General features: G+C 61.3%; 48 protein-coding genes and 3 pseudogenes. 27 read left to right on the top strand and 24 right to left on the bottom strand.

Features of this window, described 5'->3' with window-relative positions; genetic code table 11:
• Positions 1–119: 119 nt before the first annotated feature.
• The 8 genes and pseudogenes from trbL to A8V01_RS16580 all read left to right on the top strand — a co-directional run.
• Positions 120–1,163 (top strand): annotated as a pseudogene (gene trbL / locus A8V01_RS16545) (P-type conjugative transfer protein TrbL); the annotation flags it as partial.
• Positions 1,164–1,170: 7 nt separating this feature from the next.
• Positions 1,171–2,001, top strand: coding sequence for a conjugal transfer protein TrbF (gene trbF, locus A8V01_RS16550; protein WP_103097005.1), 831 nt, complete (start codon positions 1,171–1,173; stop codon positions 1,999–2,001).
• Positions 2,001–2,972 (top strand): P-type conjugative transfer protein TrbG, encoded by a 972-nt coding sequence (gene trbG / locus A8V01_RS16555; RefSeq protein ID WP_103097007.1) that lies wholly within the window; start codon positions 2,001–2,003, stop codon positions 2,970–2,972. The genes trbF and trbG overlap by 1 nt, the downstream gene beginning before the upstream one ends.
• 71 nt (positions 2,973–3,043) lie before the next feature.
• Positions 3,044–4,366 carry a TraB/TrbI/VirB10 family type IV secretion system protein gene (locus A8V01_RS16560; RefSeq protein WP_103097009.1) on the top strand — a complete coding sequence of 441 codons (1,323 nt, stop codon included), beginning with the start codon at positions 3,044–3,046 and terminating at the stop codon, positions 4,364–4,366.
• A gap of 12 nt (positions 4,367–4,378) precedes the next feature.
• Positions 4,379–4,600, top strand: a complete 222-nt coding sequence (locus A8V01_RS16565; protein WP_103097011.1) for a DUF2274 domain-containing protein — start codon at positions 4,379–4,381, stop codon at positions 4,598–4,600.
• Positions 4,597–4,956: a DUF736 domain-containing protein gene (locus A8V01_RS16570; RefSeq protein ID WP_103097013.1), complete on the top strand. Its 360-nt coding sequence runs from the start codon at positions 4,597–4,599 to the stop codon at positions 4,954–4,956. Before A8V01_RS16565 ends, A8V01_RS16570 begins: the two co-directional genes overlap by 4 nt.
• Entirely contained in the window at positions 4,949–5,173 is a 225-nt protein-coding gene (locus A8V01_RS16575; RefSeq protein ID WP_103097015.1) for a helix-turn-helix transcriptional regulator, read from the top strand. Before A8V01_RS16570 ends, A8V01_RS16575 begins: the two co-directional genes overlap by 8 nt.
• Positions 5,174–5,495: 322 nt before the next feature.
• Positions 5,496–6,233, top strand: coding sequence for an SDR family NAD(P)-dependent oxidoreductase (locus A8V01_RS16580; RefSeq protein WP_103097017.1), 738 nt, complete (start codon positions 5,496–5,498; stop codon positions 6,231–6,233).
• A 283-nt stretch (positions 6,234–6,516) separates the two neighbouring features.
• Here A8V01_RS16580 and A8V01_RS16585 read toward each other — a convergent pair whose 3' ends face one another.
• Positions 6,517–7,446 (bottom strand): LysR family transcriptional regulator, encoded by a 930-nt coding sequence (locus tag A8V01_RS16585; RefSeq protein WP_103097019.1) that lies wholly within the window; start codon positions 7,444–7,446, stop codon positions 6,517–6,519.
• Between the two features lie 116 nt (positions 7,447–7,562).
• Between A8V01_RS16585 and A8V01_RS16590 the strand changes: the two genes are divergently transcribed.
• Entirely contained in the window at positions 7,563–8,159 is a 597-nt protein-coding gene (locus tag A8V01_RS16590; protein WP_103097021.1) for an NADPH-dependent F420 reductase, read from the top strand.
• Between the two features lie 563 nt (positions 8,160–8,722).
• On the opposite strand, the gene A8V01_RS16595 is transcribed toward A8V01_RS16590, so the two are convergent.
• The 6 genes from A8V01_RS16595 to A8V01_RS16620 all read right to left on the bottom strand — a co-directional run bounded on the left by A8V01_RS16595 (position 8,723) and on the right by A8V01_RS16620 (position 14,835).
• Positions 8,723–9,382, bottom strand: coding sequence for a DsbA family oxidoreductase (locus tag A8V01_RS16595; protein WP_103097023.1), 660 nt, complete (start codon positions 9,380–9,382; stop codon positions 8,723–8,725).
• A gap of 82 nt (positions 9,383–9,464) precedes the next feature.
• Positions 9,465–10,601, bottom strand: coding sequence for a Gfo/Idh/MocA family protein (locus tag A8V01_RS16600; protein WP_103097025.1), 1,137 nt, complete (start codon positions 10,599–10,601; stop codon positions 9,465–9,467).
• 161 nt (positions 10,602–10,762) lie between these two features.
• Complete coding sequence (locus A8V01_RS16605; RefSeq protein ID WP_103097027.1) at positions 10,763–11,485, bottom strand: alpha/beta fold hydrolase; 723 nt, start codon at positions 11,483–11,485, stop codon at positions 10,763–10,765.
• Positions 11,486–11,621: 136 nt separating this feature from the next.
• The gene (locus A8V01_RS16610) at positions 11,622–12,638 is read right to left on the bottom strand and encodes an aldo/keto reductase (protein WP_103097029.1); all 1,017 of its coding nucleotides are present in this window, start codon (positions 12,636–12,638) and stop codon (positions 11,622–11,624) included.
• A 16-nt stretch (positions 12,639–12,654) separates the two neighbouring features.
• Positions 12,655–13,800 carry a Gfo/Idh/MocA family protein gene (locus A8V01_RS16615; RefSeq protein ID WP_211295036.1) on the bottom strand — a complete coding sequence of 382 codons (1,146 nt, stop codon included), beginning with the start codon at positions 13,798–13,800 and terminating at the stop codon, positions 12,655–12,657.
• A 78-nt stretch (positions 13,801–13,878) separates the two neighbouring features.
• Positions 13,879–14,835 carry a LysR family transcriptional regulator gene (locus A8V01_RS16620; protein ID WP_211295037.1) on the bottom strand — a complete coding sequence of 319 codons (957 nt, stop codon included), beginning with the start codon at positions 14,833–14,835 and terminating at the stop codon, positions 13,879–13,881.
• Positions 14,836–14,971: 136 nt separating this feature from the next.
• Between A8V01_RS16620 and A8V01_RS28980 the strand changes: the two genes are divergently transcribed.
• Together A8V01_RS28980 and A8V01_RS29795 are read left to right on the top strand one after the other, a co-directional pair.
• The gene (locus A8V01_RS28980) at positions 14,972–15,625 is read left to right on the top strand and encodes a hypothetical protein (RefSeq protein WP_211295038.1); all 654 of its coding nucleotides are present in this window, start codon (positions 14,972–14,974) and stop codon (positions 15,623–15,625) included.
• 18 nt (positions 15,626–15,643) lie between these two features.
• Positions 15,644–15,823 (top strand): annotated as a pseudogene (locus A8V01_RS29795) (CPBP family glutamic-type intramembrane protease); the annotation flags it as partial.
• A 117-nt stretch (positions 15,824–15,940) separates the two neighbouring features.
• On the opposite strand, the gene A8V01_RS16630 reads toward A8V01_RS29795, so the two are convergent.
• The 6 genes from A8V01_RS16630 to A8V01_RS16655 all read right to left on the bottom strand — a co-directional run bounded on the left by A8V01_RS16630 (position 15,941) and on the right by A8V01_RS16655 (position 22,507).
• On the bottom strand, positions 15,941–16,282 hold the full coding sequence (locus A8V01_RS16630; protein ID WP_103097035.1) for a hypothetical protein: 342 nt from the start codon (positions 16,280–16,282) through the stop codon (positions 15,941–15,943).
• Positions 16,283–16,417: 135 nt separating this feature from the next.
• Positions 16,418–17,734 (bottom strand): sensor histidine kinase, encoded by a 1,317-nt coding sequence (locus A8V01_RS16635; protein WP_211295040.1) that lies wholly within the window; start codon positions 17,732–17,734, stop codon positions 16,418–16,420.
• A complete protein-coding gene (locus A8V01_RS16640; RefSeq protein ID WP_245892640.1) occupies positions 17,731–18,462 on the bottom strand; it encodes a response regulator transcription factor in 732 nt (243 codons plus the stop codon). The genes A8V01_RS16635 and A8V01_RS16640 overlap by 4 nt, the downstream gene beginning before the upstream one ends.
• 189 nt (positions 18,463–18,651) lie before the next feature.
• Entirely contained in the window at positions 18,652–20,124 is a 1,473-nt protein-coding gene (locus A8V01_RS16645; protein WP_103097106.1) for an aldehyde dehydrogenase family protein, read from the bottom strand.
• A gap of 113 nt (positions 20,125–20,237) precedes the next feature.
• Positions 20,238–21,317, bottom strand: coding sequence for an MBL fold metallo-hydrolase (locus A8V01_RS16650; protein ID WP_103097040.1), 1,080 nt, complete (start codon positions 21,315–21,317; stop codon positions 20,238–20,240).
• Positions 21,318–21,346: 29 nt separating this feature from the next.
• A complete protein-coding gene (locus A8V01_RS16655) occupies positions 21,347–22,507 on the bottom strand; it encodes an NAD(P)-dependent alcohol dehydrogenase (RefSeq protein WP_103097042.1) in 1,161 nt (386 codons plus the stop codon).
• Positions 22,508–22,611: 104 nt separating this feature from the next.
• Between A8V01_RS16655 and A8V01_RS16660 the strand changes: the two genes are divergently transcribed.
• Complete coding sequence (locus tag A8V01_RS16660; RefSeq protein WP_103097045.1) at positions 22,612–23,511, top strand: LysR family transcriptional regulator; 900 nt, start codon at positions 22,612–22,614, stop codon at positions 23,509–23,511.
• Positions 23,512–24,197: 686 nt separating this feature from the next.
• Here A8V01_RS16660 and A8V01_RS16665 read toward each other — a convergent pair.
• The 3 genes from A8V01_RS16665 to wrbA all read right to left on the bottom strand — a co-directional run bounded on the left by A8V01_RS16665 (position 24,198) and on the right by wrbA (position 26,177).
• Complete coding sequence (locus A8V01_RS16665; RefSeq protein ID WP_103097048.1) at positions 24,198–24,752, bottom strand: VOC family protein; 555 nt, start codon at positions 24,750–24,752, stop codon at positions 24,198–24,200.
• A gap of 288 nt (positions 24,753–25,040) precedes the next feature.
• Entirely contained in the window at positions 25,041–25,382 is a 342-nt protein-coding gene (locus A8V01_RS16670; RefSeq protein ID WP_146037292.1) for a hypothetical protein, read from the bottom strand.
• Positions 25,383–25,577: 195 nt separating this feature from the next.
• Positions 25,578–26,177 carry an NAD(P)H:quinone oxidoreductase gene (wrbA, locus tag A8V01_RS16675; RefSeq protein ID WP_103097108.1) on the bottom strand — a complete coding sequence of 200 codons (600 nt, stop codon included), beginning with the start codon at positions 26,175–26,177 and terminating at the stop codon, positions 25,578–25,580.
• A gap of 523 nt (positions 26,178–26,700) precedes the next feature.
• On the opposite strand from wrbA, the gene A8V01_RS16680 reads away from it, so the two are divergent.
• Entirely contained in the window at positions 26,701–27,357 is a 657-nt protein-coding gene (locus A8V01_RS16680; RefSeq protein WP_245892656.1) for a TetR/AcrR family transcriptional regulator, read from the top strand.
• On the opposite strand, the gene A8V01_RS29330 is transcribed toward A8V01_RS16680, so the two are convergent.
• From A8V01_RS29330 to A8V01_RS16700, 4 genes are all read right to left on the bottom strand, one after another.
• Positions 27,348–27,563: a hypothetical protein gene (locus A8V01_RS29330; protein WP_245892658.1), complete on the bottom strand. Its 216-nt coding sequence runs from the start codon at positions 27,561–27,563 to the stop codon at positions 27,348–27,350. The two genes, A8V01_RS16680 and A8V01_RS29330, sit on opposite strands and share 10 nt — an antisense overlap.
• Positions 27,564–27,721: 158 nt before the next feature.
• Entirely contained in the window at positions 27,722–28,114 is a 393-nt protein-coding gene (locus tag A8V01_RS16690) for a nuclear transport factor 2 family protein (RefSeq protein ID WP_103097054.1), read from the bottom strand.
• A 29-nt stretch (positions 28,115–28,143) separates the two neighbouring features.
• Complete coding sequence (locus A8V01_RS16695; RefSeq protein WP_103097056.1) at positions 28,144–29,781, bottom strand: FAD-dependent monooxygenase; 1,638 nt, start codon at positions 29,779–29,781, stop codon at positions 28,144–28,146.
• A 25-nt stretch (positions 29,782–29,806) separates the two neighbouring features.
• The gene (locus tag A8V01_RS16700; RefSeq protein WP_245892660.1) at positions 29,807–30,619 is read right to left on the bottom strand and encodes a fumarylacetoacetate hydrolase family protein; all 813 of its coding nucleotides are present in this window, start codon (positions 30,617–30,619) and stop codon (positions 29,807–29,809) included.
• A 212-nt stretch (positions 30,620–30,831) separates the two neighbouring features.
• Between A8V01_RS16700 and A8V01_RS16705 the strand changes: the two genes are divergently transcribed.
• From A8V01_RS16705 to A8V01_RS16745, 10 genes are all read left to right on the top strand, one after another.
• Positions 30,832–33,261, top strand: a complete 2,430-nt coding sequence (locus A8V01_RS16705) for a TonB-dependent receptor (RefSeq protein ID WP_103097062.1) — start codon at positions 30,832–30,834, stop codon at positions 33,259–33,261.
• A gap of 56 nt (positions 33,262–33,317) precedes the next feature.
• Entirely contained in the window at positions 33,318–34,244 is a 927-nt protein-coding gene (kce, locus tag A8V01_RS16710; RefSeq protein WP_103097064.1) for a 3,5-dioxohexanoate:acetyl-CoA acetone transferase, read from the top strand.
• Between the two features lie 176 nt (positions 34,245–34,420).
• Positions 34,421–35,596 carry an acyl-CoA dehydrogenase family protein gene (locus A8V01_RS16715; protein ID WP_103097067.1) on the top strand — a complete coding sequence of 392 codons (1,176 nt, stop codon included), beginning with the start codon at positions 34,421–34,423 and terminating at the stop codon, positions 35,594–35,596.
• Complete coding sequence (locus tag A8V01_RS16720; RefSeq protein WP_103097069.1) at positions 35,593–36,645, top strand: phosphotransferase; 1,053 nt, start codon at positions 35,593–35,595, stop codon at positions 36,643–36,645. The genes A8V01_RS16715 and A8V01_RS16720 overlap by 4 nt, the downstream gene beginning before the upstream one ends.
• Entirely contained in the window at positions 36,642–37,685 is a 1,044-nt protein-coding gene (locus tag A8V01_RS16725; protein WP_103097072.1) for an NADP-dependent oxidoreductase, read from the top strand. The genes A8V01_RS16720 and A8V01_RS16725 overlap by 4 nt, the downstream gene beginning before the upstream one ends.
• A gap of 14 nt (positions 37,686–37,699) precedes the next feature.
• Entirely contained in the window at positions 37,700–38,065 is a 366-nt protein-coding gene (locus tag A8V01_RS28255; protein ID WP_146037293.1) for a hypothetical protein, read from the top strand.
• A gap of 33 nt (positions 38,066–38,098) precedes the next feature.
• Positions 38,099–38,836 carry an SDR family NAD(P)-dependent oxidoreductase gene (locus tag A8V01_RS16730; RefSeq protein WP_103097075.1) on the top strand — a complete coding sequence of 246 codons (738 nt, stop codon included), beginning with the start codon at positions 38,099–38,101 and terminating at the stop codon, positions 38,834–38,836.
• 79 nt (positions 38,837–38,915) lie between these two features.
• Positions 38,916–39,647, top strand: coding sequence for an EthD domain-containing protein (locus A8V01_RS16735; RefSeq protein ID WP_170065956.1), 732 nt, complete (start codon positions 38,916–38,918; stop codon positions 39,645–39,647).
• Positions 39,648–39,945: 298 nt separating this feature from the next.
• Positions 39,946–42,288 (top strand): transketolase, encoded by a 2,343-nt coding sequence (locus A8V01_RS16740; RefSeq protein ID WP_103097081.1) that lies wholly within the window; start codon positions 39,946–39,948, stop codon positions 42,286–42,288.
• Position 42,289: 1 nt separating this feature from the next.
• Positions 42,290–43,573, top strand: coding sequence for a dihydrolipoamide acetyltransferase family protein (locus tag A8V01_RS16745; protein ID WP_103097083.1), 1,284 nt, complete (start codon positions 42,290–42,292; stop codon positions 43,571–43,573).
• A gap of 166 nt (positions 43,574–43,739) precedes the next feature.
• On the opposite strand, the gene A8V01_RS28990 is transcribed toward A8V01_RS16745, so the two are convergent.
• Positions 43,740–45,533, bottom strand: a complete 1,794-nt coding sequence (locus A8V01_RS28990; RefSeq protein ID WP_211295041.1) for an MFS transporter — start codon at positions 45,531–45,533, stop codon at positions 43,740–43,742.
• A 65-nt stretch (positions 45,534–45,598) separates the two neighbouring features.
• On the opposite strand from A8V01_RS28990, the gene A8V01_RS16755 reads away from it, so the two are divergent.
• The 4 genes from A8V01_RS16755 (at position 45,599) to A8V01_RS16770 (ending at position 49,413) form a co-directional block, all read left to right on the top strand.
• Positions 45,599–46,459, top strand: coding sequence for a pirin family protein (locus tag A8V01_RS16755; RefSeq protein ID WP_103097088.1), 861 nt, complete (start codon positions 45,599–45,601; stop codon positions 46,457–46,459).
• Positions 46,460–46,485: 26 nt separating this feature from the next.
• Positions 46,486–47,442: an alcohol dehydrogenase catalytic domain-containing protein gene (locus A8V01_RS16760; RefSeq protein ID WP_103097091.1), complete on the top strand. Its 957-nt coding sequence runs from the start codon at positions 46,486–46,488 to the stop codon at positions 47,440–47,442.
• A gap of 57 nt (positions 47,443–47,499) precedes the next feature.
• Positions 47,500–48,504, top strand: a complete 1,005-nt coding sequence (locus tag A8V01_RS16765) for a zinc-dependent alcohol dehydrogenase family protein (protein ID WP_103097094.1) — start codon at positions 47,500–47,502, stop codon at positions 48,502–48,504.
• A 258-nt stretch (positions 48,505–48,762) separates the two neighbouring features.
• Entirely contained in the window at positions 48,763–49,413 is a 651-nt protein-coding gene (locus A8V01_RS16770) for a CPBP family intramembrane glutamic endopeptidase (RefSeq protein ID WP_103097095.1), read from the top strand.
• Positions 49,414–49,565: 152 nt separating this feature from the next.
• Here A8V01_RS16770 and A8V01_RS16775 read toward each other — a convergent pair whose 3' ends face one another.
• The 3 genes and pseudogenes from A8V01_RS16775 to A8V01_RS16785 all read right to left on the bottom strand — a co-directional run.
• Complete coding sequence (locus tag A8V01_RS16775; RefSeq protein WP_146037295.1) at positions 49,566–49,952, bottom strand: hypothetical protein; 387 nt, start codon at positions 49,950–49,952, stop codon at positions 49,566–49,568.
• Between the two features lie 111 nt (positions 49,953–50,063).
• The gene (locus tag A8V01_RS16780; RefSeq protein WP_103097112.1) at positions 50,064–50,996 is read right to left on the bottom strand and encodes a formylglycine-generating enzyme family protein; all 933 of its coding nucleotides are present in this window, start codon (positions 50,994–50,996) and stop codon (positions 50,064–50,066) included.
• A 121-nt stretch (positions 50,997–51,117) separates the two neighbouring features.
• Positions 51,118–51,298: pseudogene (locus tag A8V01_RS16785) on the bottom strand (iduronate-2-sulfatase); the annotation flags it as partial.

Below are 51,298 nucleotides of genomic sequence, written 5' to 3' on the forward strand. Positions count from 1 at the left end.
CCAGAAAGGAGAAGCCAGCATCTTGAACCCGCCGTTCAACGGCAGCACATAAACCACACCCACCCGGGTCACTTCTCAATGGAAACCCCGGGTCACTTCTCAGTGGCAATCAACACCTGGGGACCACTGCGGGCGGGGGAGGGGTATCGGCGGATGATCTCCTCCATCCCGGAAGGATTGCCGGAACCGGCTTCGAGGCGGCCTACCCGCTGATCGTCAGGGTCACCGACATGCTGGGGTTTCCGGAGTTCTTCGGCAACTTCCTCGCCATCGTCGTCCTGCTGATCTGCTGGCTGCTGGTGGTCCTCGCGTTCTTCGTTCTCGCCATCCAGCTTTTCGTCACGATCATCGAGTTCAAGCTGACCGCACTTGCGGGCTTCGTGCTCGTACCTTTCGCGTTATGGAACAAGACCAGCTTCCTTGCCGAGCGTGTCCTCGGGAATGTCATATCGTCTGGCATCAAGGTCATGGTTCTTGCCGTGATCGTCGGGATCGGCACCACCTACTTCGATCAGATGACGGGCCTCGTCGGTGACGATCCGGAAATCGCGGAAGCCCTGACGCTGCTGATGGGAGCCCTGACGCTGTTCGGTCTCGGGATATTCGGACCCGGGATCGCTTCGGGCCTCGTATCCGGTGCTCCGCAACTGGGCGCGGGAGCGGCGGTCGGTGCTGCCGCAGGTGCAGCCATCATGACGGGCGGCGCGGCGCTGCTCGGCACACGCGGTGCGATGATGGCGGCGCGTGGCGGCATGGGCGCGGTACGGGCGGGTACGGCGATGGGATCGGCCGCTTCAAGCGCCTACAGGCTCGGCCAGGAGACCTCGGGCAGCGCGAGCGTGGGTGCAGGGCTGGGCGGTATCGCCACAGCCGCTGGCGGGGCGGCGTCGCAGGCAGCAAAGGCAACGGCATCGCGTGTGGCCGCTCCTGTTCGCGCGGGCGCGGCGGCAGGACAGAAGGCCGCTTGGGATGCGGGCACGACGTCTCCGACCCCGGCGGCACCGTCCGGCGGAGGAGCCCCGCCGCAGCCTACACCTGCGTGGGCTCGCAACCTGCGATCCCAGCAGACCTCCCGGCATCACCGGCACATGGCGGTGCAGACCGTCAAGGACGGCGATCGCCCGGGTTCCGCGGCCAACCCCGATCTCAGCGAGAAGGAGTGAAATTCGCATGCTATTCAAGCGAACCATCCAGCGCTACGGGCAGACGCCCGAGCCCGAAACCCCGTGGCAGCGTGCAGGCCAGGTGTGGGACGAGCGCATCGGCTCGGCCCGCGTCCAGGCCCATAACTGGCGCCGGGCTGCCTTCGCCAGCCTTGGGCTGACGGGCATCCTCATCACCGCGAATGTCTGGCAGTCGATGCAGAGCAGGGTTGCGCCCTATGTGGTCGAGGTCGATCGTCTCGGCGAGGCGCGCAGTGTGGCCCCCGCCGTCCAGAACTATAAGCCGACCGATGGGCAGATCGCCTGGCATCTGGGCAGGTTCATCGTCAATGTGCGCTCGGTCTCGACCGATCCCGTGCTGGTCAAGCGAGCCTGGCTCGATGCCTACGACTTCGCCACCGACCGGGCGTCGATATTCCTGAACGACTATGCCCGCTCCAACGACCCGTTCGCGGGGATCGGCCAGCGCAGCGTTTCGGTTCAGGTGACGAGCGTCGTCCGTGCGTCGGACACCAGCTTCCAAGTGAAATGGGCCGAGAGCATCTTCGAGCGCGGGAGTCTGGCGAAATCCGAGCGTTGGACCGCGATGCTGACGGTCGTGATGCAGCCCCCAAAAACAGCCGATGCGCTGCGCAAGAACCCTCTTGGGCTGTTCGTCAATGCGATCGACTGGGCTCGGGAGCTCGATGGTCAGCCATCGCAGGTCCGAGCCCGCCGCGACCAGGATGCCCTCGGCGGGGACATCCCGCGCATCGAGGCCGGTGCAGTCATTCCTGACGTCCCGAGCGCCACACCACCGGCTCCGCCCCGAGCCGCCGATCACAAGGGAGAACGCTGATGATCCGACTGACCATGCTGCCCATCTCGTTGGTCGCGGGCGCCTGCGCGGGTGCGACCCCGCCGCCCGCGATCGCGCTGGACAGCGGCTCGTTCCAGCCAGCCTCGCGGGAAGCCGAAATACCCCGACCCGTCGAAATCGTGACGGTCTCGCAACCGTTGCCCTTGCCGGGACAGATGCTGCCGCCTCCATCGGTGACGGGCGAGACAGGCTTGCCGACCGCGAAGGTGGATGCGGCGAACCGTGATGCCATCCGTGAACCTTTGCGCTCGGGATACATCAATGCGATGCAGGTATATCCCTGGACCGAAGGGGCGCTCTACCGACTCTACGCCGCGCCCGAGCGTGTCAGCGACGTGACGCTTCAGCCCGGCGAAAAGCTCCTCGCGGTCTCGGCGGGCGATACCGTGCGCTGGGTCATCGGCGACACCACCAGCGGGTCCGGCGACGAAGCCCGCGTCCATGTCCTGGTGAAGCCGTTCGCGCCGGGCCTCGTTACGAACATGGTCATCGCGACCGACCGGCGCGCTTACCACCTCGCGCTTGAAAGCACCGACCGTACCGCAATGGCGGCGATCTCCTGGACCTATCCGCAGGATCGCCTGCTGGCGCTTCAGCGTCAGAACCGCCTTTCGGAGCAGGCGGAGCCCGTCGCGGCAGGCATTGCGCTGGAAGATATGCGCTTCCGCTATGCGATTTCTGGCGACACGCCGCCCTGGCGTCCGCTCAGGGCCTGGGACGATGGCCGCAAGGTTTACATCGAATTCCCCTCCCGCCTCGACCAAGGCGAAGCGCCCCCACTGTTCGTCGTTGGCCCACACGGCGAGAGCCAGCTGGTCAATTATCGCGTGCGAGGCACACACTACATCGTGGACAGGCTGTTTGGAGCCGCAGAGCTTCGCCTCGGTGGGAAACCGCAGCAGGTGGTGCGGATCAGCCGGACCGACGTCGCGGAAGGGCGGCGCAAGTGAGCCGCCCGGAAGACCTGCCCGCCGGAGCGGCTGAAGGAATTCGACGAGGGGAAAGTTCAGCGACCACTGCAATGAACGATGCTGCCTCGACGGAGGACGACGCGCAGTCCGCGCCGAGACCGTCAGGACTCGCGCCAGGCGCCGCCGAGCCTGCGTCGCCACCTCAGGCCGCGCCGCTGAAAATCGCTCCCGAAGGGTTGATTCTTCGTGCCAGCCCCCGGCGCATCGTCCGGTTCCGGCGAGGTGTCGTCATAGGTGGGACAGCGGCAGGAGCGCTTGCCATCGCCGGCGTGACCTGGATGGCTCTGGGTGAGAGAGTCACCCGTCTCGCGGATGCGAGCGGGGCACAACTGGTGAATGACCGCCGTACCACCGCCGAGGCAGTGGCCGACCTGCCGGGGGACTACAGCGCGGTAGCAAAGGGCACGCCGGTACTGGGCCCCCCGCTTCCAGGTGACCTCGGTCGTCCGATCCTTGCTCGTCAGCGCGACCTGGCAGGCAGTAACGATGCGTCTTCCGCGACCCCGCCGCCGCCCTCCGCCGCAGAGCAGGCGGCGGAAGCCGAACGCCAGCGCCTGGCATCGCAGGCGCATCAGGCGCGGGAAGCTGGTGTGCTGATGCAGACCGCAGGGCAAGGAGGCGCGGCCTCCCAAGCAATGTCCCTCGATCCAGCGGTTGTAGCAAGCACCGTCAACGAAACCGCCAAGCTCGCGCTTGATCCCGAGCACGATCAGAACAACCAGCAACGCAAGATCGACTTTCTGGAAAAGCAGCCATTCGCCGTTGCCAGCACCACCAGTGCGCACCGGCTGGAAGGACCCACATCGCCTTTCCAGGTCATGGCGGGAAGCGTAGTTTCCGCAAGCCTCATGACCGGGATCAACTCGGATCTGCCCGGAACAGTGGTCGCACAGGTCACCGAGAACGTCTTCGACACGGTGACGGGCCATATTCTCTTGATCCCGCAAGGCTCAAGACTGATCGGAAGTTATGACAGCGTGGTGGCATTCGGGCAGAAACGTGCGCTGCTCGCATGGCAGCGTATCATCTTGCCTGACGGCAGTTCGATCCAACTCGACAACGTGCCCGCGAGCGATACGGCGGGCTATTCCGGCCTTGCCGACGGTGTGGATATCCATACCTGGCAACTGCTCAAGGGTGTGGCCCTCTCGACCTTGCTCGGCGTCGGAACCGAGCTCTCGCTTGGCAGTAACGAGGGCGATCTGCTGCGGGCGATCCGCCAATCGACCCAACAGTCTGCCGGTCAGGCTGGCCAGCAGATCGTCTCAAAAAACCTCAACGTTCAACCGACCATTACCATTCGCCCTGGCTGGCCCCTGCGGGTGATCGTCCACAAGGACATCGTCCTGCGCCCCTGGGGCGGTGCACGCTGAAAGGAGGCATTCATGCTCAAGCTTGCGAAATTGCCTGATCGTACTCCCGTCAAGATGACCCTGACCGTCACTCCCGACCTCGCGCGGTCCCTTGCCGACTACACCGCGATCTACAACCGGATCTACGGCGATACCGCAGAACAGGCGGACCTTCTTCCCGCTATGCTCGAGGCATTTCTGGCAAGCGATCGCGTCTTCGCTCGGGCTCGTAAGGACGGGGAGCCGGGAACGTGAGGCGCGGCATCGTGATCGGTCGATTCAAGCTGACGAGGCAGGGCGGCTGGGAGGGCGAAATCAATACGCTGACCATCCAGCGTCAGATCCGCCTCGTGCCCAATGACGATCGGGTGAGCGAGAATGCGCCTGCATTCAGGGTCATGATGGGATGGCAACACGTCGGAGATGCCTGGGAGCGGCAGTCGAGGTCCGAGCCATTCCGTCAATACCTTCGTGTTCGCATTGACGATCCGCTGTGCCCTATCAGCGCAATGCTCTTCACCGATCCGGAAGACATGTCCGCGCGGCTGGTGCTTCCGCCTCCACAGACAAGGCGATCGCAGATGGACGCGCAGGAGAGGGGAGATGAGTGACAACCCTGTAGTGCCCGAGCGGTTAATCAAGCTGGACGAGGTGATCCGCCGAGTTGGCCTTGGTAAATCCATGATCTACCGACTTATCTCGGAGGGAAAATTCCCTGCGCCTTACAAATTGTCCCCGGGCGCTTCCCGCTGGAGCGAGCGGTCTGTCGTTGCGTGGATCGACGAAGTAAAGGACGGTTTCGAAGGGAAGCGCCGGCCATTTTGGTAAAGAATATGGTGCATTTCTCTCGGCGGCGGCAAGCTCCCCGGAATAAGCAATCCTGGTCGGGAAGCGACTGTCGGGTTCGACGCCGACTAGCGGCGTAGCTGACGCTCACTCTCATTTTAAAGAGGCGTTGCAGGAGATGCGAGAACCATCGCTTCTACCAATTGCAAACGATCCGTTGAAGATCAATCAACTGATTTCCCGCTTATTTTGAAGCGGCATCCCCTCCATCTTCAGCGTGCGGCGCCAACATCGATGGCGTGATGAACGGCGAACATCGCCATGCAGCGCGCCCGTCGCGCAAACACTGAGGAAGGAATATTTGATGACTGAGCTGACTGGAAAACGCGCACTGGTGACCGGAGGGTCACGCGGGATTGGTGCGGCCATCGCAGTTGCGCTGGCGGAAAAAGGCGCAGACGTTGCCATCACCTACGCGCATTCCGCCGGCCGTGCGGCAGAAGTGGTGGAATTGATAAAGAGGAAGGGCCGTGCCGCCGTTGCAATCCAGGCCGATAGCGCAGATCCGATTGCAATCAAGCGCTCGGTGGACGAGGCAGTGAGCGCCCTTGGCGGTCTTGACATCCTCGTTAACAACGCCGCGATCGCCACCTACAAGGACGTGGCGGACTTCACAGTCGAGGAGATCGACGCGCTCTTTGCCGTTAATGCGCGGTCCCCGATCTTGGCATCTCAGGCGGCTATGCCCCACCTCACTTCCGGGGGGCGCATTATCACGATCGGGTCCGCCGGCGCCGAGCGCATTGTCGGGCCATCGACGGTTTACTCGATGACGAAATCCGCCCTTCAATCATTTACCCGAGGTTTGGCGCGTGAACTGGGTCCTCGTGATATCACCGTCAATCTGGTGCAGCCTGGTTCAACGAATACGGAAATGAACCCGGCCGAGGGCGAGTTCGGTGACTTCCAGCGGGCGTTGATCCCACTGGGGCGGTATGGCGAGCCGGAGGACGTGGCAGCAGCGGTCGCATTTCTCGCGTCGAATGCCGCGCGCCAGATCACGGGCACCATCCTGACCGTTGATGGAGGTACGCTTACCTAAAAAGCAGCCCATTACAGGGGGAGAGGATCGTTCTATCGCGAAACGGATAAGATTTCGGGAGCTCGCGGCCACCTGGGTCAAACTCTCCTGTGTTCGCCCGAACGCTGATGCCAAGTATGATCACCGGCGCCCTAAGAGCTATGGGCTAATAGCGCCCGCGCATACATCCTTGTTGGGCACTTCCGCTCCAGCAGCATCGGACCATTCGGTGCTTGTTTGGAATGGGACAGTGGAGGTGCCCATCTTCTTCTAAGCAATCATCAGGGCAATGGAGTGCGCTCGCTTATTTGAGGCTTCCGGCGAACCGTGCGCTGATGCGCTCTCGACGAAAATGCTCCGTGAAAAAGTCGATGAACGCTCTAGTCTTGAGCGGTTGTAACGCGCGACCTGAGTAGTAGAGCGATATTGATCCCGCATCTGCATACCATTTCGGTAGGATACGTTTCAGCGCACCGCTCTCCAGATGCGCAAGCGCGTCCGGCATAGCCACCATTGCGATACCAAGTCCCGCAAGGGCTGCTTGGATCATCGGGGCGGAATCGCTCATGACGATTGTCTCCTTCAACAGCGCGCGCTCCTCATCACCCTGAGCATTCCGCATCATCCATTGCCGGATGCGACCCGATGTCGAGAAGCGCATGAGAATTCCATCGTATTCAGCGAGATCGGCCGGGTTGGTCGGTAGAGCTCTTCTGCCGAAATAGCTTGGCGCGCAGACGGCGACGACGTGAACGGGCGCTAGTGCCTTGGCAACAATTCCAGGACTTAAATCAAAGCCTCCGCCAATCGCGACGTCGAAGCCTTCCGCAACCAAGTCGACTTGGCGGCTGTCGAAATGCCAATCAGGCCGGATGCCTGGATACCTGCTAAGAAATTCCGGCAACGCGGGAAGCACGTAGCCCATGGCGAAGGAGAGGCTCATGCTCACTTTCAGGACGCCGACTGGCGCGCCCCTGACCTGCGAGGCGCCGTCGATTGCGCTCTGAAGATTGGCAAGGCTGTCGCCGATGCTTTGCAGGAAGGCTTCGCCCGCTTCCGTCAAGGCCAATTTGCGTGTCGAGCGATGGAATAGCCGCACGCCTAGATTTCGTTCGAGCATGCCGACGTTCCGGCTGACTGCCGCCGGCGTGAGGGAGAGTCGGCGAGCAGCACCTGAGAAGCTATTTGCCTCCGCGCTACGGACGAACGCTTCCAGGTTGGCAAGTGTCTCCATGTGAATCAACCTTCAAGCAAAAATTGAAACTCAAACAATCCATCTGCGACTATTGCTGTGCCTATCGCTGATCCATTCTTCGGGTCAACGGAAATACGTTGTCGAAGGAATGGCGAATGACGATTGGTATCATCGGCGCGGGCAACATCGGCGGTGCGTTCGCGAGGGCGTTAGGCAAGGCACGCATTGAGGCTGTAATCGCGAATAGCCGCGGACCTGACAGCATCGCGGAGCTCGTCTCGACGTTCGGAAGGTCAACTCGAGCTGGAACGGTCGAGGAAGCGGCAGCGCAAGACATCGTGCTTGTGGCCGTGCAGTGGTCGAAAATTCCCGGCGCGCTCGAGGGTCTGGATTTCAGCGGTAAGGTCGTGATCGATGCCAACAACCCCATTGAGGCGCCGCTATATCGGCCGGTCGATTTGGGGGGCCGCATCTCGTCGGATGTGTTTGCGGACCTCGTTCCGGGTGCGCGGGTCGTGAAAGCGTTCAACCATCTCACCCCCGCTCAGTTGTCGGGCGATCCGCAATCGGAGGGCGGCAAGCGCGTTCTCTTTTATTCGGGTGACGATCGGCGGGCCAAGGCTGAGGTGGCCGCCATCATCGACCAGATAGGCTTTTTCGGCATCGATCTCGGCTCGATTTCAATCGGCGGTAAACTCGTGCAATTCCCCGGTGGTCCCCTCCCGGCGCTGAACCTCGTCAAGTTCGGTTGACTCGTCTCCTGACTAATACCTCAATGAGGAATGCGCAGCAGCAGCTCACGAAGCGCTTCTCATTCGAAGACTGTATTACGCGGTACTACGATCCGGAAAGACCAGCATCCGATTGCATTATTGAAAGTTTCTCGGACTGTCGGTGGAATGAAAAAAATAGTGAAAGACGAGCGACTGGTTGTGGCGTTCCATTTCAACAATCTTCGGTCAGCAGGCGAGTGGAGGCGCTAGAACATCGCTGCGGTTTCCTTCTCTTAAAGTGGACCCGGGCGGGGTGTCCGCCTCACCTCGGCGGGAGCAGCCTTCCTGTAGGGCGCTTTGGTTGGCACCGAGCAGTTCGACTTTGCGACCCGCCATGCTTCAGCGGTAAATCGTGGTTATTGCGGCGGCATCCGAATTGGGGTTTCGCCGTCGCAAACGGGGGCCGCTTCGCGGGGCTTTACGGCATTTCAGGGAAAGCTTTCCACATATCCCCACCACGCTGACGAAGGGTGCACCAAGCAAGTCGCGGCAGGCTGCTGCGCCGGAAAGGCTCGACGTTGCCTTCGTTGCGAGAGTGGGCTTCAGCCGACATTTCCGGCTTCGGCGGCGAGACCACGCAGCTGCCGCTCGAACTCCTCGCGGGTTTGCGCGCCGGAGATCAAGTGTCGGTCGTTGACGATCACCGCCGGAACGCTTTTGATGCCGCGACTACGCCAAAGCTCCTCCTCGGCACGGACATCTTCGACGTATCGATCGGATTCAAGGATCGCACGCGCCGCTGATCCGTCGAGACCTACCTCTTCGGCGGCCGCCACGAGAGCATTATGATTACCGGGATCGACCTGATCGGTGTGATACAGCGCTAGGAGGCGGCGCTTCATGTCCAGTTGCCGGCCCTCATCGTTCGCCCAGGCGAGCAGCCGATGCGCGTCGAACGTGTTATAAATCCGGCTTTCGTCGGAAGTGTTCATGGTGACGCCGACGCCGGCGGCACGTTCCCGGATCATCTCGCGGCTGGAACGGATCTGGTCGTGCGGCATGCCGAACTTCCTGCTGATATGCTCCAAGGCGTTCTGCCCGCCCGCCGGCATGTCCGGGCTCAGCTCATAGGGATGGAATGTGATATCGGCGTCGATCTGGCCCTCCAAGGCCGCGAGCGCCTGCTCCAGGCCTCCTAGCCCGATCGCGCACCAGGGGCAGGCGATATCCGAAACGAAGTCGATCTTGAGCTTGGTGGTCACGGCGAAGTCTCCTGCTGGCCGCGTGATAAGTCGATTTCGCCGTCGGCCCGCAAAGCCCGACGACACGACCCTTCTTTGGTTTTCATCGATTGAAGTTAACTAGGTCGGGTTGGGCCAGATGCTGGCGATGACCCGTTTCAGCGCCCAGTGTGATCGCCTCGAGCACTCGGTGACGATCGAGTGCGACCGCGAAGTCCGGCGCATCTGCGGTTCCGTCACGGAGGTCGGCGGCGAGCTGGGCGTAGAGGCGGGCGACACCCGCCGCGGGCGCTTCGAGTTGCAGGTCGGGGGCCGCATATGCGGGTGGGACCTGTAGCTGCTGGACAGGCTCGTTGCCGCGGCGCAACGTGATGGTCATGTCGCCGAAGTGAATGTAGCCCGACGCCGTCTCGACCCGCAGACTGCCGTCGGTGCCCTGGATTTCCCACACCAAGCCGGCGGACTGCCCGGCGCTGTAGTGCAACGACGTGACGATCCCGCCTTTGAGAACGCCGGCGACGATGATCTCGTCCGGCGCGTCCTTCGGGAGGGACGTGCCATCCGAGAGGCGGGTGCCGTCGCCGCGCTGATTGGCGACGATGGCGGACAAGCTCTCGAATGTGCCGAGGACGTGCGCAAGCGGTTGGAGCGCGTGGCCGAGCATGATGCTTTGAAGCGTGGCGCCATTCTCTGCGCGAGCCATATACTCGAACGGCGGATCATATCGGCCGAGCCAAATATCGTCGTTCAGATGCGCTCGGATGCTTGTGCTGAGCGGCTTGCCGATCACGCACTGCCGGACCAGGTCGTGAAGGTAGCGGATCGGCGGGTGCAGGCCGCCTTGCAAGCCGATGACCGTGCGCACCTGCCGTTCGCGAGCAAGCCCCTCCAGCGCTTCGGCTTCCGACAGGTTTCGCGCGAGCGGCCATTCGCAGTAGACCATCTTGCCCGCGGCGAGCGCGTCGGAAACGATCTGCTTGTGATCCGGCACCTTGACCGCAATCACCACCAGGTCGACCTCCGGCCGCAGGACCAGCGCCTGATGTGTGTCAAAGGCGAGATCGGCGCCCATCTGGCTAGCGGTCGCTTTCGCGCTCTCTATACGCGTCGTGCTGATGGCGCGGATCTGGAACGCATCGAGCGCCCGCAGCGCCGGGACGTGCGCAATTCCGCCCCAGCCTCGATCGGCACTGGCGCCGACGATTCCAACGCCGATCCGGGTGTTTGCTGAATTGGTCATGTAGGCGTGCTCCTGTTTGGTGCAGCCCGGGCAATGCTCGCCGTGCCGCTTCACGATGGCTTCATTCCCGGACGATTGCTTGGGCGGATAGCGAATGACCAAGGCTTGCCGGTCGCGCTGCGGATGCGTGGGTTGAGCCCACGTGACGCAAGCGCAGGGAGTTAAACTTGAGTCCAATGGGCCTCGAGTTCGCGTGCGACATCGGCCGGACGCTCGATCATCGGCCAATGCGAGGCGCGCAGCTTCACGACGGCGCGTGCGTGTGCGGCATTGCCGAGCTCGTCGGCGAAGCGGTGCGGTAGAAACGGATCGTCAAGGCCCCAGATCACCAGCGCTGGCGCGCTGATGTTGTTCAACCCCGGCTTCCACTCAGCGCCGACCTCTATGGCGGAACGATAAAGGGCGAGGATGCTTGCCCGCATCGTGGCATCCATATGCCGAACCGCCTCATCCGCCGCATCTTTCGGCATCTGCGCCTCGACGAGTTTCGCCGCAAATTCCTCGAGGTCGAGATCCTTCATCCATTGCTCGCCCCCACCTGGCGTCTGCCAGATCTTGGCGAGATAGTGCCAGGGATATTCCGGATCGATCGGCCCGCTGATGCCGGTCCAGGTCCGCACCAGATCCGGTCGGATCGACGTGAGACGGCCTGTCAGCAGGCATCCCCAGTCATGGCCGACCAGATCTACGGGTTCGCCGATCTCAGCGATCCGGTTGATCAGCCATTCGAGATACTCTTCCTTCGTTGACTTGAAGTCTGACGGCAACGGATTGCCAAAGCCGGGGAGATCGACCGTAATAATGTCGTTGCGCTCAAGATGAGAGCGGACGGTATCCCAGAGCCGGTGAGTGTCGGGTACGCCGTGGACGAGGACTGCAGGCATTTCGGATCTCCTGATGATTGTTATTAGGAGAATAAGGAGGTGGAGGCGTTGCGGAAGCCGGGGTTGGCGAAACCCGGCGTTGCCCTTCGCGGAACCCTCGCCGTCGTGCGCTCCGTGCTAACGCTCGCAATATAGATTACATATCTTGCTCTGCCGTGCGGTTCAGCAGCCAGCCGGGATACTCTATTGGAAGACGGCTGGCCGCGCCTAGGCGGCGCATGTCGTCCGGATCGAGTTCGACCTCCGCTGCCTGTAGATTCTCGTGCAACTGCTCGACGCGCTTTGCGCCTATGATGACGGTGGACACCACGGGCTGTTTCAGCAGCCATGCTATAGCGATCTGCGCGGCCCGGCGCCCATGCTTGACCGCGACCTGCTTCAACACGCCGACCAGCGGTGCTCCACGGACGCGATCGATTGGTGGAAAGTCGAGCTCGGTCTGTCGCGCCCCTTCAAGATTGCCACCATCGGCATATTTGCCGCTGAGATAGCCACCGGCAAGCGGGCTCCAGACCATCATGCCGACCTGTTCGGCGGTCAGCAGCGGCACGATCTCTCGCTCGGCGTCGCGGCCGACGAGTGTATAATAGGCCTGAAGCGAGGTGATCGGCGCCAGGTTACGCGCCCCCGTGATGCCGATCGCCTTCATGATCTGCCAGGCGGCCCAGTTCGAAAGCCCAATGTATCGAACGTCGCCGGCACGCACGAGCGTGTCGAGCGCCTCCAGCGTCTCCTCGATCGGAGTCGCGGGATCGAAGGCGTGAACCTGGTAGAGGTCTATGTGGTCGAGCGCTAACCGGCGCAGGCTGGCATGGCATTCGCTCAGGATGTGTCGGCGCGATGCGCCGCCCCGGTTCGGCCCTTCGCCCATCGACGAGGCCACCTTCGTGGCCACGATCACGTCATCCCGGGCGACACCGATGTTTTTCAGCGAGCGGCCGAGAATCTCTTCGCTCCGGCCGTGCGCGTAGACATTCGCCGTGTCGAATAGGTTTACGCCCGCGTCGAGCGCAGCGCCGACCAGCGCATCCGCATCCTCCTGTCCCAGTTTGCCGACCTGTCCCCACAGGCCGTCCGTGCCGCCGAAGGTCATCGCGCCAAAGCAAAGTTCGGACACGAACAACCCACTGCTGCCAAGTTTGCGCAAGCGCATGACATGTCTCCCTGGATCAGATCGACTGCCGCTCGCCGGACTGCGCCGCACGCTCGACGGCAGCGACGAGGCGGCTGTTATGGAGCGCGTGGTCGAAGCCGGGCGTGTTGTAGGTGCCTGCCACCAGATCGCGCGCGAGCGAGGCATAGACCTCGCCGACATTGATCGCCGCGCCGGCCCAGAAGTCGGCCGCTGTAGGTCCGACGCCGGTCGCGATGGGCGCGTCGGGAGCGGCGAAATCGACGGAGGCCGCTAGGCGGAGATCGCCGACCTGCACGCCGGCGAGGTGATCGCCGGTCAGCGTCAGGCGTCCTTCCGTGCCGCGGATGTCGAAGCGGAACCGCGCTTCGTCTGCAGGCACGCCGGCCAGTACCTGAACTGATACCGGGGTGCCGGTCGCCGTCGCGGCGATAAGGTCCAGATGGTCCGGGATGTCGCGAGTGGAGATTTCGCCGGTGTCGACCACCTCGATCTGCGGCCAGTGCAGCGCGGTGCGCGCGTCCACCTGCGTGATGTTGCCGAGCACGGTTTCGATCACGTCGAGGACGTGGCCGACGGTGATCGTCATGAAGCTGGCGCCGGACGCGGCCTTGTTGAAATAGTCGTAGTTGCTCGTCACTTGCGGCCCATAGCCGAACGTTGTCGCATCGACGCGCGCCGATAACAGCCGGCCAAGCTTGCCCGAAGCGACCAGTTCGGCCGCGCGGCGGACGGCGGGATTGTGCCGGCCTTGCAACCCGATCGCGGTGTGAAGTGATCTGCCCGCTGCCGCGATCGCTTCGGTTTCAGCAATCGTCGCTCCCAGGGGAGACTCCGCGTAGACCGCTTTGCCCGCGGCCAGCGCGGCGATCACCAGATCATGGTGCGCTGGCACCTTCACAGCGACCGTGACGACGTCGATCCCCTTGTCCTCGATGAGCTTGAAAGGGTCGGCATACCAGCGTTCGGCGCCGAAAGCCTCGGCGGCCGCCTTGGCGCTCTCCTCGCGACGTGTGGCAACGCCGCCGAGGACCAGCGAGGATTGCGCTGCAAGGGCGGGAATGTGGGACGCGCCCGCCCAGCTTGCCTGCGTGTCCGCGCCGATAATGCCGACACGAAACTTACCGTTCGTCATGATGATGCTCCAGCTGTTGGCGCACGATGTCGCGCCGTTGCTGGACATTTAGGCGACGGGAATGATCAATCTAAATCGATAAGCGGTATGCATCATCATCCATCGAATGGATGATAACGCTCCGGTCTAGTAATATTGCTGCCGGAGATCCGCACAGACCTGCTCTGACCTCTGCCAAACGTGTGGGAAGGCGCCGGACAGGCAGGTGCGGAACCAACGCTGGGCGGGGTGTTGATCGTTCCGGCGGTGCCAGTTGAGGACGAAGGGTACGGGGTTCAGGCGCAGCGGGAAGTCGCTGACATTCAGCTGCTCCGCGCAGCCCGATCGTTGCACGACACTTGCAAGAACCGTGGCGACCAGGTCGGAAGCGGCGACGAGTGCGGGCGCGCTCGCCATATGCTGTATGGTCAGCGCCACCCGACGCTTCAAACCCTTGCTGGCGAGCGCCGCGTCGGCCACATCTAGCCCTTCGTTCTCCGGCGAGACGAGGATGTGCGGGAGCGACAGGAAGCGTTCGAGATCCGGTGCCCGGTTCGCTGCGGGATGGTCCCTCCGCAGGATGCAGACGAACCGTTCCTGAAACAGGCGAGCGGACAAGATACGCCCCCCATCGACGGGCGGCAGGCCGACCGCCACGTCGACTTCGCCGGCATCGAGCATCCGGGTTGCCTCGTCTCGCGTAGCGTAGTCGCGGATGCGGAGGTCGATAAGCGGCGCGCGGGCCGCGAGGATTTGCAGGAGCGGCGGCAACACGACGCTTTCGGCGTGGCCCGACAAGCCGAGCGAGAAGGTCATCGACGCAGCGCTCGGCTCGAACGCCTGCGTGAAGACCAGCGTGTGCTGGATATCGCGTAACGCGCGCGAAATTGGTTCCGCCAGCTCAAGGGCACGCGGCGTAGGTTGCAGACCTTTGGGTCCCCGGACGAACAGTTCGTCCTGGAGCAAATCGCGCAGGCGGCCCAACGCCGCGCTCATCGCCGGCTGGGTGCGGCCAATTCGCAGGCCGGCGCGGGTGACGTTTCGTTCGGCGATCAACGCGTCGAATGCCACGAGCAAGTTCAGATCGATGCCATGCAAGTCCATCACGCGATCCTATCGCCGTAGAAATCAACGTCGGGAAGCGACCGCCGCATCGCTCCAAGACTTAGAGTGAAATAGCGGCGGCTGAACGTAAGATTCAACATGCGTCCATCTCTGCATCTCCATCAGGTGCCCGCGCATGCGGACCGATCGACTGCACCGCTTTCGTGCCCTGCGTATCGAGCCGGCGGATCTGGGAAGCGAGCTGATGCGAGCGTGTCGCTCGGGATCAGGCTCACGCAACGTTTGGCAGGAAGAGAGTCGCTGCCAGAACAGCCGCAGGCGCTTCCGGAACAACTGGAGAAAAATGATGGTGTTGATCAGCGCGTCGCGCCCGGCATGGCCCGAGGTGCTGATCGGACTTTCGTCGTTCGCCGTGTTCATGCTTGTCTTTGCGCTTGGTTTCAGTTTGCTCCCAGCCGATCAACCAGTTCTCCAGGGTGTCGTGCGATCCACCGCGGGCGGCATCGCCGGCACCGCAGCCTTTGCGGCAGCAATCGGCATCCGGATACGCTCGCTGCGTCTGTTTGGCTTTCGCCCGGTGCCCCCGCGATGGCTGTTGATCGCTGCGATGCTGGGCGTCGCTTGCTATGGTATCACCTACCTCATCCAGACCATCAACGGAATGTGGTTCGGGCAAGACGATCCGCAGTCGATCCTCCATGCTGCGGCCCGTGGCGGAGTGATCCCCTTCCTTGCATCGCTTGCCGGCGGAGCGGTCCTCACGCCGTTCGGCGAGGAGGTGCTCTTCCGCGGCGTTGTCACCAACGCATGGCACCGTTACGGTCCTTGAGCATCGGTCGGCGCCAGTTCGTTGGTGTTTGGCATCGCACACGGCATTAGCGTCATCCTGCCAATCGCAACCATGGTCGGCATCTTCAGCGCGGTCATATTCCATCGCACCGGGTCCATCTGGCCCTGCGTCGTCCTTCACGGCGTCTACAACGCCGCGAACAGCGTAGCATCTGCTCTCCACGTAACGCCGATGTGACGTCCGCTCCGCGCATCACTGCCCGCCAGGTCAGGCGGTGATGGGCGATCGCCGCCCGCAGTTCGGCCCAACGCAAAGCTTGGGGCGGCGACCAATGACGTACTTCCGTGTTGAGGCTTAGCGCCGACACTCCCGGCGATCCGGGTTCCGGTCGCAGCGTTGCCGGCGAGCGCGCTCTGCCATGATCTGGCCGTCCCTCGCGATCTGCGAGGTAAGCGCCATTTTCTCTAGCGTGTCGCGTTCCTTGAAGTCGCGCCGGCGTTGCTGGTCGCGCATGCACTCGCTGTAGGCGCGCGTGCCGTAACTGTTGCCGAAGCCAGCGCAGGTGCGTGCATCGTCACGTTGCTGCCGGCGGCTCTGAGCGTTTGCCTCGGAACCGGCTATGCCAATCGTGACGACGGCAGCAGCACAAACCGACAGCAGCGCCGGGCGGATGCGGGTGAAACCGTAGCGGATCATATCGTGTCTTCCTTCCCCCGACCAAGCGGGATTACCTGTCGGGCCGGCGCATCGCCTGAGCCCATGCGGCGCGAGATCACCGCCGAAGATTGCGTGAGCATGGCCTCCATATCGATGGCGAACCCATCCGAGCACTCAACAACTGCGCAATTCGACGCGCGCGATCATGCCGCGGGGATCCCCGGCCAGGATGGTGGCGCGGCCTCCGTGCCGCTCCACGACCTGCTGGACCAGGTTGAGCCCCAGTCCGCTCCCCGTGGAGCGTGGGCGCAGGCGGTGAAACGGCTCGAATACCCGCTCGCGTTCTTCCGGTGGGATGCCGGGACCGTCATCCTCCACTTCGAATGCCGCACCCGCGACCCGCACGACGATGTGGTATCCGCCATGTTCGACCGCGTTCTGGATCAGGTTCGTCACCACTCGCTCGAGCGCGGGGGCATCGCCGCGGCAACACGCGCCTTGCTGCGCCTCCACCTCGATCGTTCGCCCGGCGGCGATCAGCAGCGGCACGAGTTCGGCGACGACCCGTCGTACCAGTGCGCCGAGATCCAATTTCTCATCATGCCGGTCAGTGTCGAGCCGCTGGATGTCGAGCAACTGCTCGGTCAGCGTCGCCAACCGCTGCACATCGCCGGCCAGGTTGCGCACCACGGCGCTGGAACCGACTTCGACCTTGGCGGCCAGGATGGCGATCGGCGTCCTCAATTCGTGCGCCGCAGACGCGATGAACCGGCGTTGCTGCTCATAGCCTTCGTCCAGGCGGCGCAGTGCATCGTTTACGGCGGTGACCAGCGGTACGATCTCCTTAGGAACGTGCGTCTCGTTCAGCCGCCGCCCGCGCCGGTGGGCGTCGATTTGGTCGGCTTCCTGGGCGATGCGCGAAAGGCCGGCCAGCGACCGGCGGACGATCCACGGCGTCACGATCAGCGAGGTCAGTACCAGCAGCAGGAAGGTTGGCGCTACCATGAGGTTAGACCCCGTGAGGACGATGAGGCCCAATTCCGTCAGTTTGCCGTGTGCCAGGATGGTGAGCGGTCCTGCCGGGCCGGTCTCGCGCCGGACGACGGCCGCAAGGTCATAGGGCGCACGCCGGTCGCGCAGTTGCGCGTAGGACAGGTCTGCAAGCCGGCCCGCGAATGCGCGATAGAGTTCGGGCACCCGCCCGAGGGATACGCCACGGCCAGCGTCGTCCTCGACGACGAACCACAGATCGGCTGTCTCGCCGCGCAGTGCCATCAGTTGCGGCGTTTGTCTGATCGCCAGGCTGCCATCGTCATGGCGGACGATGGCGGCTGCGATAATGCGCGTGATTTGCTCGTCCGCATACGGGCCGCCGCTGTCGACGCGCACCGCTACAGATATCAGCACGGCGAACGATACGAGCAGCATCAATAGATTGAAGAACAGCGGAAAGATGATCAGCGGCCATTTGAGCGAGCGATACCGGCTCACGGAACCTCGCGCAGCAAGTAGCCGATGCCCCGAATCGAATGGATTTCGACGCCCGCTTCCGCCTCGGCCAACTTCCGGCGCACGCGAGATATATGCGAGTCTAGCGTGTTAGACTGTACCTCGTCGCCGAAGCCGTAGACCGCCTGTTCGAGGATCTCCCGTAGCACCGTCCGCCCCCGCCGCCGGATCAGCGTCTCCAGCACGCGCAGTTCGCGGCGCGGCAGGACGAGCCGCAGGTCACCGACCGATATTTCGTCGTTGGAGACGTCATATATCAGGGAGCCGGCGTGGATCTGCTCGTCGGCCAACTCGACGGGGCGTCGGCGCACCGCACGGATACGCGCCAGCATCTCGTCGATCGAGAACGGCTTGATGAGGTAGTCGTCAGCGCCTTCGTCGAGTCCGGCGATCCGGTCGGCGATTTCGCCCCGCGCACTTAGCACGATGATCGAAAGGCCCGGCCGGGCGGCTCGCAATTGCGGCACGATCGAAAGTCCGTCACCATCTGGCAAGGTACGATCCAGAAGCACCAGGTCGAAAGCGTTCATCCGGGCTCCTTCCACCGCATCTGCCAGCCGGTCGAGATGATCCACGACGAACCGCTCCCGCTCGAGCGCGGTGCGAAGAGACCCGGCAAGTTCCAGCTCGTCTTCAATCAGGAGTATTCTCATGATGACTTCGTCCTTTTGCACGCCGTCGCGTGCGTCACCCTGAGAGAGTCCGCCCAAAAGGCGAGTCCTGCGGATCTGCAATCCGAGGCACTTCTTCGGCGGGCATCGCACCCCACAAACGGGCCTCCAACCGCGTCCGAGTGGGTAGACCATCTGCGGAAGCTGGCCCGCCCTGGTCGTCGATTTGATCGAGGAGGAAGGTCCTGGCGTAATCCCGGACCTTCACCGTCGCCGCTGCCCGGTATGTCATTGGACAGCTCCGGTCATGGCTGTTTGCCCCGGGCGCAGCGCAATATGCTTGTACTCGACGAAATCCTCGATCGCCGCGACGCCGTTCAGCCTGCCAAGGCCTGACAGCTTGAACCCGCCTTCTTCCGTGCTGTCATAGACCTTGGCCCAGTCGTTCACGAAGACGCTGCCTACCTCCAGCGCCTGCGCGACGCGCAGTGAACGGTCGAGGTCGCGGGTCCAGACACTGGCTGACAACCCGAACTCGCTGTCGTTGGCGAGTGCGACTGCCTGTGCTTCGTCGCTGAAGCGCTGGATGGTGATGACCGGTCCGAAAGTTTCCTCCTGCACGATCGCGAGCTGGTTGTCGTCGACCTCCAGCATCGCGGGTCGGAAGAACGCGCCTGCGGCGAGTGGGCCGTCGGTCACGGGCCCGCCGCGCACGATCACCCTGGCGCCAGCCGCGATCGCGTCTGTCACGACCTTGTCGACCCGAGCAACATTGGCCTTGTCGATCAGCGGTCCCATGTCGCTCGCAGGATCGGCTGCCGGACCGATCCTGACGTTGCGCAACCGATCGGCGAGGCGGTCGCGCACGACCTCGTAGAGATTGTCCTGCACCAGGAGGCGCGATCCGGTCATGCAGAACTGACCGGCGAAAACCGTCAGCGCCTTTTCGAGGACTGGGATCATTGATGCGACATCGGCGTCGTCGAACACGATCATCGGTGCCTTGCCGCCGAGTTCAAGGCCGAAGCGCTTTATTCGACGCGCGCCGACCGCGCCGATCGCCGCACCGGTCCTCGTGCTGCCGGTGAAGCTGATCGCTGGCACACCCTCGCTCTCAACGAGGTGCGCAGCGCCTTCCGAGCCGCTCTCGGCGAAGATGTTGACGACGCCTGCGGGCAGGTCGGGCGCTTCGGCAAGTATCGCGGACAGCACAGAGGCGACCTGCGCCGCTTGACCCGGCATCTTGACGACCACCGTGCAGCCGGCGGCCAGCGCCGGTGCGAACGAGCGGACTGCGAGGATCACCGGGGAGTTCCAAGGTACGATGACTCCCGCCGCCCCAATCGGTTGGCGGAGCACAATCGAAATGCTTCCCGGTAGTGGCTGTATGGCGCGCCCAGCCTCGGTACGAGCCATTGCCGCCCAGTAGCGCAGCTTGCTTGGCGAACCGCCGGCCTCGAGCGCTGCCTCGCTCGCGATCTTGCCGTTCTCCAGCGAGAGGACGGCGATCAGCCGCTCGCGATGGCGTTCTATCGCGGCTGCCATCTGATCGAGCACTCGAGCGCGCAACTCGGCGTCGTGCGGCCATGGCGTTCGGCGGAACGCCGTCGTAGCGGCGTTGATCGCATCACGCGCGGCTGTAGCCCCGTCGTCGGCATAGCTGCCGATCGTCTCGTAGGTCGCCGGGTTGATCGACGGGGAGAGCACCGTCGGCGCGACGAAAGCGCCGTTGATCCAGTTTCGGGCCGGAGAGTTCGTCATCTCGTCGTCCTTTGCGAAAGGGGCGGGCGTGCCGATCCGTGGCACGCGCGTCATGTCCCATGTCTGGAAGGCGGCGGCCTGCGGAAGTCTCGGCTGCCGCGAGGCCGCGGGTGTCAGGTCAGGAAGGGCGGCGCGTTCTCACCGCGCAGGCGATAGTTCGGCCGCGGGCGTTCGAGCCTGATCGACTCCAGCACCGTGTAGGCGTGATACTTCGTCTGGGTGGTTACTCCGGCCAGCCGTTCCGACCACAGCTGCCCGTTGCTGCTGCGCTTCTCGAGCACATACTTCGTCGCGTAGTTCGCCATGGAGTTGATCCAGTTTTCTGTCCCGACGAATACCTTGTCCCAGCCCGCGCCGTCGAGGACGCCGATGAGAGCGTCGGACCGGGAGAAGCGGTCGACTGCAGCCTGTGCGCCGTCGAGGACGTCGGCGAAGTATTCGATTGAGGCTTTCACCGTCTCTGGTGTGCCGTAAGACATGTGATGACCGGCGACCAGGAAGTCGAAGTCGAATTCCGTCAACTGCTGTTGCGCTTGATACCAGCCCATGATGTTCTGCGACGCATCGCAATGCATGAAGGTCGCGCTGCCAGGGCTGATGATGTCGATGACGGTCAGCACTCTATGAGCCGGCGCATAGATGAAGATGTTGCCAGGGCAGTGGTTCTCGCCCTTGTACGACAACTCCAGAGTTACGCCGCCGACGTTCAGCGTGTAATCCTTGTCGAACGTCAGAGTCGGGAGCGGGCGGTTCGGGTCGGGAAAGCGTTCGAGCAGTTCCTTCGTTATCTCGTGCGCGACAATCTCAACGCCCGAGCCGAACACCGATGCTGCCCCGATATGGTCGGTGTGCCAATGGCTGTAGATGACGTGCGTCACGGGCTTGTCGGTGACCTCCTCGATCGCCGCCAGCATGTTCTCGCCGATCGTTGGCGGTGCGTCGATTGCGAGCACGCCGTCGTTCGTCACGACGAAGGCCGCGTCGTACCCGCCGCTCGTGACCCAATAGAAGCCGTCGCGAAGCTCCTCGACATGGTAGCCCAGCCTTTGAAAGCGTTCGCTGGAGAAGTAGGGCGGATAATAGTTGGGTGGGTCCGCCGGATGCTCACCCGCTTCGGGGAAGCCATAGTTGTCGATCGCGAAGAACGCCGGCGTATCGCTGGCGGTAATGTGCTTTTGATGATTGTTGCACATGGGTCTGATTCCTCTTGATAGTGAAGAGATCAGGCGTGTGCGGCGTCGAACCGCAGCACCGCCTTGATGACGCGGCCCGCGGCTACGTCGTCGAATGCCTGGTTGATGTCCGCGAAGTCGTAGAAGGTGATGAGACGGTCGAAGGGGAAGCGACCGGTACGGTAGAGGCCGATCAGTTCCGGGATCATCAGCGCGGAAATTGCGTCGCCCTGGATGATGCCGCGCAGCGTCTGCCCGACGGTCAGGCGCGATGCGTCGACGAGCGCGCCTGAATGCGCGTTGAAGGCGACGAAGCCGAAATGGCCCATCGCCGCCAGCGCGCCGATCCCGGCATCCAGGTTGGCGGCCCGCCCACTGGTATCGAGGACGAACTCGACCCCGCGTGGCGTGATCGCCCGGATTGCGGCCGTGACGTCCGGCGCGTCGGCGGCGTTGACGACGTGCGTCGCTCCGAGTTCGCTTGCGAGCGCGAGCCGTTCGGCATTCACGTCGATCGCGATGACGGTTGCGGCGTCCGCGACTTTCGCCGCCATGATGGCGGCGAGGCCGACCGCGCCGACGCCGAAGACTGCGACGCTCGCGCCCACAGGCACCTTCATCGCCTTGAGGATCGCGCCCGCGCCCGTCTGGAAGCCGCACCCTAGCGGCCCCAGAATCTCCAGCGGGACATCATCCGGCACTTTGACGGTGTTGCGCTGGTGAGCCAGCGCATAGGTCGCGAAGGACGACTGGCCGAAGAAATGCGCATGGAGGTCGTCGACGCCCTGTCGCTCGACGCCGATGGTGCCGTCCAGCCGTGCCCCTGCGAAATTCGCCTCCCAGACCTTCTCGCAATAGGCGGCATGAGAGGACAGGCACGGCTTGCACTGTCCGCAGGAATGATAGGACAGCACGACATGGTCGCCCGGCTTTAGATGGGTGACCGATGTGCCGGTCCGCATGACGACGCCAGCGCCTTCGTGACCGAGAATGGTGGGCAACGGCGACGGCATAAGTTGTTGGCGGACATGCGAGTCGGTGGCGCAGATGCCGGTTGCGACCATGCGGATTAGAACTTCGTCGGCTCGCGGTGTTTCGAGAGCGATGTCCTGCATGATGAACGGTCCATCCTTTTGCTCGACCACGGCCGCGCGGGCATGGGTGATCGTGGCTTGTTGCAGCGCGGAACTGGCGGGTGCTGGCTGATTCATCGGGTCCTCCATGAGGTCGTATGCGGTCTTCCGCTGCGTCGCCGTCTGGTCTACCGCTCACGTGCTGTTGCAATAGCCGCCAAGGCAGGAACTTGGAGTTGCGTATGCCGGAACCCGCGCCCGTTGATTTGCTCGATGTCATCGCTTTCGTCCGCGTGGTTGAGACGGGGAGCATCGCCAATGCAGCGGCGCGCCTCGGCATCGCCAAATCGATCGTCAGCCGCCGCGTGAGCCGCTTGGAGGGGGTGCTTGGCGCCCAGCTGCTGACGCGCACCCCGCGCGGCACGACGCTGACCGATATCGGCCGCGAGTATCACGAGCGGGCCGCCGCCGGCCTGTTGCAGCTTGAGTCAGCCCGCGAGATAGTTACCAAGTCGACCAGCGAGATCTTCGGGCAGCTTCGCATCCAGGTGCCGGCCGCCTTCGGCGAGTTCCTGCTGGCACCGCTACTTGCCGAGTTCGCAGCGCGCTATCCGCGCATCGAGTTCGACGTCCGGTTCACCGATCGCCAAGTCGACATGATCGCGGAAGCCTATGATCTGGCGGTCTGGCCCGGTGCTGTTCCGGACTCGATCCTCATCACGCGCAAACTGGCCAAGGTGCGATGGGCGATGGTGGCGTGCCCGGCCTATCTCGATGCGCGGGGGCGTCCCGCACGGCCGGCGGATCTGGCCGACCACGATACTATCCTTTATGCGCTCGATCCCGGCCGCTGGCGACTAAAGGGACCAGACGGCTTGGAGCCCGTGCGGATGAATTCACGCTTCCGCACCGACAACGGGCGGATGCTGCTGGCCGCGGCGCGCGCGGGTCTCGGCATCGTGCTCGTCCCCATGTTCATGGTCGAAGAGGCGCTGGCACGCGGCGAGTTCGAGGCGGTGCTGCCGGACTTCTCGCACGAAGGCGGCGACCTGCAGATTCTCATGCCGCCAGCACGCGCTGGTATTGCACGGGTGCGGGCACTCGTCGCTTTTCTTTACGAAAAGTTTGATCGCGAAGTCTGAGGTGCCAGTCAGACCCGTCCGAATGCGGCCAATCAACATGGCGCCGCAGATCGCCAGCGCCGCCATGATCGCTCCGATCGCCGGGAGGATAAGTGGCTGTGTCCATCCCGAACCGGCAGTAGTCGCCTCCTCCTTACCTGCCGCGCTGGCGCTCACCTCGGTCCGTATCTCAGGGAGGCGCCGCGATACGCGCGATGAGACGAGTCTCGCCAGGTACAGATCGGGGCAAGACCTAGCACTGCTGAGCGCCGGATCGTTTCGGCTCAAGCTGCCTGCTCGGCGGCGCCTGCTGCGAGCCGTCAATTCATTTAACTGCCGAGCAGCGCCGGACCGGTGACTGCGGTCTGGCATGAACGACGCCAAACATCATGCGAAGCTGACGAGTGCGCCGCCGCAACGCCGCAGGGCGCTCGTGGTGCCTAGCAGAGCGCCGGCTCGAGGGAGGAGCTGCCGGTGAACGCGATACCGCCTGCAAAACGAAGAAACGCGGCATCTCTTGCGCGCTCACCCGCATGCTCTCGTTGAAGGCGGCGATAGTGCTGAGACAAAATCGCCAGCAGCGTCGGCCACGCGAGCGTTGCAGCGTTCACGGCCACAAGCTGTTGAAGATACCTGTTGATCCAACTCGGAGCGCTATCTTAATCTACAAGCTGTAATCAGGGCTAAGGGCGGATTGCGGTGGGTTACTACCGGGGCAAGGAGTCCGCGCGGGCCAGAATGACTTCGGGCGCTTCCCCGGCGCGCACGCGCGAGAAGAGCGCTTCAGGATCGAACTCAATCCCCAGTGGGTTCCTAGCGAACTCGTCGCTCTCGAAAAAGGCGGCTGCGCCTCCCGGATAACTCACCTGGTCGCACTGAAACTCGATGCGGCTTCCATTAGGGTCCTTGTAATATAGCGATGTTGTAGGGCCGTGATTGATGCACCAGAAGGGAAGGATACCTTTGGATTTCGCACGCTCGTAAAAATCGGCAAGTTGAGCGATCGACTTCATCGTGAGCGCAATATGATCGATCCCCGCGACGGTTTCGTCGAAATCCCTGAGGTCCGCCTCTTCGGCGATGGCAACGCGATGATGTTCTTCGTCGAACGTAAGGAAACAGAGGCCAGGCTGGCGGTAGACTTCGCGCGCGTCCAACACATCTTTATACCATCGCAAGGTCTGCGCAAAACGGCTCGTTCTGATAACGAAATGAGCGATGTAAGATGGTTTGAGAGAGTCGCTATCCGTCTGTACCTTCATGTATCTTCTCCTGTGTTTGCACGAGAGCGGCCCCCTACTCGGGAAGCGTCAATTGCGCCGCGCAAAGATAATACTGTTCATATGATCAATAAAAGGTTTCGTGCCTCACGCGCCGGTGTGCAGCGTAGACGACGGTCCCACGCCGTTTCACGGCGACGCAGGGATGTTCAATTGAATAGCAATTTTGCTGATCTCCAAGACAGCTAATGCATTGTCTCCGCTAGCGCCCGCCTGCGCGTCGAAAGCGATTTGCGATACCATGAAGTACCTGGGGTCACCGCGACACAGCTAGACGGTTCCTGCGTAACCGATGACCAGGCAGGCAAAAAGCAAGAGCCCCAGGCGCTGCCATGATGCTGCCTCGCCCATTACGAATACGGCCACGATTATCGTCACGATCGGCACGATGGTAGCCAGCGCAGGCATGATGAGGCTGAGCGGCCCTCCTTCACGTATGACCGTTGCAAGGGCCCAGAAAGAGACCATGTAAACGCTGAGGCAAATGATGCTCCAGCCGATATTGCGGAAGGCATCTGTGCGGCCCAGTAGCAAGCTACCACCGACTTGGCCGGCGGCACCGATGAGAAAAAGAACGACAATTCGGGTCGTAATAGTAGCAGCGACAGTCATTCGATTGACCTTTTCAAAAGCCGGTTGGACAACCGTGCAGGATGGCGAGGGTGCATCAGGAGACTTCGCCCTGCCGGGAACGCCCGCGGTTTGCGAATTCGCCGATGCCTCAACCGTAGGTCGGCAACGACCGTGACCGAGCTTCATGTCAGAAGGCTGTGTCTGTCTGACATGCAGTTCGGCCGCCTCGATGGGTTAACCGAACAACCGGGCGGCCACCTCCGCAACGCGACGGCCCTGATAGCGCGCGCCATCCAAATCCGTTGCGCTTGGTTGGCGGCTGCCGTCGCCGTTGGCGACCGTCGTAGCGCCATACGGGGCGCCGCCAGTGACCTCGCTATTGTCCATCTGGCCCCCAAAGCCATAGTCCAGGCCTACGATGGTCATGCCAAAATGCAGAAGGTTAGTGATGATGGAAAACAGCGTAGTCTCTTGTCCGCCGTGTTGGGTGGCAGATGATGTAAACGCGGCCCCGACCTTTCCATTAAGCGCGCCGCGCATCCAGAGCCCACCAGCTTGATCCAGGAATGACGCCATTTGCGAGGAGATGCGGCCAAAGCGTGTGCCCGTTCCCACAATAATGGCATCATAGGCTTCAAGGTCTTCGATGACGGCAAGCGGAGATGCCTGATCGAGTTTGAAATATGCGCTCTGAGCAACCTTGGTTGGCACCGTTTCTGGCACGCGCTTGATATCGACCGTAGCGCCGACGCTGCGCGCCCCTTCTGCGACTGCTTCAGCCATCGCTTCGATATGTCCGTAGCTGGAATAGTAAAGAACAAGGACCTTAGCCATCGACATTCCTTTGATATTTCAAGCGGAACCCACCTGAATATGCCATGCACCCCGACCCTGGATGAAGAGGTTGTCTGTATCCGCAGGTTCGAGGGCTTGGTTCATGAAAGCAGCCAAGGCACGCTATGAGACGTCACCTTACGCGCTACTGTTCATATGATCAATAGAGTTGTTCAACAAGGATTGGGGTCAGCGAGCTGGTCGAGCCACCTGAGCCAGCCGGCACGCGAACTATCCGTCAGATGTCAATGGCGGGGCTTCAGCTTTGCCAGAGCTTGATTTACTGGCACAGTGAGGGCTGAGCGATTGTCGTTGCCGCCAGCTTGACCTGCTCGTTGTTGCAATCATGAGATTTCGTCCTCGTGGTGGAAGATCGCCATCCGTGAACTGGGATCAGCGTTGAACGTGATCGATTGAACAGTCTAAATAAGTCGATTCGGAGCCGACAGGAGTTGCGGTTTGGCACGTTCCTTCGTAACTCTGCGCTATGAGAGATGTTAATCCGCGCAAAGCACGTAGGGCGGTGTCCGCAGAGACCGACCTGAAACAGCCAAGTGGAATGGCGAAAACGCCTCGCCGCGTTCGCCGTCCCAAGGAGGTGCGGGAGCGAGTGCTGGCGGCTGCACTTCACGCCTTTGCTACTGTTGGGTTCGAAGGGGCATCTACGAGAGCTATCGCAAACGATGCGCAAGTCACGCAATCCCTTTTATTATACCATTTCAAAACCAAAGACGAACTTTGGAGGGCTGTTCTCCAAGACATCGCTTCCATGGAGAAGATGGAGCAGCTGCTCGCAAGCGGCGATGATACTATGACGGCTGCGCAGAGACTTATGGTGGCGATCCGAGCGTTGGTCGAACTATTTGCAAAAGTGCCGGAACTTCACCGTCTGATGACCCTCGAAGCCCACCAACCTTCGGAGCGGCTAAATTGGATCATCGAAAATGTAAACCGAGCACCCTACGAAGCGATGTGCGATCTCATTGCTGAAGCGCAAGCCGAAGGCGCCGTTCGAAAAATCAGTCCGGAACGATTGCGCTTTGCCATCGTGGGTATGGCAGCAGTCCCGTTTTCCGTATCGGCTGAATATCAGTTTTTGACAAAACGAAATCCATTCTCCAAAATCGAAATAGAAGCCACGATTGACATGATTTGTGGGATGATATTTATTCAACAGTAATCAATTTTCGGCGCCATGCATAAATAAAATTGTGATATCCCGAGATCGTCTGCCAACCCGTCCAGTCGGCGCGTCGCCGCAGAGCCGGCATCCTCATTCAGGTCGAGTATCGTGACTTCTGCGCCTTGCTCTGCGAGTAGCCGTTGTCGCTTTGCCAACCCGACCGCGCCGCCGGTCACTATGGCCGAAAGGCCAATAATATTCATGTCCGCTCCTTTCCCCTGCGGTGGGTCAGGGCTTGGCTGATTAATCTGGTTCAGCCGGCGACTGATTTAGCGTCGTGCAGAAGATCACCGCCAAAATCATCCGGTAGCGACACAGGTCAGAGAGCCGACACCTTAGCGCCAGATCTACCGTGCCTTCGCTATGCTCGTTTGAGCACTGCACGCACCACGCGCGTCTTAAAGCGCCAGCCCAGTGCGGTCAGCGCAAAGCAATCGTGAAATTCGCCTAGTGCCACCGGATCATTCATTGGAGGTGTGCCCTCTCCGTCATATGTCAGGTGATATAGGGTGAAGTAGGTGACGGCCATCGCGCGATCTTGAGACAATTCCCGAAAACTTGGCGGACTGCACACGTGACAGGTGACGACCGTAGCGGGGCGCGATGTCCAATGCGTCAGAATTTCGCTAGGTCCGTTAGAGATAAGGTCAGGACGCTCTATCCGCCCATCGGGCGTGAACAACTCTACAGCACGGGCGAATTGACGGTGATCTACCAGATAGGCGTAGTCAGCGACCAAGGCGGAGCAGGGCATGCGCGCTGCGTCATTTGAAAGGACCGCTCTCACGCCACTCGCTCCTCGGGTATGAGTGGCGAGACTAAGCCGACAACGCGATTGAGGATCGGCCGCCAGTCATCTGGCTGCTGGTCACCGCGCCATGCTATATGATGGTCGGGGCGCACCAGAATGATGAGGCTTTCCAGCTTCTGGGTCGAGGGCTCGACCTCCAGCCGTACGATCTTGAGAGGCATTCCAATTGCGAGGGCGCACGCGTCAATCCGCCCGATTTCGACGGAGCCGATGGCGAGCAGGGTAAAACCACGCCCGAACTTGTCGGCAATCGGCCTTCCATTGTCGAGATAGTAGTTAGGAAATCTGCAGCCTGGCGCTGTGCTGGGCTCGCACCGCTCTGGATTAAACGTGGGTTCGACCGTCTCGCTTTCTAATAGCGGAGAGCCGCAGTATGTGAAGCCGTGCTCGATGCCCCAACTTTCATTTTCCAAGTTTCCCAGCGCCGCGATCGCTCTTCCAACGGCGATGCGCCTATGGGCCGCATCAGGTGCGTCGAGGTCGCCCAGCGCCTGCGCATTATGGATCTGTTCGCTGATCTGTTGCCGGACGATGACATGCCGGGCTGCAGCTTCCCTGTTACGCAGCGCGACTGGCCGCCGCTCGGCCTCATAACTGGTTAGCAGCGATTCTCCGCCCCAGCCTTTGCAGACTGCTGCCAGCTTCCAGCCGAGATCGGCTGCATCCCCTACGCCTGTGTTCATGCCATATCCGCCCGTAGGGATGACCTGATGTGCGGCATCCCCCGCGATAAACACGCGGCCATCGCGATAAGTCTTGGCGACCGTCATGTGCGGTGTCCAGGGATTGGCGACAAGGATCTCGGCATCAATTTCCGCGCCGACAAAATCGCGGAGCAGGGTCTTAGGGTCGGCATCGGGAGGCGCTAAGACATGGAGCGTCCAAATGTCGTTGCCGTTTTGGGAAATGAGCGTGCCCGAGCTGGTTTGAAGATGGAATACAGGACCAAAACGTGTAAATACGTCGCTTCGCGCGCAGCGGAAATGAATCATGTAGAACTCTGCGATCGCGTAATCGCCTTCGGATTCTATTCCTATTGCGTCGCGGACGCGGCTCCCGCCGCCGTCACACCCCACCAAATAATCGCAGGCTACCGCCTCGTTCATCCCTGTGTCAGTGCAGAACAGGCTAGCGATGACACCGTCATTACTCTGCCGTAGCCCGTCGAAAGCCCAGCCGAAGCGGACGTCGATCAAGGGCGAGGCATCCAACTGCGCTTTGAGGGCAGGCTCTAGTACGACCTGGGAGACCCGCATGCTGGGCTCATGCGTGGCGGTGCCATCGTTGTTCAGTCTCGCTATCTCGCGTGCCGCATTGGGGCTTGGATAGGCGAAGCGATGGAGAATATGCCCGCCCGGTGAGGTCGCCCAAATCACGTCGAGCGGCTGATCTGCAGGGACTGCAACGGCGCGCAGTTCATCGGCGATTCCCAGCGCCCGGAAGATCTCCATGCTCCGTCCGTTCGTCAGGTCCATTTTAGGATGACGGGTGGTGTGCAGATTACGTTCGACGATGATTGAGGGAGTGTCGAGATGGGCCAGCGTCAGCGCCAGCACCATTCCGACAGGCCCGGCCCCCACGATCAAGACAGGGCTATGGTTGGTTGTCACGTTGCTCTCCTAATCTATATGACTGTCAGCCTTTAGTGACTGTGTTTTCGATGTGCCCAATTCCGTCGATTTCCACGCGCACTTGATCTCCGACCTCTAGATATTTTGGCGGTTTCATTGCGGCCCCGACTCCGCCTGGGGTGCCGGTAAAGAAGACGTCACCTGGCTCCAGCGTCATGACCTTGCTTAGATGCTCAACCTGCTGGACCGGTCCGAAAAGCAGATGTCGCGTGCTGGATTGCTGTCGTAGTTCGCCGTTCACGAAACTGCGGATTGGAAGCGCGAGGGGGTCGATTTCATCGGCTGTTACGATCCACGGCCCGTATGGGGCGTGTGTGTCGAAGGCCTTGCCTATCGAGAACTGGCCCGTGCGGAATTGCCAGTCTCGCACGCTGACGTCATTGCCCACGCAATAGCCGAAAATGGCATCTCTGGCCTGTGCCGCGGTCGCGTAGCGAACGCGAGCACCAACAACGAACACTAATTCGGCCTCATAATCCAGTTCGGTCGAGACCCGTGGCAGTTCTATGTCACCGAAAGGGCCGGTTACCGTCGTATTGGCCATCGCAAACCAGGTCTGGTCTTCCGGTATGGCCCCACCGCTCTCCTCTATATGATCCTTGTAGTTCAGCCCAATGCCCCAAAGCTTACCTGGGCGCTCTACCGGCGCTAGAAATGTGACATCGCTAACGCGGCAGTCGACCTTGCCCCTTAACCGTTCGGCATGATCGCGTAGTTCGGGCCAGCGTTCGATCAGCTGAATCATATCATTGCCGAGGTGACCGATCCTAGATGACAGTTGCGCGATCGACTCTCCCTCCACCGCACCGATCTTCACTTGTCCCTCAAGCTCATATCGCGCCAACCGCATCGCGTTCTCCCTTCATTAGCCGCAGATCAGCGCCTGCATTCCGATTCATTGCTTACTGAGTTATCGAACAATAGCAACCCGCGTAACGCTAACTTACCAACATGGCTCAGGCGCACAGCCGGGAAAAAAAGTCTTGCTACTGATCATATGAGCAGTAATAAGGGCGCGCGGATTTTACAATGTCCGGGCGGTTGCTCAGCCCATCACTGCAGGGTTGGGCAGCAAACTTCGGGGCGTTCCCGTCGCTTCAAACCGCTGAAAACAGCAAAAAAATGGAGAGGGAGATGAAGATGAAAGGTACCATCGCGATGCTGATGGCGTCGAGCGCGGCCACGGCGCCATTCTACGCCCATGCGCAATCCGACAACGCGGTGGCAACCAGCGAGCAGGCTCAACTCAACGATATCGTCGTCACGGCGCAGAAGCGATCTGAGCGGCTGAGTGATGTTCCGCTCTCCATCACGGCTGCTACTGGGGAAAAGCTTTCAGCCGCCGGCGTCACCTCATCGGCTGAGCTCGAAAAGGTGGTTCCCGGATTTGCCTATCAATCTACACTGTATGGCGCGCCGATCTTCACGATCCGCGGCATTGGCTTCTATGACGTGTCGGTCGCCGCGCCGCCGGCCGTATCGGTTTATGTCGACCAAGTGCCGCTGCCCTACTCGGTGATGACATCAGGTGCTCTACTGGACGTGGAGCGCGTCGAGGCGCTCAAGGGTCCCCAAGGCACGCTGTTTGGCCAGAACTCGACTGGGGGCGCAGTCAACTACATCGCCGCCAAGCCGACCGACACGCTGAAATATGGCGCAGATCTTGGTTATGGCCGTTTCGATAGCGTCGAAGCCCAGGCTTTCCTCAGCGGATCCTTGACCGACACCCTCAAGGCGCGCGTATCGGTGCGCACGGAACAGCGCGGTCCCTGGCAGAAGAGCGTTTCGCGCAATGACGAACTGGGTAAGCGCAATTTTACTACAGGCCGAATCCTCTTTGACTGGTCACCAAGTGATAGCTTGCGCTTTTCGCTTAACCTGAATGGATGGGTCGACAAGAGCGATACAATAGCGTCCCAATATGTGGGCTATGCGGCCAGTTCGCCATCCTATTCGGACTTTGAGCCGGACATTAGGGCGAACCAGCCCGCTCCGAACGACCCGCGTGCTGCAGATTGGGATCCGAACGTCAATCTGAAGAAAGACGACAGTTTTTACCAAGCCTCCCTTAGGAGCGATCTGGACCTTGGCCCTGAGACGACGCTGACCTCCATCAGCGCCTATTCGCGCTATCAGCAAGAATCGCCAATCGATCCTGACGGCGTACCGCAGCCTAATTTCAGGGCGGTCGTCGATGCCGAGATCGAATCATTCTCGCAGGAGCTTCGCGTCGCCGGACGAATTTTCGATGGGAAACTGCGTTGGATGATCGGTGGCAACTATGCGCATGACAGTACGCAAGATGATCAGAATGCTGTATCCTTCGGCTCCAACTCGGGGGTAGGGCCGTTCCGCTATTACACCTTTCGCACGAGCTCCCACCAAAAGGTGGAAGCAGCATCCGTGTTCGGAAGCCTGGAATATGCGCTGGCCAGCAATCTCAACCTGCAGGGCTCCGCGCGCTATACCGACACCAAGCGGAAGCTTAACGGCTGCCTCTATGATAGCGGCGACGGGAGGCTCGCCAATGCCTTCGCCCTTCTTTCGGAAATAGTGACAGGAGTTCCCACGACCATTGCGCCGGGCGCTTGCGTGACCTTCGGTAATAGCTCCGTCGGCACGCCCGGCGTGCCATTGCCCATCGTTCAGCGCTCTCTGGCCGAGGATAATATCTCGTGGCGGGCGGGCATCGACTGGAAGCCCAACCAGCGCACGATGCTCTACGCCAACATCACAAAGGGATATAAGTCCGGCAGCTTTTCGACACTTCCTGCGCTTACGCCTGACACGTTCGATCCGGCGACCCAGGAAGCTGTTCTGGCCTATGAAGCAGGCTTCAAGGCGTCGGTTCTCGATCGCCGGCTGCAACTGACGGGTGCCGCCTTTTATTACGATTATACCGACAAGCAGACGCTTGGCTTTCTTCCGACCTTCTTCGGCAATTTGATCGCTCTGATCAACATTCCCAAGGCGAGCGTGCGTGGCGCAGAAGTGGGCATAAACTTTCAGCCGATCGAAGGCCTCACCTTCGATGGCGGCGCGACTTATGTAGATGCGAAGGTCGATAGCTCCTTCCTGACGAGCAACTCGTTCAACAGTATCGTCGATATCAAGGGCGAGACCCTGCCCAGCACACCCAAATGGCAGTTGTCAGGCGACACGCAGTACAGCTTCGCCGCCAACGACCGCTACAACATCTTCGTGGGCGCTGCGGCGCGTTACCGCACCAAGGCTGTGGCTGCTTTTGGTGGTTCCCCCGAGTTCCGGCTGCCCGGCTATGCGACTGTCGATCTGCGCGCCGGCATCGAGGACTCGAGCGGCCGATGGAAGGCGCAAATCTATGGCCGGAACGTCTTCAACAAATTCTATCTCATCCAAGCCACCCACAACGTGGACACGATAGCGCGCACCGCAGGCATGCCCGCCACCTACGGCATCAATCTCACCTACCGCTACTAAATCAAGCCGCCCCGTTTGCGACGCCACTGAAGCGTTGCAATGAAAGGATTATCCAAGTGTCGAAAGTCATCATCAGCTGCGCGGTCACCGGGGCGGTTCACACGCCAACGATGTCGCCGCATCTGCCATTCACTCCCGATGACATTGCCGCTCAGGCAATCGAGGCCGCTGAAGCAGGTGCGGCGATATTGCATCTTCATGCGCGCGACCCTCAAACCGGGAAGCCCACGGCCGATCCCGATGTTTTCATGCAATTCCTGCCGCGGATCAAGCAAGGCACCGACGCCATCGTCAACATTACGACCGGCGGCGGGCAAGGCATGTCCATGGACGAGCGCCTGGCGGCCCCGCTTCTTGCTTCTCCTGAGCTTTGTTCGCTCAACATGGGTTCGATGAACTTTGGCATGTATCCGATGTTGCAGCGCTATCCCGACTTCAAATATGATTGGGAAGCTGCGCATCTCGAAGCCTCCCGCGACTGGGTCTTTAAAAACACTTTTAAGGACATTGAAGAAATACTCACCCGATTAGGGCAGGGTCACGGCACAAAGTTTGAATTCGAATGCTATGACACGGCTCATCTTTACACACTTGCGCATTTCCTGGACCGGAAGCTTGTCACCCCTCCGTTGTTCGTTCAGTCGATCTTCGGGATACTGGGCGGCGCCGGCGCGGACACGGAAAACCTGCTTCATGCAAAGCGCATAGCCGACAAGCTCTTCGGAGACGACTATCGCTGGTCGGTCATGGCCGCTGGCCGACACCAAATTCCGTTCATCACGATGGGTGCGCTCAACGGGGCGAACGTGCGCGTCGGACTGGAGGATTCGCTTTATGCCGGGAAGGGCCGGCTGGCCAGATCCAACGCCGAGCAGGTCAGCCTGATCCGATCGATCCTCGAACCCTTGTCGCTTGATATTGCGACGCCTGCGGAAGCCCGAGGGATCCTCGCCCTGAAAGGCGGCGACAATACCAACTTCTGATGGTGTGCCGGGACTTTCCGACGGCTTGTCGCTTTCCGATCGGCTTCCGAGACAGCCAAGTGAGCCGATCGGCATGGTCAGCAGGCCACCGAATTCGAGAAGGATGACTGAATGAGTTTAGAAGCGAGATATATGACGGTCGAGGCTTTCGTGGTCCATGGACGGCGGCCCACCTGATGGCCGTCACCACAAAGGCCCACCTCCAGCTTGCCGAGCGTGTCGAGAGCTTCGTGCGGGACATCATAGTTCCGTATGAGACCGACCGTCGGCGTACCAGCCACGGTCCTGACGAAGCGCTGATACAGGAGCTGCGCGCGAAGGCGCGAGAAGCTGGCTTGTTCAATCCCCATATTGCCGTCGACGGCGTTCCGCTCGAGCACAGGGAAATCGCGCCGATATTGCGCGCATCGGGCCTCTCGCCACTGGGGCCGCTGGCGCTCAACACTGCCGCCCCCGACGAGGGCAATATACACCTGCTAAGCAAGGTTGCGACGCCATCTCAGCGCGAGCGCTTTCTCCATCCGCTTCTCGCTGGCAAACGATCGGCGTTCCTGATGAGTGAGCCCGCTGCGGAAAACGGCGCAGGGTCCGATCCCGCTATGCTGATGACCACCGCTTACCAGAACGGTAAGATTTGGGTCGTCAACGGACGGAAAGCCTTTATCACCGGCTTTGCGGGAGCAGAAGTCGCGATTCTGATGGCGCGAACGGATCGCGGCGACGGCAAAGTAGCCGCTACCATGTTCCTTGTTTCCTTGCCCAACCCAGCTATCCGTATCGACCGTGTGCCGAGCACAATCGATAGCTCGATGCCCGGCGGCCATGCCACCCTTACTATTACGGACTTGCGTCTGACCGATGAGGATATCCTGGGCGGCGCTCACGAAGGCTTCGCCTATGCTCAGGTACGATTGGCGCCCGCTCGTCTCACACATTGCATGCGCTGGTTGGGTGCAGCCACGAGGGCGCAGGAAATCGCCGCGCACTACGCCATCAAACGGATGGCGTTCGGAAAGCCTCTGATCGACCATGAGGCTGTCGGTTTCATGCTCGCGGATAATCGGATTGCGTTGAAGCAGAGCGAACTCACGATCGATTGGTGTGCAGGACTGCTTGATGCCGGCGAGAAGGGCACGACTGAGAGCTCAATGGCGAAGGTTGCGATCTCAGAAGCCCTATTTAAGGTGGCTGACAACTGCGTCCAGATCATGGGAGGCACCGGCGTATCGTCCGATACGGTGGTCGAACAGATATTCCGCGAAATTCGGGCATTCCGAATTTATGATGGTCCGACCGAAGTGCATAAATGGTCCATCGCCAAGCAGATCAAGCGTGAAGAGAGTGGTTCATGACCAATCCCGCGACTGTTCACAAGATCGAGGGGGACGGGGGTGAACTCGATACTCGAGCGTTGGACGCATGGCTCGGCCACCATGTATCCGACTATCGGGGGCCGCTGGAAGTGCAGCGATTTAGTGGCGGCCAATCCAATCCGACCTATAAACTCGCCACTGCCCAGCGCGACTATGTCCTGCGGCGCAAGCCTGCCGGACCGATCGTCCAGGGGGCTCATGCCATAGAGCGGGAAGCGCGCGTCATGTCTGCGCTGGCCGACACACCGGTGCCTGTACCCCGCATCTATGCCATTTGCGAAGATGCCTCCATCATCGGAACGCCATTTTACGTCATGGAAATGATGGCCGGCCGGAATTTTGTCGATCCTGCACTTCCAGGCGTCGCCCCGGAAGCCAGACGCGCGATCTTCGATTCACAGAACGCGACAATCGCCTCGCTGCATTCCATCTCTCCGGCTTCCCTCGGCCTGGACGACTATGGTCGAAGCGGCAATTATTGTGAGCGTCAGATCGCGCGTTGGTCCAAGCAATATCTCGGCGATCCATTGGCTCCACGCAACGCTGACCTTGACTGGCTCATCGACTGGCTTCCGAAACATATCCCGGCCAGCGACGAAGTTGCCATCGTCCATGGCGATTTCCGGCTGGACAATATGATCTTCGATCCGGTCGAGCCGAAGGTGGTTGCCGTTCTTGACTGGGAGCTGTCGACCCTGGGGCATCCCCTTGCCGATTTTGCCTATCACCTCATGACCTATCGCATGCCGCGTCTGACGATCGCGGGTCTAGCGGGCCAGGATCTTGCGAAACTGGGCATTCCTTCCGAGGCTGAATATTTGGCCGCCTACTGCGCTAGGACGGGGCGAGACGCTATTCCCGACCTTTCATTCTATCTGACGTTCAACCTGTTTCGCTTTGCCGCGATCATTCATGGAATTCATGGGAGGCTGTTGCGCGGTAACGCAGCATCGGCCCGAGCAGAGAGCCTGGTTGAAGACCTTCCGATCATTGCGAAAATTGCCCGCGAAGAGGCGGAACGGAAATGAAGAACCGACAGATCTGGTTGCGTTCCCGGCCTCAGACGATCCCAGGAGCGGAGCATTTTGCCGTCCGTGACGCGGAAATCCCGGAGCTCGGCGAAGGGCAATTCCTGGTCCGCAATGCCTATCTGTCCGTCGATCCCGCCATGCGCGGCTGGCTCCTGGACGAAGGCAATTATCTTCCTCGCGTAGAGCCGGGCGAGACCATGCGGGCTTTTGCGGTTGGCGAGATCATCGCCTCCCGAAATCCCGAATTCGTGGCAGGAGATCGCGTCACCGGGTTGTTCGGCTGGCAGGAATATACCGTTGCAGATGCCGAGCAGGTTCTCCTGCGCGCATCGGAGAGAGACTTGCCCCTCTCCAGTGCGCTAGGTGTCCTCGGTCTCAACGGCGTGACCGCCTATTTCGGGCTTTTGGACATCTGTGCCCCGCGTGCTGCTGAAACGGTCGTGATCTCGACAGCGGCGGGCGCGGTGGGATCATGCGCGGGACAGATCGCTAAAGCTTTGGGATGCAGGACAATCGCGATCACGGGTGGCGAAGAGAAACGCCGCAAATGCGTCGATGAATTCGGCTTTGACCTGGCTTTCGACTACAAGGCCGAACCGGACCTGCGTGCGGCACTGTCGGCAGCCTGTCCGGAAGGCGTTCACTGCTATTTCGATAATACTGCGGGCGCGATCAGCGATGCGGTGCTTGCGAACCTAGCCAATGGAGCCAGGGTTGCCGTCTGCGGTACGGCGGCGCTCTCCACTTGGAACCCCTGGCCGCTCGGCCCGCGCGTCGAACGACACCTCCTGACCAAGCGTGCATCGATGAAGGGCTTCATTGCGCTCGATTACAAGGCGCGTTTCCCCGAAGCGATTTCGGCCATCGCTAACTGGGTGCGCGCTGGCGACATCCGATACGCCGAGGACATATTGGACGGGCTGGATGCTGCGCCCGGCTCGATCAAGCACCTCTACGATGGTGCCAATAAGGGTAAGTTGATCATCCGCCTTGCCGCCGCGGAAGACCTTGTCCGTGACCCACAGCAAGGCGGATAACGTCATGCCGTCAAATGTCGATATTGCGGGAAAATACTGGAGAACGTCTGACCTCTGGTTCCGATATTCCCGGACAGTTCACCCCGCTCTTCAAATGCCGCTGTCCGAAGTTCAATGCCGGTTGCGGTTCAATCACAATTGCCGACTTTGCTACCGGCCTGCTCTCAGGGGGCAAGTCGATCGAGCATCCCTGTACAATCGAACTGATCGAGCAGGTTTGGAAACAGTCGTCGAGGACCTCTTCAACGGAGGGTTTAATTCCGATGTCCAGTGAAACACAGCGCGAACTGCAACCTGACGATATCGTAGCGGCTGCATCTGCCGCGGCGACTTGGTCAGCCGCATGCATGTCTGGTTTGAATCCGAAGTTGGAAACATGAACAAATCAGTTTTTATTTGAGGAGCAGAAAGAAATGGTAGAGGAAGCGCTGGCGGGCAAGGTCGCCATCATCACAGGTGCGTCGAGCGGGCAGGGTGCCGCCGAAGCGAAAATGTTCGTCGCCCAAGGCGCAAAAGTTGTTCTCACAGATATTAATCCAAGTGGGCAGGCGCTTGCCGAGACGCTTGGCTCCAATGCTGTTTTCATTGAGCACGATGTTAGCGATTTGACCTCTTGGGAGCAGGTGACATCTGCTGCCGTCGATGCTTTCGGCACGATCGACGTGCTCGTCAACAATGCGGGTGTTCATAGGCCCGGTACTATCGAGGTCACTGATCTCGAGATGTGGGACTTTCACTACCGGGTCAATCAGCTCGGCTGCTTTTTGGGGATGCGCGCTGTGCTCGGCATCATGAAGGCGGCGGGCAAAGGTTCGATCATCAACATATCCTCTGGCGCCGGCCAGGACAATATTCCGGGCTATTTCGCCTATGCTACCACGAAGTGGGCCGTGTGCGGCATGACAAAGCTCGCGTCATCGGAACTCGCGCCACTCGGGATCCGCGTGAATGCTGTCCTACCCGGCATCATTGATACGCCGATGCTCCACGGAACGAACACAGCCGAACGGATCGCCTTCTACGATACGATCATTCCCCTCGGGCGGAGGGGCACGCCGGATGAGATAGCTGCAGCCGTCTCGTTCCTCGCCTCGGATGCCGCGAGCTACGTGACTGGTGCTCAACTTCTCGTCGATGGCGGCATCGGTTGACGCCGCACCGATCTGTCGAGGAAGCCATTTTCGTCAGACATCGGGCTCTAAATCGAGCCATGAGAACGAGGGTCGATCCATGATTAAATTCATCGGCGCATCCAGCAATCCGCAGGGTATATCGCCCGAAGACGCTCGTACGCATTACGAGCTACGCCATCCGGCCCTGATTGATACAGTGCCGTCCTTTAACAGGTACATGCTGCTCTATATCCAGAATTATGCCATCGATCTGGGCTTAGAATTTCCGGCGCCGGCCACACCATTTCTCAACTGCTCCGAGATATGGTTCGAAAGTGAGGACAGCCTTCTCGAGGCTTATGAGGTTCCCGATTATCAGATTCTTCGAGAGGATGAGAAGCGCTTCGGAAATTTCGAAAACCTCGGCATCGCACTCGCCGAAGATGTTTCGATATACGGCGGAAGCACCCGTCCGAGGTTCAAGCTCATCCGGTTTGTCGAGCGCCACCCCAATGTCGAAATCGCTCAGCTCAACAAGGTATGGCAAGAGGACTATGCGGCGGCGATCTTGGAGTCTGAAGCCATTCGTGGGCTAACGCAGGCCTACATTCAGAACCGCGCGCTGGTCGGAACGAAGATAGCGTTCCCGGTGAAGTTCGCCGATGGCGTGGACGAATTCTGGTTCGGGTCGCCGCATGACATTCCTAGGTTTCTTGAGGAAGAGCAGGCTATAGCGGAGCGGCTCAATCTTGACCGCGTTATAGACCGGGCAGGCATGAAGCAGGTCGCGACCGAGAGCCGTGTCCTCCCCGGCTATGCGCTTTCCGCCCAGTTGCTGAAGAAAATCTGACGATTGGCGGATTGGTGATAAACATGCCGCTGGGCTTCTTCATCCGGTCGCGCAAGAGCGATATAGTAGAACACAGCGCGGAATTCATGGATCGGGCGCATTGATCGATAGTTTTGCGCCCGAAGGACCATAAATCCGCAAATACAGTGCTGATACCATGAAGATACTTTGCAGGTAGATGTCCGCAATTGTCATCAATAATTGCAACGCCAAAAAATATGATGCTCTTGGGCCGGTATAAAAGATAATTGTTTGTTGGGATCAATATCGTGCTTTCGAAATTTCTTGGAGGATAGCCATGTCTATTGCGATATCAGGCACGCGAAATGACAAGGTCCACGCATTGGAAACGCTCGATGGCCGCCTACGGTGGCTGTCGTCCTGGACGGTGCATAACGCCAACGACATCCGACCGAAACGGGACGGGTTGAAGGTCGGCGGGCATCAAGCGAGTTGCGCCTCGATGAGTACGATCATGTCGACGTTGTACTTTGGTGCGATCCGACCGCAGGACAAGGTTGCCGTCAAGCCCCATGCCGGTCCGCTGCTGCACGCGATCCATTATTTGTTGGGAAACCAGAGTCTCGACCAGTTGCAACGATTCCGTGGCTTGGGAGGCATGCAGAGCTATCCGTCGCGTACCAAGGACCAGATACCGGTCGATTTCTCGACCGGGTCCGTCGGCCTAGGCGTGGCCATCACCGCTTTCGCAAGCCTGGTTCAAGATTACTTGATCGCCCATAGCCAGATCAGGGAGGAGGATGCCGGGCGCATGATCGCGCTCATGGGCGATGCAGAGCTCGATGAAGGCAACATCTACGAATGCCTGATCGAAGCCTACAAGCATGACGTCCGCAACTGCTGGTGGATCGTGGATTATAATCGCCAGTCTCTCGATGCGACTACAGCCGATCGGATGTTCCGGCGCTTCGACGATATTTTCGAGACATGCGGCTGGCGCGTCCTGACGCTGAAGAATGGAAAATTGCAGAAAGAAGCCTTCAGCAAGCCGGGCGGCAAGAGCTTGGAGGAATGGATCGATAACTGCCCAAACGCGGACTATGCCGTTCTCACCTATCAAGGCGGCGCAGCGTGGCGCACGCGGTTGCTCGCGGATATCGGCGCAAAGGAAAATGCCCGTGGCCTCATCGAGAGCTACGACGATGATGGGCTCGCCGCACTGATGACGAATCTAGGCGGTCATTGCGTGGAAACGCTACTGGAAGCCTTTGCCGCTGCCGATGACGAGGCGCCGACACTGTTCATCGCATACACCATCAAGGGTTTCGGACTGCCATTGGCTGGTCACAAGGACAATCATTCGGGCATGATGAACCCGGCCCAGATTGCTGAATTGCGCGCGAGCCTGAATATTGCGGAAGGCGAGGAGTGGGAGCCTTATGGCGGGCTTGGCGACAATGTCGCGGCCGAACTCAAGGCTTTTGTCGATCGCAGCGCTTTCGCCTCCACGGCACCTGAGCATCAGGCGCAGTTCGTGCCGGTTCCGGCCCGCCTGCCTGTGCCTGAGGGCAAGGAGCAGTCGACGCAGGCCGCATTCGGGCGAATTTTGATGGATCTGGCCAAGGCGGGAGACCCATTGGGCGATCGTATCGTAACGACTGCGCCGGATGTCACGCAGACCACAAATCTAGGAGGATTTGTCAATCGACGTGGCCTGTTCCGCCGCAGCGAACTTGAGGATGTGTTCCATGCGGCCAAGATTCCCTCGGCGCAGAAGTGGTCCGGCCACGCTGCTGGGCAGCATCTCGAACTAGGGATCGCGGAAAACAATTTCTTCCTGTTGCTCACTGCGCTCGGACTTGCCGCTCCGCAATTTGGTACACGCCTGTTACCGGTCGGCACCGTCTATGATCCCTTCATCGCGCGCGGTCTGGATGCCCTTAATTATGGATGCTACCAAGACGCGCGCTTTCTCCTTGTGGGAACGCCCTCAGGCCTGACGCTTGGCGCGGAGGGCGGCGCGCACCAGTCGATCAACACGCCGTTGATCGGAATGGGGCAGCCCAACCTCATATATTTCGAGCCGGCTTTTGCCGACGAGGTGGCGCTGCTGATGCGCTTCGCGTTCGACCATATGCAGGAGCCGGCCGGCAGCTCAGTCTATCTCCGGCTGAGCACGCGCACCATCCAACAGATCGAGCGAGCCGACTCGGATTGGGAAGAAGGGGCTCTCAAGGGAGGATATTGGCTGCGTCGCCCGGATCCCGGCGCGGAAGCGGCCATCGTCTTTGTCGGCGCTATTGCCCCAGAGGCGCTCATGGCCTGGGAGAGCCTGTCCGACGATATGCCAGGGCTTGGACTGCTCAGTGTAACATCGCCCGACCTGCTTCATCGCGGATGGTCCGCTGGTCGTGCCGCACGATGGAAGGGCGCCAGCGCGGCGCCCAGCCACATCGAGACACTCCTCTCCGCCTTGTCGCCAGGCGCAGGCCTGGTAACAGTGATCGACGGATCGCCAGGGGCGCTCTCCTGGCTAGGCAGCGTCAGGGGCATGCGCGTCAGTCCGCTCGGCGTCGACAACTTTGGCCAGACCGGTGATTTGCCTGACCTTTATCGGACGTATCGGCTGGACAGCGACGCGATAATCGAGGCGGCCGCCGAACTCTTTCTCGGGGAATAACATGCCTATCGAACTGACGATGCCGGCGCTCTCGCCGACGATGGAAAAGGGCACTCTCGCTCGCTGGTTGGTCCGCATCGGAGATACTATCAGTCCGGGCGACACGATCGCGGAGATAGAGACCGACAAGGCGACCATGGAATATGAGGCCGCCGACGAAGGAGTTATCGTGTCGATCGCCGTTGCTGAAGGAAGCCAGGACGTTCCGGTCGGCACAGTCATAGCCACGGTCGCGATCGCTGGCGAGCAGGCGCCCAACCGAATGGAAGGCGAGGCCAAGGCAACGCCCCCGCCTCCAGAGGCCGGTTCGCCTGTCGCCGAGCCTGCTGTTGGGCCAGCAGCGGTAAACGAATCAGCGAAGTCGGCGGAGCCCCTCGCGCAAATCGACAACAGCAGGGTCAACGCATCGCCGCTTGTGCGCAGGATCGCAGGAATGCGCGGCATATCGTTGCAAGGCTTGGCTGGTAGTGGCCCGCGAGGTCGGATCGTAAAGGCCGACCTTGGAATTCCTTCGCTGCTCGCGTCGGCCCAGCAGGCCATAGCGCCGGCTGCGGTTCCCATATCGCCTGCGCCTATCTATGATCCGCCTGGCGGCGTGCCGGTCGAAACCGTGAAACTCACGACAATGCGCAAAACGATTGCGCGTCGTTTGACGGAGTCGAAAAGCCATGTGCCGCACTTTTACTTGACGGTGCGCTGCAATTTGGATCCGCTGCTGCAGCTTCGCATCTCGTTGAACGATGGCTTGGCACCGCGGGGGATCAAGTTGTCGGTCAATGATATGCTGATCAAGGCGATGGCAACTGCGATGGCGCTGGTTCCAGACGTCAATGTGCAGTACGGGGGCGACGTGCTGCATCGCTTCAGCCGGCAGGATATCGCGATGGCCGTGGCGGTTGAAGGAGGCCTGGTCACTCCAGTCATTCGCGATGCCGGCGCGCTGTCACCGTCGGGTATCGCGCAGACAAGCAAGGCCCTTGCGCTCAAGGCGAGAGACGGCAAGCTGTCGCCCGAAGATTATCAGGGCGGAACTGCCTCCCTTTCCAATCTGGGCATGTTCGGCATCGACGAGATGTTCCCGGTGATCAACCCGCCTCAGGCGCTCATTCTGGGCGTAGCGGCGGGCATCGAACAGCCGTGGAAAGTCGATGGCCAGTTGGCATTGGCCACTATTATGGCTGCGACGGCCAGTTTCGATCATCGCGCGATTGATGGTGCCACGGCTGCGCAATTCATGGCCGCGTTTAGGGAGTTGGTAGAAAGCCCGATGCAGTTGGTTGCCTGATCAGCCCAGGACCGCATCAGCGATGCGGTTCTGATTTCCTACAGGCTTAGAACCGTACGGCCCTTGCGCCGTTCCTTGGAGCATGCGTCCTACGCTTTGTCCTGTCGGCCGGCATGGCCGCTCATGATACCCTGTATGCCCCAGATCCTGAAACCTGCTGTATGCATCAGACCCGTCCGAATGCGGCCAAAATCAATATGAAGCCGCAGATCGCCAGCGCCGCCATGATCGCTCCGATTGCCGGAACGATAGGCGGCTGTGTCCATCCCGAAGCGGCGGGAGACGCTTGCTCCTCCCTTGCCGCACCGGCGCTCACTTCAGTCCGTCGCTCGGCAAGGCGCTGCAGTACGCGCAACAAGAGGAGCACTGCCAAGTACAAGGTCGTCGCAAGACCAAGCACCGCGGCGAGCCGCATCGTGTCGGCTCGAGCTGCCTGCTCGGCCGCGCCTGCCGCGATCCGCCAATTCATGTAGCTGCTGAGCAGCGCCGGGCCAGCGACCGAGCCCAGCGCATTGACCACCCCGAACAAGACGATGAAGCTGATGAGTGCGCCGCCACCATGCCGCAAGGCGCTGGTTATGCCGAGCAGGAGCGCGGGCCCAAGGAAGAAGGTGCCAGCGAACGCGATCGCGGCCTGCGATACGTAGAGGTGCGCCAGATGACGCGTTTCCGGCGCGGCACTGTCGACCAACGCTGCGATGGTGGCGATCCCGATCGCGAGCATCATCGGTCGCGCGATTTTCTCGATGTTCACGCATGCAGCGCTGGCAAGAACTCCGGCAACTGCGCTTGCGAGCATGACTTCTGCCAGCGATACAAGGCCGTGCGCTCTTCCGCGGAGCGCGCGCGCCGCGCCTAGCGCCACCTCCTGTTCGGCCAGCACTAGCCGGATGAGGAATACCGCCACAGCGAAGCGCCAGACGTCCCCGTGGGTCAGCCAGCGCAGGTCGATCAGCGGTGTCGCACGGCGCAACTCGATGACGCCGGCCGCCAGCAGCGCCGGCGGAGCGGCGAGCAGCGTCACGACGATCCATCGGGTGTGCAGCCACCCTTCATAACGCCCCAGGCCAAACGCAGCGGCGATCGCGGCCAGCGCGCCGCCCAGGAGGACGAACGTCAAAAGATCCACTGGCTCGAGAACGCGCGCTCGTTCGGCGGGTGGAAGGCGCAGTACGCCGACTGCAGCCAGAGACAGCAGCGCAAGGCCGGCTTCGAGCAGAAACAGCGAGCGCCACCCGTCGACGCCAAGCAGCGAGGGAGATAGGAGCCGCGCCAATGGCATGGCGCATTGCGTTATGCCGATCCCAAAGACCAGCCCGCGAAGGCGCCACTTTGTCGGAAACCCTTGCATAGTGTGGAATAGGCACAGTGGGATCAACGTCACGGAAACGAAGCCGGCAATCGCACGCAGGAGCACCATCGCCGCGAACTCTGTCACCCAAGCCTGCGCCAGAGATGCGGCGGCGTAGAGGCCGAGGGCCGCCAGTGCGAAGCGCCGCAGGCCATATTGCTGCCGGACCTTGATCAGTAGCAGGTTCGCCGGGACCGCGGCAGCGATATAGCTGGTCGACAGCCATGCCGCCTGGGTCGCACTCAAGTCCAGCACCTGTCGCACCTGCCCCAGATCGGCGCTCACCAGCGCCGCGCCGAGACCTGCTGTCGTTCCGACCAGGACGCCCACCGCCAGGTGGGCCAATCGTGTCCCCGCCTCGTGCGATGGGGACGCGGGGGAACCGACGGCGGCCGGCCGCTCGTGCGCCGGAAAGTCGTGGGCTTCATCGTCGAGGAATGCGCGAAGCGACGTCATGGCTTTGCTCCTGCTGCGACAGCCAAGTGTTCCGGCATTGCTCCTCAGTAGAGGATCGATGACGAAAATTCTTCCATGTTCGGGTTGCGCGTCCAGCAACACCGGGTTCTCCAATCCCTGTCTTGATGGGTGGCGAGTAGTTTCCGAGATCATGAAGCACGGACCGGCACGATGACTGTACCGGCCATTGTGGGGTCTAAGACCTGGAGGAATGGACCATGCTTCACAGATCGATCGATCGCGTCACCACAATACCGCCGCTCGGACCCGGCTTCGATGGCGAGCGTCACAAGGCGGCGCTGGTGGTGTCTCCGGGAAATTTCAACGCCACCGATCCATTCTTCCTGATGGCGGACGACCACATCACGCTGGAAGGGCGTTTCGGGGAGGCACATCCCCATGCCGGGCTGGAGACCGTAACCTTCATGCTGAACGGCACGATGGAGGACACCGGCGGCCGGCTGGCGGAAGGCGACGTCGAATGGATGACGGCAGGCAGCGGCATCGTCCATTCGGAGGATGCGATGGTATCGACCGGCATGCGATTGTTCCAGCTGTGGCTGGTCCTGCCTGAGGGACAGCGGAACATGCCGCCGCGGGTGCAGATCCTGCAGCGCGCGGCCATGCCGGTCCATGTCGAACCGGGGGTCGAGGCGATAGTCTACAGCGGCCGGTTGGGTGACGCGGCGGCGGCGACGAAGAATGCGGTGCCCGTCACGCTGGCTGACATCCGGATGGAGCCGGATGCTAGCTTCGCGCCGGAGCTGCCCGCCGCCTATAACGCCTTCACGGTGGTGATCGATGGTGAGGCGACAGCCGGCGCTGGTGGCGAACCGCTGTCGGAGAACATGGTCGGCTGGACCGGCCCCGCCGGCGGCGCTTCCAGCATGCTCGCGCTTCGAGCGGGCGCGAAAGGCGCCCGGATACTGCTGTATGCCGGACAGCCCCAGAACATTGAGGTCGTGGCGCAGGGGCCCTTCATCGCCGGCTCCCGCGAGGAGTTGGCGGGATATTACGCCGCTTTTCGCCAGGGCAGATTTCCGCACGCCGGGACGATGCGGCCTGTCGCCCTCGCATGACGCAGTCAATTCCAGAGGAGTCGAAAATGGCCAGGAAAATCGAGATACGGACGATCGGCACGCCTGCCGTCCTGAGAGTGATGGAGACAGAGGTCGGATTGCCCGGCGCTGGGCAGGTACGGCTGGTGCAAACAGCGATCGGCATCAACTATGTCGATGTCATGGTCCGCAAGGGCCTATACCCGATGCGGCTTCCCGCTACGCCGGGCTTCGAGGCGGCGGGTGTGGTCGATGCCGTCGGCCCCGGGGTGACCGGCTTTGCACCGGGAGACCGCGTCGCCTATTTCTTCGTCGAGGGAGCTTACGCCACCGCTTCGCTCGTACCTGCCGAGGCGCTCGTTCGACTGCCGGACGACATCTCCAACGAGGTCGCGGCGACCTTCCTTGCGAAGGGACTGACGGCTTGGATGGGATTGTACGCCTTGCACCCGCTGAAGGCGGGTGAGGTCGCGCTCGTGCTCGGGGCGTCAGGCAGCGTCGGGGCGATCCTGTCGCGCTGGGCGCGGTCGCTGGGGGCAACGGTGATCGGTGTGGCAGGATCGGTCGGCAAACTGGCATCGGTCGCAGCTGGGGCGGACCATGCATTCGTAGCCGACGATCCGGCGCTTTCCGACAGGGTGCGCGCGATCGTACCCGCCGGCGTGGATGTGGTATACGACTTCGTCGGACAAGCGACCTTTCCGTTGGCGGTCGCTGGTGTACGGGATGGCGGCGTGATCGCCACGATCGGTGCCGCGTCGGGACAAGCGCTTCCTGCGGCCGATCAACTCCGCTCCCGCGCCGTCCAACTCCGGGGCGGCGGCACGCCACAATATGTTCGGGGCGAAACCGTTGCGGTTGCCACGTCGCAGCTCTGGGCCGCGATCGGTGCAGGCCTGTTCAGTGATCTCCAGGTGGCCCGATATACTTTCGACAGGATCGCCGCCGCACACGAGGACATCGAGGCACGGCAGCTCACCGGCCTTCCTGTTGCAATGGTGTGACATCCATACAGGTGCGCGCTTTTTCCACACCCGAATTCACTTCATGGGAGATATCCGATGACTAAAACCATGAAGGCGGTTGTTCTTAGCCGCTTCGGCGGGGCCGACGCATTCGAACTGCGCGATGTTCCCGTGCTGCCCGTCGGCGCTCGACAGCTACGCGTCAGGGTTCATGCCACGGCGGTCAACCCGCTCGACTACCAAATCCGTCGCGGTGACTATGCCGATCTGGTGCCCTTGCCTGCGATCATCGGACACGACGTTTCCGGCATAGTCGAAGAGACGGGGGCAGACGTAACGGAATTCATGGCAGGCGATGAGGTCTACTATACACCTCGTATCTTCGGCGGTCCTGGCTCCTATGCCGAACGGCACGTTGTCGACGTCGACCTGGTGGCCCGCAAGCCGTCGAACCTCAATCATGTCGAGGCGGCCAGCCTGACGCTCGTCGGGGGCACCGTCGTGGAAGCGTTCGTGACGCGTGCACGCCTTGCTGTCGGCGAAACCGTTCTCATCCACGGCGGTGCCGGCGGCGTGGGGACGATCGCGATCCAGGTTGCCAAGGCGATCGGTGCCCGCGTGCTGACGACTGCGCGTGCCACAGACCATGCGTTTGTGCGGTCGCTCGGCGCCGACGAAGCGATCGATCATAGCACGGAGGATTATGTCCATGCCGCAACGCGGCTGACGGGCGGTCGCGGCGTGGAGGTCGTGTTCGACACGATCGGCGGCGATACGCTGGCGCGCAGTCCGTTGGCGCTGGCGGACATGGGGCGTGTCGTCAGCATCGTTGATATTCCACAGCCGCAGAACCTTATCGAGGCATGGGGTAAAAACGCGGCATATCACTTCGTCTTCACACGTCAGAATCGGGGCAAGCTTGATCTGCTTACCGACCTCGCGGAACGCGGCCTCGTCCGACCCGTCGTAGGTGCGGTTCTGCCGCTGGCCCGCGTCGGACAGGCGCACGAATTGTTGGAGGGCAGGAGTGCCTATGCGCTTCGTGGGAAGGTGGTGATTGACGTAGCGGGAGACACCGTCTCTCTGCCGCCCCGCCGCTAACCGCCGACGACTCAGTGCCCCTCTCCTAATTGGCGATCGCAAGGTTCGCGCAACCTTTACAGTGTTTTCGCGGGCGGCCATGTTCGCCGATGTCTAAGCGGAAACGCTGCCACGTCGGCGCGCAGGCGTCATCGGGAAGGTCTTTCACATGACAAGGTGCCGTTTTCTCTTCGAAGCCCGGGGCCGTCCCAAGCATCGCCTGGCGGCAGTTGCGTCGAACTCGGCCGAGATTCACTCCCAAGTGACGGCGTCCTGCGGATGAACGGCCTGCCGCTGTTGCGACGGACACCCGTGCGGTGCCTGGCGCTAGCGACGATGCTCGCGTTGCTCTTTGCGCCGGTCGCCATCCCGCTTCGCGTCTTGCTGTTAGCCGGCTTGGCGCTGATGTGGACCTTCGTAGAGGCGGGAAGGCTGGCGCCGGTCGGCGTGCGGCGACACGGTTGGCGGGCGACGTTGCTCTGGACAGGCGGCGTCACAGGGACGGGCATCCTGTTCGGTGAAGTCGGTCAGCCGCTCCTCGAATGGCTACTTGCGACCCATGTCGATTACAGTGGCTACGGGGTGCTCGTCGGCAACGAGAGAGCGGCACTGCAACTGCTCGCTTACGCGCTGACCAGTGCGGCGATCGGCGAAGAGGTGCTGTTCCGGGGCTTCTTCCTACACCAGGTAACCGCAATCTTCGGCGAAGGCGCCGCCGCGCGGCGCGGCGCGATACTTGCGAGCGGGGCATTCTTCGGCGTCGCGCACTTCATTCAGGGGTGGCTCGGTATCCTCTTCACCGGTCTCATGGGTGTTGTCTTCGCATGGGCCTGGTTCCGCAGTGGGCGCAACCTTTGGTCGTTGATCATGGCGCACGCGCTGATCGATATATACGGCATCGCGATGATATACCTAGGCCGCTATAACTGAGCACGTCTAGCTACAGGTCATATTGAACAACTAAGAATGGGCCCCGGAGCTATTGGAGATCAATCGGTTCACGATCCACCGTTGGGAACCCATCTCCGCCATGCTCTTCTGCCTCAGATGCGCAGGCTGAAGCCGCGAGGAGTGCCCGACTTTCAAGTCTCGCCGTTTTGGTCCGTCAGCGCCGCGATCCGGAGCCTGTAGCCTCGTCGGCTCCAGATTTGCGTACCGAGCGTTGGCGCTCCTATCGCGATCGAAACGAGTGCCAGTGCCGGCCCTATTCGGCCATCAACGAAGTTCGCACTGGGCGATGCGGTGATGGGCGGGCCGATGCCGAGTCCGGCGACGCTGATCAGCAGCATGTACGTGGCCACGACCGTGCCCCGCATTCGCGCGGGGCTGACGATCTGGATCGAGGTGATGCAGGTGTTCGAGCATCCGCTGAGGAACATGCTGGTGAAGAAATAGATCGTCAGCAAGGCCTCCGCCGAGGTCTGCATCGCCGCAAGGACGGCCGTGACCATGCCGAGCAGAACCAGCATCAGGACGGCTTCATCCTGGTTTCCGCTGCAACGCGCCCTTTGTCGCCGTACGGCGGCCCACTTCTGGCTTTCGGAAGCGGCCATTCGGTTAGGCTTGGACAATTTTCAGGTTTAACTACCGCGGGATACGCATCGAAACCCGATGTGGGACGTCGCGGAGTCGATCATTTCCGGGTGCCGCGCAGCCGGACGATAGCGCTGGCAGTAGTTCTCGGCGCACAAATGGGATCCGCCCTTGAGTACCTTTCGGCCGATCCTGACCCCGGGATGGGCTGGGTCGAAGCTGTCGCTCAATTTCGCGCCGCGCGGGTTCTTGGCCGTGCAGCACGATTTTGACGCAGGAGCCTTCCTGGCGCCTCGCGGGGTTTCGCTCCACCAGTCGCTGGTCCACTCCCACGTGTTGCCGATCATGTCGAAAAGGCCGTACCCGTTCGCCGGATATGTCCTGACCGGGGACGTGCGCTCCCACCCGTCGAGCATCTGGTTGGCAAAGGGGAACAGGCCCTGCCAGTAATTGGCCATCATCGCGCCGTCCGGAGCCAGGGTGTCGCCCCAGGCATAGTCTGCGGCTTCGAGGCCACCGCGTGCGGCGAATTCGAATTCCGCCTCCGAGGGCAGTTCCTTGCCGCTCCACCGGGCATAGGCTTCCGCATCGGCATAGGCGACCTGAACGACCGGATGGTCCCACAGCTCCAGGCTTTCGATGTCGCTGCCGGGGCCGAGCGGATGGCGCCAGTCCGCGCCGAATTCGAACCGCCACCAGTTGCCCGGGTTCGAGGTATCGACCGGGACCGGGCTCTTGTGGAAGACCAGCGACCCGGCACGGTCCATGCCCGGCAGCATATCGGGGTAGTCCCTGGGGTCGGGCGCGATCTCGGCGACCGTCGTGTAGCCGGTCGCCTCCACGAAAGCCGCGAACTGTCGGTTGGTCACCGGAATCTCGTCGATCCAGTAAGCGTCGACGAAAACGCGGCGCAGCGGAGCTTCCTCGGGATAGAACCTGTCCGATCCCATCGTGAAGGTGCCCGCGGGGATCAGGACCATGCCCGCAGTCGATGCCGCTTCCACTTCCACTCGTCCTGCTACCTCAGTCTGCTTTGGCAAGATCCCGCCCCATGTCCCCGAGGACGCCCACGCGTGTCAACCGCGGTCTCGGGGCAAGCGGTCAGGCTTTGCCCTTCGGCTTGGGCAGCGGCTTGGGCTTGGGCTGGCGGTCGAGGATGGCGTCGAGTTCCTTCACCACTGCGGGCTTGTCCGAGGCCACATTACGGGTTTCGCCCGGATCGTTGACGAGGTCGTAGAGTTCGTAGACCCGCTCTCCCGTCTCGTCGTGCGTCCAGCGCACC

The organism is Novosphingobium guangzhouense (assembly GCF_002896965.1).
Lineage (GTDB): Bacteria > Pseudomonadota > Alphaproteobacteria > Sphingomonadales > Sphingomonadaceae > Novosphingobium > Novosphingobium guangzhouense.

Coding starts and splice junctions, on each gene's coding strand:
- trbF (WP_103097005.1), top strand. CDS start 1,171: ATGCTATTCAAGCGAACCATCCAGCGCTACGGGCAGACGCCCGAGCCC.
- trbG (WP_103097007.1), top strand. CDS start 2,001: ATGATCCGACTGACCATGCTGCCCATCTCGTTGGTCGCGGGCGCCTGC.
- A8V01_RS16560 (WP_103097009.1), top strand. CDS start 3,044: ATGAACGATGCTGCCTCGACGGAGGACGACGCGCAGTCCGCGCCGAGA.
- A8V01_RS16565 (WP_103097011.1), top strand. CDS start 4,379: ATGCTCAAGCTTGCGAAATTGCCTGATCGTACTCCCGTCAAGATGACC.
- A8V01_RS16575 (WP_103097015.1), top strand. CDS start 4,949: ATGAGTGACAACCCTGTAGTGCCCGAGCGGTTAATCAAGCTGGACGAG.
- A8V01_RS16580 (WP_103097017.1), top strand. CDS start 5,496: ATGACTGAGCTGACTGGAAAACGCGCACTGGTGACCGGAGGGTCACGC.
- A8V01_RS16585 (WP_103097019.1), bottom strand. CDS start 7,446: ATGGAGACACTTGCCAACCTGGAAGCGTTCGTCCGTAGCGCGGAGGCA.
- A8V01_RS16590 (WP_103097021.1), top strand. CDS start 7,563: ATGACGATTGGTATCATCGGCGCGGGCAACATCGGCGGTGCGTTCGCG.
- A8V01_RS16600 (WP_103097025.1), bottom strand. CDS start 10,601: ATGACCAATTCAGCAAACACCCGGATCGGCGTTGGAATCGTCGGCGCC.
- A8V01_RS16605 (WP_103097027.1), bottom strand. CDS start 11,485: ATGCCTGCAGTCCTCGTCCACGGCGTACCCGACACTCACCGGCTCTGG.
- A8V01_RS16610 (WP_103097029.1), bottom strand. CDS start 12,638: ATGCGCTTGCGCAAACTTGGCAGCAGTGGGTTGTTCGTGTCCGAACTT.
- A8V01_RS16615 (WP_211295036.1), bottom strand. CDS start 13,800: ATGTCCAGCAACGGCGCGACATCGTGCGCCAACAGCTGGAGCATCATC.
- A8V01_RS16620 (WP_211295037.1), bottom strand. CDS start 14,835: ATGGACTTGCATGGCATCGATCTGAACTTGCTCGTGGCATTCGACGCG.
- A8V01_RS28980 (WP_211295038.1), top strand. CDS start 14,972: ATGCGGACCGATCGACTGCACCGCTTTCGTGCCCTGCGTATCGAGCCG.
- A8V01_RS16630 (WP_103097035.1), bottom strand. CDS start 16,282: ATGATCCGCTACGGTTTCACCCGCATCCGCCCGGCGCTGCTGTCGGTT.
- A8V01_RS16645 (WP_103097106.1), bottom strand. CDS start 20,124: ATGACGAACTCTCCGGCCCGAAACTGGATCAACGGCGCTTTCGTCGCG.
- A8V01_RS16650 (WP_103097040.1), bottom strand. CDS start 21,317: ATGTGCAACAATCATCAAAAGCACATTACCGCCAGCGATACGCCGGCG.
- A8V01_RS16655 (WP_103097042.1), bottom strand. CDS start 22,507: ATGAATCAGCCAGCACCCGCCAGTTCCGCGCTGCAACAAGCCACGATC.
- A8V01_RS16660 (WP_103097045.1), top strand. CDS start 22,612: ATGCCGGAACCCGCGCCCGTTGATTTGCTCGATGTCATCGCTTTCGTC.
- A8V01_RS16665 (WP_103097048.1), bottom strand. CDS start 24,752: ATGAAGGTACAGACGGATAGCGACTCTCTCAAACCATCTTACATCGCT.
- A8V01_RS16670 (WP_146037292.1), bottom strand. CDS start 25,382: ATGACTGTCGCTGCTACTATTACGACCCGAATTGTCGTTCTTTTTCTC.
- wrbA (WP_103097108.1), bottom strand. CDS start 26,177: ATGGCTAAGGTCCTTGTTCTTTACTATTCCAGCTACGGACATATCGAA.
- A8V01_RS29330 (WP_245892658.1), bottom strand. CDS start 27,563: ATGAATATTATTGGCCTTTCGGCCATAGTGACCGGCGGCGCGGTCGGG.
- A8V01_RS16690 (WP_103097054.1), bottom strand. CDS start 28,114: ATGCCCTGCTCCGCCTTGGTCGCTGACTACGCCTATCTGGTAGATCAC.
- A8V01_RS16705 (WP_103097062.1), top strand. CDS start 30,832: ATGTCCGGGCGGTTGCTCAGCCCATCACTGCAGGGTTGGGCAGCAAAC.
- A8V01_RS16715 (WP_103097067.1), top strand. CDS start 34,421: ATGGCCGTCACCACAAAGGCCCACCTCCAGCTTGCCGAGCGTGTCGAG.
- A8V01_RS16720 (WP_103097069.1), top strand. CDS start 35,593: ATGACCAATCCCGCGACTGTTCACAAGATCGAGGGGGACGGGGGTGAA.
- A8V01_RS16725 (WP_103097072.1), top strand. CDS start 36,642: ATGAAGAACCGACAGATCTGGTTGCGTTCCCGGCCTCAGACGATCCCA.
- A8V01_RS28255 (WP_146037293.1), top strand. CDS start 37,700: ATGTCGATATTGCGGGAAAATACTGGAGAACGTCTGACCTCTGGTTCC.
- A8V01_RS16730 (WP_103097075.1), top strand. CDS start 38,099: ATGGTAGAGGAAGCGCTGGCGGGCAAGGTCGCCATCATCACAGGTGCG.
- A8V01_RS16735 (WP_170065956.1), top strand. CDS start 38,916: ATGATTAAATTCATCGGCGCATCCAGCAATCCGCAGGGTATATCGCCC.
- A8V01_RS16740 (WP_103097081.1), top strand. CDS start 39,946: ATGTCTATTGCGATATCAGGCACGCGAAATGACAAGGTCCACGCATTG.
- A8V01_RS16745 (WP_103097083.1), top strand. CDS start 42,290: ATGCCTATCGAACTGACGATGCCGGCGCTCTCGCCGACGATGGAAAAG.
- A8V01_RS28990 (WP_211295041.1), bottom strand. CDS start 45,533: ATGATCTCGGAAACTACTCGCCACCCATCAAGACAGGGATTGGAGAAC.
- A8V01_RS16755 (WP_103097088.1), top strand. CDS start 45,599: ATGCTTCACAGATCGATCGATCGCGTCACCACAATACCGCCGCTCGGA.
- A8V01_RS16760 (WP_103097091.1), top strand. CDS start 46,486: ATGGCCAGGAAAATCGAGATACGGACGATCGGCACGCCTGCCGTCCTG.
- A8V01_RS16765 (WP_103097094.1), top strand. CDS start 47,500: ATGACTAAAACCATGAAGGCGGTTGTTCTTAGCCGCTTCGGCGGGGCC.
- A8V01_RS16770 (WP_103097095.1), top strand. CDS start 48,763: ATGAACGGCCTGCCGCTGTTGCGACGGACACCCGTGCGGTGCCTGGCG.
- A8V01_RS16775 (WP_146037295.1), bottom strand. CDS start 49,952: ATGCTGGTTCTGCTCGGCATGGTCACGGCCGTCCTTGCGGCGATGCAG.
- A8V01_RS16780 (WP_103097112.1), bottom strand. CDS start 50,996: ATGGTCCTGATCCCCGCGGGCACCTTCACGATGGGATCGGACAGGTTC.